This window comes from Telluria antibiotica, from assembly GCF_011682055.1.
In the GTDB taxonomy this organism is placed as follows: domain Bacteria; phylum Pseudomonadota; class Gammaproteobacteria; order Burkholderiales; family Burkholderiaceae_D; genus Telluria; species Telluria antibiotica.
On sequence record NZ_JAAQOM010000026.1, the window covers coordinates 1 to 57,671 of the forward strand.

At 65.7% G+C, this 57,671-nt stretch carries 45 protein-coding genes; 10 read left to right on the forward strand and 35 right to left on the reverse strand.

The annotated features are described in order from the left end of the window. Positions 1 to 59: 59 nt before the first annotated feature. The 12 genes from HAV22_RS29015 to HAV22_RS29070 form a co-directional block, all read right to left on the reverse strand. Positions 60 to 620, reverse strand: coding sequence for a hypothetical protein (locus HAV22_RS29015; protein ID WP_166864747.1), 561 nt, complete (start codon positions 618 to 620; stop codon positions 60 to 62). Between the two features lie 24 nt (positions 621 to 644). Continuing rightward, positions 645 to 1,439: a hypothetical protein gene (locus HAV22_RS29020; RefSeq protein ID WP_166864750.1), complete on the reverse strand. Its 795-nt coding sequence runs from the start codon at positions 1,437 to 1,439 to the stop codon at positions 645 to 647. Beyond that, positions 1,414 to 2,394 (reverse strand): threonine/serine dehydratase family protein, encoded by a 981-nt coding sequence (locus tag HAV22_RS29025; protein WP_166864753.1) that lies wholly within the window; start codon positions 2,392 to 2,394, stop codon positions 1,414 to 1,416. The genes HAV22_RS29020 and HAV22_RS29025 overlap by 26 nt, the downstream gene beginning before the upstream one ends. Before the next feature lie 8 nt (positions 2,395 to 2,402). Continuing rightward, a complete protein-coding gene (locus HAV22_RS29030; RefSeq protein WP_166864756.1) occupies positions 2,403 to 3,398 on the reverse strand; it encodes an ornithine cyclodeaminase family protein in 996 nt (331 codons plus the stop codon). Positions 3,399 to 3,414: 16 nt separating this feature from the next. Next, a complete protein-coding gene (locus tag HAV22_RS29035) occupies positions 3,415 to 4,341 on the reverse strand; it encodes a 2-hydroxyacid dehydrogenase (RefSeq protein ID WP_166864759.1) in 927 nt (308 codons plus the stop codon). A 5-nt stretch (positions 4,342 to 4,346) separates the two neighbouring features. Beyond that, positions 4,347 to 5,090, reverse strand: a complete 744-nt coding sequence (locus HAV22_RS29040; RefSeq protein WP_166864761.1) for a cupin domain-containing protein — start codon at positions 5,088 to 5,090, stop codon at positions 4,347 to 4,349. A gap of 148 nt (positions 5,091 to 5,238) precedes the next feature. Beyond that, positions 5,239 to 7,080, reverse strand: coding sequence for an ABC transporter ATP-binding protein (locus HAV22_RS29045; RefSeq protein ID WP_166864764.1), 1,842 nt, complete (start codon positions 7,078 to 7,080; stop codon positions 5,239 to 5,241). Positions 7,081 to 7,126: 46 nt separating this feature from the next. Then, entirely contained in the window at positions 7,127 to 8,743 is a 1,617-nt protein-coding gene (locus HAV22_RS29050) for an ABC transporter substrate-binding protein (RefSeq protein ID WP_166864767.1), read from the reverse strand. A gap of 246 nt (positions 8,744 to 8,989) precedes the next feature. Continuing rightward, complete coding sequence (locus tag HAV22_RS29055) at positions 8,990 to 9,961, reverse strand: ornithine cyclodeaminase family protein (protein ID WP_166864770.1); 972 nt, start codon at positions 9,959 to 9,961, stop codon at positions 8,990 to 8,992. A gap of 6 nt (positions 9,962 to 9,967) precedes the next feature. Further along, positions 9,968 to 11,452 (reverse strand): aldehyde dehydrogenase family protein, encoded by a 1,485-nt coding sequence (locus tag HAV22_RS29060; protein WP_166864773.1) that lies wholly within the window; start codon positions 11,450 to 11,452, stop codon positions 9,968 to 9,970. Positions 11,453 to 11,466: 14 nt separating this feature from the next. After that, positions 11,467 to 12,441: a M14 family metallopeptidase gene (locus tag HAV22_RS29065; protein WP_166864776.1), complete on the reverse strand. Its 975-nt coding sequence runs from the start codon at positions 12,439 to 12,441 to the stop codon at positions 11,467 to 11,469. Positions 12,442 to 12,477: 36 nt separating this feature from the next. Then, positions 12,478 to 13,632, reverse strand: a complete 1,155-nt coding sequence (locus tag HAV22_RS29070; protein ID WP_229421494.1) for an alanine racemase — start codon at positions 13,630 to 13,632, stop codon at positions 12,478 to 12,480. A gap of 108 nt (positions 13,633 to 13,740) precedes the next feature. On the opposite strand from HAV22_RS29070, the gene HAV22_RS29075 reads away from it, so the two are divergent. Continuing rightward, positions 13,741 to 14,646 carry a LysR family transcriptional regulator gene (locus tag HAV22_RS29075; protein ID WP_166864782.1) on the forward strand — a complete coding sequence of 302 codons (906 nt, stop codon included), beginning with the start codon at positions 13,741 to 13,743 and terminating at the stop codon, positions 14,644 to 14,646. A gap of 36 nt (positions 14,647 to 14,682) precedes the next feature. On the opposite strand, the gene HAV22_RS29080 is transcribed toward HAV22_RS29075, so the two are convergent. The 13 genes from HAV22_RS29080 to HAV22_RS29140 all read right to left on the reverse strand — a co-directional run bounded on the left by HAV22_RS29080 (position 14,683) and on the right by HAV22_RS29140 (position 28,607). After that, on the reverse strand, positions 14,683 to 15,186 hold the full coding sequence (locus HAV22_RS29080; RefSeq protein ID WP_166864785.1) for an Lrp/AsnC family transcriptional regulator: 504 nt from the start codon (positions 15,184 to 15,186) through the stop codon (positions 14,683 to 14,685). A 13-nt stretch (positions 15,187 to 15,199) separates the two neighbouring features. Then, on the reverse strand, positions 15,200 to 16,537 hold the full coding sequence (locus tag HAV22_RS29085) for an aspartate aminotransferase family protein (protein ID WP_166864788.1): 1,338 nt from the start codon (positions 16,535 to 16,537) through the stop codon (positions 15,200 to 15,202). After that, positions 16,534 to 17,595 (reverse strand): phosphotransferase, encoded by a 1,062-nt coding sequence (locus tag HAV22_RS29090; protein WP_166864791.1) that lies wholly within the window; start codon positions 17,593 to 17,595, stop codon positions 16,534 to 16,536. The genes HAV22_RS29085 and HAV22_RS29090 overlap by 4 nt, the downstream gene beginning before the upstream one ends. Continuing rightward, positions 17,595 to 18,296 (reverse strand): haloacid dehalogenase type II, encoded by a 702-nt coding sequence (locus HAV22_RS29095; RefSeq protein WP_166864793.1) that lies wholly within the window; start codon positions 18,294 to 18,296, stop codon positions 17,595 to 17,597. The genes HAV22_RS29090 and HAV22_RS29095 overlap by 1 nt, the downstream gene beginning before the upstream one ends. 200 nt (positions 18,297 to 18,496) lie before the next feature. After that, positions 18,497 to 19,633, reverse strand: a complete 1,137-nt coding sequence (locus HAV22_RS29100) for an NAD(P)/FAD-dependent oxidoreductase (RefSeq protein ID WP_166864796.1) — start codon at positions 19,631 to 19,633, stop codon at positions 18,497 to 18,499. Continuing rightward, positions 19,630 to 21,006 carry an FAD/NAD(P)-dependent oxidoreductase gene (locus HAV22_RS29105; RefSeq protein WP_166864799.1) on the reverse strand — a complete coding sequence of 459 codons (1,377 nt, stop codon included), beginning with the start codon at positions 21,004 to 21,006 and terminating at the stop codon, positions 19,630 to 19,632. Before HAV22_RS29105 ends, HAV22_RS29100 begins: the two co-directional genes overlap by 4 nt. Next, positions 20,988 to 21,296, reverse strand: coding sequence for a (2Fe-2S)-binding protein (locus tag HAV22_RS29110; RefSeq protein ID WP_166864802.1), 309 nt, complete (start codon positions 21,294 to 21,296; stop codon positions 20,988 to 20,990). Before HAV22_RS29110 ends, HAV22_RS29105 begins: the two co-directional genes overlap by 19 nt. Further along, positions 21,293 to 23,134, reverse strand: coding sequence for an ABC transporter ATP-binding protein (locus HAV22_RS29115; protein ID WP_166864805.1), 1,842 nt, complete (start codon positions 23,132 to 23,134; stop codon positions 21,293 to 21,295). Before HAV22_RS29115 ends, HAV22_RS29110 begins: the two co-directional genes overlap by 4 nt. Before the next feature lies 1 nt (position 23,135). Next, entirely contained in the window at positions 23,136 to 23,984 is an 849-nt protein-coding gene (locus tag HAV22_RS29120) for an ABC transporter permease (protein WP_229421495.1), read from the reverse strand. Between the two features lie 8 nt (positions 23,985 to 23,992). Further along, positions 23,993 to 24,946 carry an ABC transporter permease gene (locus HAV22_RS29125; RefSeq protein WP_208296429.1) on the reverse strand — a complete coding sequence of 318 codons (954 nt, stop codon included), beginning with the start codon at positions 24,944 to 24,946 and terminating at the stop codon, positions 23,993 to 23,995. Between the two features lie 18 nt (positions 24,947 to 24,964). Beyond that, the gene (locus tag HAV22_RS29130; RefSeq protein ID WP_166864814.1) at positions 24,965 to 26,242 is read right to left on the reverse strand and encodes an NAD(P)/FAD-dependent oxidoreductase; all 1,278 of its coding nucleotides are present in this window, start codon (positions 26,240 to 26,242) and stop codon (positions 24,965 to 24,967) included. A 26-nt stretch (positions 26,243 to 26,268) separates the two neighbouring features. After that, positions 26,269 to 26,937 (reverse strand): haloacid dehalogenase type II, encoded by a 669-nt coding sequence (locus tag HAV22_RS29135; protein WP_166864883.1) that lies wholly within the window; start codon positions 26,935 to 26,937, stop codon positions 26,269 to 26,271. A 191-nt stretch (positions 26,938 to 27,128) separates the two neighbouring features. After that, entirely contained in the window at positions 27,129 to 28,607 is a 1,479-nt protein-coding gene (locus HAV22_RS29140; RefSeq protein ID WP_166864816.1) for an aldehyde dehydrogenase family protein, read from the reverse strand. A gap of 241 nt (positions 28,608 to 28,848) precedes the next feature. Between HAV22_RS29140 and HAV22_RS29145 the strand changes: the two genes are divergently transcribed. The 9 genes from HAV22_RS29145 to HAV22_RS29185 all read left to right on the forward strand — a co-directional run bounded on the left by HAV22_RS29145 (position 28,849) and on the right by HAV22_RS29185 (position 39,724). After that, the gene (locus HAV22_RS29145) at positions 28,849 to 29,712 is read left to right on the forward strand and encodes a GNAT family N-acetyltransferase (protein ID WP_229421496.1); all 864 of its coding nucleotides are present in this window, start codon (positions 28,849 to 28,851) and stop codon (positions 29,710 to 29,712) included. Between the two features lie 83 nt (positions 29,713 to 29,795). Further along, a complete protein-coding gene (locus HAV22_RS29150; protein ID WP_166864819.1) occupies positions 29,796 to 30,656 on the forward strand; it encodes a GNAT family N-acetyltransferase in 861 nt (286 codons plus the stop codon). A 146-nt stretch (positions 30,657 to 30,802) separates the two neighbouring features. Continuing rightward, a complete protein-coding gene (locus HAV22_RS29155; protein WP_166864822.1) occupies positions 30,803 to 32,188 on the forward strand; it encodes an aspartate aminotransferase family protein in 1,386 nt (461 codons plus the stop codon). A 115-nt stretch (positions 32,189 to 32,303) separates the two neighbouring features. Then, on the forward strand, positions 32,304 to 32,798 hold the full coding sequence (locus HAV22_RS29160; RefSeq protein WP_371869777.1) for an Lrp/AsnC family transcriptional regulator: 495 nt from the start codon (positions 32,304 to 32,306) through the stop codon (positions 32,796 to 32,798). A gap of 232 nt (positions 32,799 to 33,030) precedes the next feature. After that, a complete protein-coding gene (locus HAV22_RS29165; RefSeq protein WP_166864827.1) occupies positions 33,031 to 34,146 on the forward strand; it encodes a tartrate dehydrogenase in 1,116 nt (371 codons plus the stop codon). A 15-nt stretch (positions 34,147 to 34,161) separates the two neighbouring features. Beyond that, positions 34,162 to 35,643: an NAD-dependent succinate-semialdehyde dehydrogenase gene (locus tag HAV22_RS29170; RefSeq protein WP_166864830.1), complete on the forward strand. Its 1,482-nt coding sequence runs from the start codon at positions 34,162 to 34,164 to the stop codon at positions 35,641 to 35,643. A 17-nt stretch (positions 35,644 to 35,660) separates the two neighbouring features. After that, complete coding sequence (locus HAV22_RS29175; protein WP_166864832.1) at positions 35,661 to 36,629, forward strand: M14 family metallopeptidase; 969 nt, start codon at positions 35,661 to 35,663, stop codon at positions 36,627 to 36,629. A 105-nt stretch (positions 36,630 to 36,734) separates the two neighbouring features. Beyond that, entirely contained in the window at positions 36,735 to 38,711 is a 1,977-nt protein-coding gene (locus HAV22_RS29180) for a PepSY domain-containing protein (protein ID WP_166864835.1), read from the forward strand. Between the two features lie 794 nt (positions 38,712 to 39,505). Beyond that, positions 39,506 to 39,724 (forward strand): helix-turn-helix transcriptional regulator, encoded by a 219-nt coding sequence (locus tag HAV22_RS29185; protein WP_166864837.1) that lies wholly within the window; start codon positions 39,506 to 39,508, stop codon positions 39,722 to 39,724. Positions 39,725 to 40,386: 662 nt separating this feature from the next. Here the strand turns inward: HAV22_RS29185 and HAV22_RS29190 are convergent. The 10 genes from HAV22_RS29190 to HAV22_RS29230 form a co-directional block, all read right to left on the reverse strand. Further along, entirely contained in the window at positions 40,387 to 40,725 is a 339-nt protein-coding gene (locus HAV22_RS29190) for a hypothetical protein (RefSeq protein WP_166864840.1), read from the reverse strand. Between the two features lie 374 nt (positions 40,726 to 41,099). Then, a complete protein-coding gene (locus HAV22_RS29195; protein WP_166864842.1) occupies positions 41,100 to 44,234 on the reverse strand; it encodes a TonB-dependent receptor in 3,135 nt (1,044 codons plus the stop codon). Positions 44,235 to 44,478: 244 nt separating this feature from the next. Next, positions 44,479 to 45,303, reverse strand: a complete 825-nt coding sequence (locus HAV22_RS29200) for a GDSL-type esterase/lipase family protein (RefSeq protein WP_166864845.1) — start codon at positions 45,301 to 45,303, stop codon at positions 44,479 to 44,481. Between the two features lie 12 nt (positions 45,304 to 45,315). Then, a complete protein-coding gene (locus tag HAV22_RS30940; RefSeq protein ID WP_229421497.1) occupies positions 45,316 to 46,245 on the reverse strand; it encodes a glycoside hydrolase family 2 TIM barrel-domain containing protein in 930 nt (309 codons plus the stop codon). Between the two features lie 32 nt (positions 46,246 to 46,277). Beyond that, positions 46,278 to 47,393, reverse strand: a complete 1,116-nt coding sequence (locus HAV22_RS30945) for a sugar-binding domain-containing protein (protein WP_208296426.1) — start codon at positions 47,391 to 47,393, stop codon at positions 46,278 to 46,280. 205 nt (positions 47,394 to 47,598) lie between these two features. Continuing rightward, a complete protein-coding gene (locus tag HAV22_RS29210; protein ID WP_208296427.1) occupies positions 47,599 to 48,978 on the reverse strand; it encodes an enolase C-terminal domain-like protein in 1,380 nt (459 codons plus the stop codon). Between the two features lie 162 nt (positions 48,979 to 49,140). Next, complete coding sequence (locus HAV22_RS29215) at positions 49,141 to 49,839, reverse strand: GntR family transcriptional regulator (protein ID WP_166864847.1); 699 nt, start codon at positions 49,837 to 49,839, stop codon at positions 49,141 to 49,143. Next, positions 49,836 to 50,555: a GntR family transcriptional regulator gene (locus HAV22_RS29220; protein WP_166864849.1), complete on the reverse strand. Its 720-nt coding sequence runs from the start codon at positions 50,553 to 50,555 to the stop codon at positions 49,836 to 49,838. The genes HAV22_RS29215 and HAV22_RS29220 overlap by 4 nt, the downstream gene beginning before the upstream one ends. 146 nt (positions 50,556 to 50,701) lie before the next feature. After that, the gene (locus HAV22_RS29225; protein ID WP_208296428.1) at positions 50,702 to 53,491 is read right to left on the reverse strand and encodes a glycosyl hydrolase 115 family protein; all 2,790 of its coding nucleotides are present in this window, start codon (positions 53,489 to 53,491) and stop codon (positions 50,702 to 50,704) included. A gap of 351 nt (positions 53,492 to 53,842) precedes the next feature. Beyond that, positions 53,843 to 57,649: a TonB-dependent receptor gene (locus HAV22_RS29230; RefSeq protein ID WP_371869774.1), complete on the reverse strand. Its 3,807-nt coding sequence runs from the start codon at positions 57,647 to 57,649 to the stop codon at positions 53,843 to 53,845. Between the last annotated feature and the right edge of the window lie 22 nt (positions 57,650 to 57,671).

Genomic DNA, 57,671 nt, shown 5'->3' on the forward strand with positions numbered 1-57,671 from the left:
CAACGCTTCGTTGTATTCCTTCCAGTTGGTCGTTCGGTATTTCGGTTTGGCTGGTGCACTCATCCCGTCAGTTTACCCGTGGCCCAGCTTGGCCGCCGCAGGGACGGATTTGTGCAACAAAGCCCCTTGAAATCGAAGTTGGCGTTCACGGCCGCCGTCCAGCGCTCACCCTTGTAGCCGAGGATGCCCTTGAGTTCGCCGTTCCAGGGATTTTCGTCGAAGCGGCGCTCGACACGGCCGATTTCCAGGTTGGCGCCGTAGAACAGCGGGTCGCCGGGAGCGGCCGGGATGAACTTGATGCGCAGCTTCTCGCCGCCGATCCGATAATGGTTGTCGGCGTCGCGCGTGCCGAGGACATACGCCCCCAGTTCGAGACTCCTGGTCAGGCCGTACGAGAACTCGGGCGTGACGCGCAGCGCGTGGCGCGCGACTTGCGCCCCGGGATAATCGGGCAGGCGCGCACCCATGGTGACGTAGTTGACGTGCACGTCCAGTCCGAACTCGCCGGGCCGGTTCATCTCGTTCATGTAAACCTCGATCTCCTCGGGCGCGGCCACGACGGCGCCGGCGGAACACGCCAGCACGATGGCGGTGAAGTAACGAAGCGATGGTGTAATCATTTGTTTCATGGTTCTTTGTGTCGGTCATAGCAACAGCTGGATGCCGAACGTGAATGCGACCTGGCGCTTGTCGTCGCGCGCCGGGCCGACGTCGCGGCCGACGCTGCCCTGCAGGACGAGGTGCTCGGCCAGCCGCCATTTGAAGCCGGCGCTCGCCAGCGTCTGGCTGCCCGCGCCCGCGACGCGCGTATGCCCGACTTCGACGCGGCACTCGACCGTCGCCATGCACTGGCGCGTCAGCTTGACGCCGGCCAGCCATTCGTTCGGCCCCGCCTGCACCAGGTTGCGGCCGGCCTCGACGAACAAGGCGTTGTCGCCGCGATGGACCCCGAGCACCAGCGGCAGCAGCAGGCTGTGGCCTGGATCGCTCAAGCCGCGTTCGACGGAACTGGCCGACAGGCTCCAGCTATAGGCGGGAAACATGGCAAGCGCGACGCCGGCCTGCTCCAGGTCCATGAAGCGCCACTTGAACCCGACCGTCGCCGACCCCAGGCCCGACCGCGTATCCGTTCCCGGTTCGCGCAGCATCAAGTGCGGGACCGCCAGCACGAGCTGGGTCCGCTCGCCCAGGCCGTAGTTGACGTCCGCGGCCGGCACCGCATATTCGCGGCCGCCGGCCGTGCGCTCGCCACTGACGACGATGTTGATCTCCCAGTTGCGTGCGCCGGGCGTATCGGTGTCCTCGGTCGCATCCGCATTCGGCAGCATCCCGGCCAGCAACAAGGCTGCGAACCGCGCCTTGACCGGCCACGGCCGAACGTGGCGCTGCAATGCATCGACGCCGAAGATCATCTCAAGACTGCGTGTCGTTCTGCCCATAGATCTGCGCAAGATCGCTCAAGTCCCAGTTTCCGCCGCTCAGGACCACGCACACCTTTTCGTCCGGTCTGACCCTCACGGCGCCGGCCAGCAACGCGCCGATGCCGATCGCGGCGGCGGGTTCGGCGATCAGTTTCGCGTCCATGGCCAGCGCGCGCATGGCGGCGATGATGTGTTCGTCTTCCACCAGGACGATCTCGTCCACGTATTGTTCGATGATGGGGAACGGGTTCTGGCCGGGGACACTGATCCGCAAACCGTCCGCAATCGTGTTCTTCAGGGGCAAGGAAGTACGTTCCCGGTTGAGCCGGCTGCGGTGGTACTTCGGCGTCAGCGCCGGTTCCGCGCCGACCACGCGCACCGACGGCCTGGTCTCCTTGATGGCGGTGGCGATGCCGGAAATGAGGCCGCCGCCGCCCATTGGAACGATGACCGTGTCCACGTCGTCCATGTCCTCCAGTATTTCAATGCCGATCGTCCCCTGCCCGGCCATGACGAGCGGGTCCTCGAATGCGTGCACCACCGCATACTTGTTGGCCGCGGCGATCTCGTGCACGTGTTTCCAGCGTGCCGCCGTATCGCCATCGAACAGGATCACCTCCGCCCCGAGCGCCCTGGTATTGGCGATCTTGATAGCGGGCGCCGTCACCGGCAGCACCAGGATCGCCTTGACGCCCAGCATACGCGCGGCATAGGCCAGGCCCTGGGCGTGGTTGCCCGACGAGGTGGCGATGATGCCGTTGGCGATATCCTCTTGCGCCAGCGACAGCGCCTTGTTGAGCGCGCCGCGAATCTTGAAGGCGCCGGTAATCTGCAAGACCTCCGGCTTCAGGTAGACACGGCAGCCGGCGCCGGCGTCGATCTTCTCCGCACGCAGCAAGGGCGTATGGCGAATGTGGGGTTTCAGGCGAGCGTGTGCTTCGTGGATGTCCTGGATCGTCGGGTAGGTGCACATGGTGCCGATCACCTTTCAAAGAACGGGAAAAACGTGCCGACACGCTGTTCCAGCGCGTTCCGGTAGATCCTGGCCGCCGTCGTGTTGTCCTGGATGGCCATGCCGGTGGAATCGAAAATCGTGATCTCCTCGTCGCTCTCCCGGCCCGGCTTCTTGCCCAGCAAGATCTCGCCGATCTCCGCGTGGATGTCCTGTCTGGCGATGATGTTCTTGTCCAACGGGTGCCAGGTTTCGCCCTTGTCCGTGCATTGCGCGATGGAGTCGTTGACGACCTTGGCGTTCCTGAAAATCTCGGGTTCGAACTCTTGCTTGCCGCGCTGGTCCGTGCCGATGGCGACGATGTGGGTGCCCGGCTTGACCCATGCGGCTTGCACCAGCGAACCGGTGCCGCGCGTCGTGGTGATCAGGATATCGGCCTGCTCGACCGCCGCCCGCGCGGATTCGGCCATCACGACCGGGATGCCGTAGGCGCTTTCGATATCGGCCTTGTACTGCGGCAGCGATGCCGGGCTGCTGTCCCAGGCATGGATTTCCTCGATCTGCATGACGTCGCGGATGGCCCGGATCTGCATGCGCGCCTGGTTGCCGGTACCGATCGACGCGACCCGTTTCGCATCCTTCCGGGCCAGCGCCTTCACCGACACGGCGCCGCACGCGCCCGTGCGCAATCCCGTGATCAGGCTGCCGTCCATCACGCAGCTCAGCGCACCGCTTCTTGCGTCGAACAGGAGAATGGTCCCCATGCCGCTGGGCACGTCATGCTCGGCCGGATTGTTCACGAAGCCGCCGGAAGACACCTTCATGGATATCATTTCATTGACCTGGTAGTAGCCGAGCTTGAAGTCGATTTCGCCGCGCGGCGCGGGCAAATGGATGCTCATGTAATCCGGCTGCACGACCTGCCCGCTGTTGAAGGCGCGATAGGCTTCTTCCACCGCGGCGATCACGTCCTCCATGCAGATCAATTTGCTGACTTCCTCTTTTTTCAGCAACAGGGTTTGCATAGTCTGTCCTTCGAAATCAGTAACCGCTCATCCGGTCGACGAGGCCGATCATCGGCAAACCTTGCCGGTGGCGGCGGATGTTGCCGATGACCGCCTCGACTGCGGTTTCCGGCTGGGTCATGCTGGCGATATGGGGCGTCAGCGACACGCGGGGATGCGTCCAGAACGGATGGCCTGGCGGCAGCGGTTCCGGTTCGCACACGTCGAGGATCGCTTGACCAAGCTGCCCCTCCTCCAGCGCCAGCAGCAAGTCTTCCTGGACCAGGTGGCCGCCGCGGCCGACGTTGATCAGCGCGGCGCCGCGCGGCAGCTGGTCGAACAGCGGCTTGGACAGGATGCCGCGGGTGCTGTCGGTCAAGGGCAACAGACAGATCAGGATGTCCGTGCGCGCCAGGAAGGCCGGCAATTGCGCCGGGCCGGCATGGCATTCCACCCCCTCGATCCGTTGCGGCGTGCGGCTCCAGCCCGCGCAGGAAAAGCCGAAGCCGGACAGGCGTTCCAGCACGGCGCGCCCGAGCACGCCCAGGCCGAGTACACCGACGCGGCGCGACCCGGCGGGATGCACGCGATGGGTCTGCCAGTGCCCGCTGCGCTGCTGCTCCAGATAGATGCGCCAGTCGCGATGGATGGACAGCACCGCCAGGCTCACGTATTCGACCATGCCGGCGATGATGCCGGATTCCACCATGCGCACTACCGGCAGCGCCGTGGGGATGGCGGAAAAATCGAATTGATCGGTGCCCGCCCCGGTCGAAAACAGGACTTCCAGCTTGGGAAACCGGACCTCGATCTCGTCCGGCGGCTGCCACGCGGCAAGGTAGCGCACTTCGCGCGGGTCGCCGACGTCGGGCCAGATGCGAAACGGCAGTTCCGGCATCTGGCGGGCAAACAGTTCGGCCCAGACGGCGCCGCGCACCGGGTCGGCCTTGTAGACGAAACTCATGGCGCTTACGCCGGACGGTAGATCACATACACCTTCGCCACCTGTTCGCGGCTCTCCCAGCTGCACGTCGCGCCCTGCCCGATCAGGAAGATGTCGCCTTTCGAAAAGGTGCCCTCGCGACCCGTCCCGTCGACGAACGTCACGCTGCCCTCCAGCAGGTACATCAGTTCGAAATGGCGGTACAGCATCGCGCGGCGGTGATACGGTGTCGAATCCCAGGTGCCGCAGACGAACTCGCCATCGGCGGAACGATAGTCGCTGTAGTTGCGGCATGCGGGCGTCGGCGTCAGCAGGAGTTCGGCCAGCGGCGCGCCGGATGGTTCCAGTTGCGGGTTCTCCCTGATCGGCACGATGGCGCGCTCGCCGGGCTGGCTGCCGTTATAGCGTACGAAGATCAACGATACGGGACCTTCGGCGGACCAGGAGAACGCGGCGCCCTGCTGGATCACCGCGCTCTGGCCGGCGTCGAGGGTCAGGACCGTGTCCGGGTACGTCAGGACCAGGCGGCCCGCGTCGACGATGAGGAATTCGTCGGCCGGCATCGACGGCACCGCGGCGCCGCCCGCCTCGAGGGTGATGACCCCGGCGGTCACGTGGCCGGGCGCCCAGTCCAGGCAGCGGCGACTGGCAAGAAAACGGTCTGCGCCGGGCGCCGCCGCCACGGCACTGCCCTGGCTCGGGTCGCGCGCGAACTGGCGCATGTCGACGAAGGATGGCGGCGTGGTCGCCGCGGAAAGTGGATTCGGCATGGTCTGGACTTTCGATGGTCGTGTTGCTGCGTGGAGTGACCCGTCCAGTAGACCACGGAAGGCATGCACGACAAGCTCGTTTTCGCGCCTCCACTCCACAGAATCATTCGTATTCGGCGGCGCGCGCGGCATAGCGTGCCGCGCTGCCTCACACGACGCCGCCTTCGATGACGCCCAGCGGCGTTTGCAATTCGCGCAGCGTGGCCGCGCCGTGGTGGCACAGGATGCTGCCGCCGTTGTCGAGCTCCCGGCGCGGCGGCGGCAGCAGGTTGCACACGCCATCCATGCGCAGCACGCAGCGGTCGATGAAACCGCAGGTGCCCGGCGCCTGGCCGGCCGACGGCAGCGGCGGCAGCGCCGCCGGCGTGCGCCCCTCCACCTCTTCCAGCCAGCCCTGGCGCAGCACCGGCACCGACGACATCAGCAGGTGCGAATACGGGTGGAACGGCGGTGCCGCCAGCGCCTCGCGCCTGCGCGACTCCACCTTGCGCCCGGCATACAGCACCACGATCTCGTCGCAGATGGCACGTACCGTGTTGATGTCGTGGCTGATGAACATGTACGAGACCTGCAATTCCCTGCGCAGTTCGGCCATCAGTTCGAGAATCGCCGCGCCCACCACGGTGTCCAGCGCCGACGTGACCTCGTCGCACAGGATCAGGTCCGGCTGCGCCGCCAGCGCGCGCGCCAGGTTGATGCGCTGCTTCTGGCCGCCCGACAGTTCGCCCGGCAGGCGCTCGGCCACGGCCGCCGGCAGCTTCACCAGGTCGAGCAGTTGCCGCACGCGCCGGCGCCGCGCATCGCCCTTCATGCCGTGGTAGAACTCGAGCGGGCGGCCCAGGATGCGCTCGATCGAATGGCGCGGATTGAGCGCCGTGTCGGCGTTCTGGAACACGAACTGGATGCGCCGGCACTGCTCGCGCGTGCGCCCTTCCAGCGTCGGCGCCAGCGCCGCGCCGTCCAGCAGGATCTCGCCCTGTGACGGCGCCACCATGCCGGCCAGCGTACGCGCCAGCGTGGTCTTGCCGCAACCGGATTCGCCGATCACGCCGATGGTCGCGCCGCGCGGGATCACCAGGTCGATGTCTTCCAGCACGCGCTTGACCGGCGCCGCGCCCTTGCCCGAACCGTAGCGCGCCGCCAGGCCGCGCACTTCCAGCAGCGGCCGGGCCGCCGCCTTGATTGGCACGGCGGCCGTCCGCGCGGCCGGTTCGATCGCCGCCAGCAGGCTGCGCGTGTACGGGTGCGCGGGCGCGGCCAGGATTTGCGACGTCGTGCCGTTTTCCTGGATCGCACCGTGGCGCAGCACCACGATGCGGTCCGCCATCTGCGCCACCACGGCCAGGTCGTGCGAGACGTACACCGCCGTGCTGCCGCGCTCCTGCACGACTTTCTTGAAGGCGCGCAGCACGTCGATCTGCGTGGTCACGTCCAGCGCCGTGGTCGGCTCGTCCAGGATCACCAGGTCGGGATCGGTGATCAGCGCCATCGCCGCCATCAGGCGCTGCAGCTGGCCGCCCGACACCTGGTGAGGATAGCGCTGGCCGATATGATCCGGGTCCGGCAGGGCCAGCTCGCGGAACAGTTCGACCGCCTTGGCTTCGGCCGCCGCGCGCGCCATCAGGCCGTGGATCAGCGCGCTCTCGATCACCTGGTCCATGATGCGCCTGGACGGGTTGAACGACGCCGCCGCGCTTTGCGCGATGTAGGCCACGGTGCGCCCGCGCAGGCCGGCCAGCTGGCGCTCGCCGAGCGCGAGCATCTGGTGCCCGGCCACGTCGACCGTGCCGCCGGCCAGGCGGCAACCGGCGCGCGCATAGCCCATCAGCGCCAGCGCGATCGTGCTCTTGCCGGAACCGGATTCGCCGATCAGCGCCAGCACCTCGCCCTTCTCGATCGAGAACGCGGCGTCGTGGACGATCGTGACTTCCTCGTCCTGGTCGTTGCGCGCCGTGACGCGCAGGCCGGACACCTTGACCAATTCATTCATGTCGCTCTCCGCCATCCTTGTCCGCGCATGGCTGTTCATGATGGCTTCAGCTTTCCAGCCACACCTGTTCGGCGAACGCGAACCCCATCAGGCCACCCAACGGGTGCGAGCCGTAGCCTTTCAGCTTGTTGCTGAAGCCATCCAGCGAGTGGTTGAAGATCGGGATGCCGACGCCGCACTGATCGTGCACCAGCACCTGCATGTCCGCATACATCTGCTTGCGCTTGCCTTCATCGGTTTCGCCACGCGCCAGCGCCAGCAGCTGGTCGAATTGCTCGTTCTTCCAGCCCGACACGTTCAGCGCCGCCGTGGACTTGAAGAAGAGCGAGAACATCAGGTCGACCGTGGGACGCGGATTGATCCCGCCGAAAGTCATCGGGTGCTTGGCCCAGTGATTCGACCAATAGCCATCGGGCGGCATCCGCTTGATCTCGAGATTCATGCCGATCTTGCGCCCGGTCAGTTGCAGGACCTGCGCCGTGTCGACCGAACCGGCCGACGCCGTGGACGCCACGATCGGCAAGCTGCGGCCGGCCATGCCGGACTTGTGCAGGTGGTACCTGGCCTTGTCCAGGTCCATCCCGCGTTGCGGCAGGCCGGCGAAATAGTATTTATTGTTGGCCTGGACCGGCTGGTCGTTGCCGATGGTCGCGTAACCCCGCATCGACACTTTGCGGATGAGTTCGCGGTCCATCATGTATTTCATTGCCAGCACGAAGTCGGGGTTTTTCACCGGCCCCAGGTTGTCGCGCATGATGAGATCGGTGTAGTAACCGGTCTTCGATTCGAACAGGGTATAGCCGGGCGTCCCCAGCACGGCCCGCGCCGAGCGCGGATTGATGCCGTTGATCAGGTCGACATCGCCGGACAGCAGGGCATTCACGCGCGCCGCATCGTCGGGTATCGCGAAGTATTCGATCTCGTCGAGGTAGGGCTTGCCGGGCTTCCAGTAGTCCTTGTTGGCCGCGCTGACCGACCGTATCCCCGGACGAAACTCCTTGCAGCGATATGGGCCGGTGCCGTTGGCGGTCATGAAATCCCGCGTGCCATTGCGGACGATGAGGAAATTCGATGTCCCCAACAGCAGCGGCAAATCGATATTCGGCCCCACCAGCGTGATCTGCACTTCATTCGGCCCCACCGCCTTGACCTCCGCAAACTCGTCCGCGATAGCCTTGGCCTTGGAGACGGTGGCCGGATCCTTGTGCCGCAGCAGCGAGTACACCACGTCGTCCGCGCTCAACGGCTGGCCGTCATGGAAGAGCACGTCGCTGCGCAGCTTGACCGTCCATGTCAGCGCATCCGTGGTGGTGATCGACTCGGCCAATTCCATTTGCGGATTGAGGGTGGCGTCGATCGTGGTCAGGCCGTTGTAGAACATGAAATGACGCACGAAGTCGGCGATGGTGCCGCCCTTGGCGGGATCCAGCGTATCGGAGGTCGAACTGGCGGACACGGCCACGCGGATGCGGCCGCCCTTCTTCGGCGTCTGCGCCAGCGCGGCGCCGGCGTGCGTCAGCAGGGCGCCGGCGGCGCCCGTCATCATGCCGCCTGCCACCAGGCTGCGCAGGACGTCGCGGCGCGAGACGCCGCGCCGCAGGTCGGCCACGACGCGGCCCTCGATATCGGCGGACGGCGGAAGGATGAGATCGGTGTCACGCATGGATGCTTCCTTGAAATCTAGGTTGATGACCTGCCGGGCCTCCTGGCCTGCCGGAGACACATTTTCTCTATTGTAAGTTCGAACACGAAGTAGTTTCTGCGGTCCGGCTTGGGGCCGGTGGCAGATGCTTGCGTTCTTCGGCAGCGGATCAGTGATAGATTTGAATTGCGAACACGTCGCCCGCTCGCGCCAGGGAGATGTGGCGACGCCCTTCGACGCGAAGGGCGTCGCGTGTAGCAGCGAGAATCACCAGGGCCAGGGGATCTCGATGCCGAGCCCGCCGTCGCGGGCCTTCTCGTGAATCAGCCGCGCCACCGTCAAGTCCTGCAGCGCGAGTCCGGTCAAGTCGAAGACGGTGACGTCGTCCGGCGTGCGTTCCAGCCTGGCCTTGCCAGTCAACAGGTCGCCGATTTCGATACAGGGCGTATCCGGCGCCCATTGCGACTCGCCGATCTGGCGCGACTGGACCCGGTCGTCGACCACCAGGCGCACGCGCTCCAGCACGCCGTCCGGCAGCTCCCGTTTTCCCCTGGTATCGGCGCCGACGCAATTCACGTGCGTGCCCGGCTTGAGCGCAGCGGCGGCGAACAGCGGCCCGCCGCCGGGCGTCGCCGTGATGACCACGTCGCTGCGTGCCACGGCGCTGTCGGCATCGGCGGCGCAAGCGACCGGCAGGCGTCCGGCGACATGGCGCTCGAAGCCGTCGTCGCGTTGGCGGTCGACGCTGACGTAGGACAGCGAATCGAGCTGCGGCAGCACGCGCAGCGCGAAGTCGACCTGCACACGCGCCTGCACGCCGGTACCGAACACGCACAGCCGCCTGCTGTCGGCACGCGCCAGTTGCTGCAGGCCGATGGCGCCGGCGGCGCCGGTGCGCGCGGTGGTGATCGCATTGCCGTCGATGATGCAGACCGGACGGCCGGTAGCCGGGTCGACCAGCATCACGGTGGCCTGGTGGGGCTCGCCGCCCAGTTGGCGGTTCGACGGCCAGAACCCGGCCGCCTTGAAGCCGAGCAGGCCTTCGGCTTGCACGTCGCCGGCCTTGATGCCGAAGACGCCGCCGGTGCTCAGCTTTTCGCGGATGACCGGAAACACGCGGCCCTGTGCCTCGCTGTGGAGGACAAAGGCGCGCCGCACGGCTTCCAGCACGTCGTTCGGCTGGAGCACCGCGGCGACCGCTTCGGCATTCAGCATCAGGAGTCGGGATTCCCTTGGCATGACGGTTCATTCCCCTTTCGTGATGTCGATCAGTACGCTCTTGACACGCAGGCAGGCCTCGTACGCCTGGCGCCCAAGATCCTTGCCGAAGCCGGAACGCTTGTAGCCGCCGGTCGGAATCACGAAGTCGGACGTGCGGCCATACCGGTTGACCCACACGGTGCCCGCCTCGATGCCGCGCGCCATCCTCAGGGCGCGGCCGATGTCGGCGGTGTGAACGCCCGCCGCCAGTCCATATTCCGGATGGTCGGCGAGCGCCAGCGCCTCTTCCTCGTCGTCGAACAGTTGCACCGTGATCACCGGGCCGAAAATCTCGCGCCGCACAGCCTCCATCTCGCCCTGCACGCGAGTCAGGATGGTCGGCCGGTAGTAGGCGCCGCCGGGTCCCCCTTCGAAGGCGCGGCCTCCGGTCACGATCTCGGCGCCCTGCGCGACGGTGCGCTGCACGATGCCGTGGATGCGTTCCATCTGCGGCAGCGAAATGATGGGCGTCATGGTCGCATCCGGGTCCCAGGTGGCGCCCGGCTTGAGTTCCTCGAACATGGCGGCGAGCCGTTCGACGAAGCGCTCGCCGACCGCACGCTGCAGGATCAGGCGCGAGCCGGCGTTGCAGACCTGCCCGGCGTTCAGCGTGATGGCGCGCGCGACGGTGCGCGCCGTCTTGTCGAGGTCGGGCACGTCGGCGAACACCACTTGCGGACTCTTGCCGCCCAGCTCGAGCGTGACGGGCTTGGTGCCGTTTTCCGCACACGCCGTCATGATCGCCGCGCCGGTCGCGGTCGAACCGGTGAACGTGACCTTGCCGATTCTCGGATGGCGGCACAAGGCGGCGCCGGTGGTGCGGCCATCGCCCTGCACCACGTTGAACAGACCTTTCGGCAAGCCCGCTTCGATGGCCAGTTCCGCCAGTCGCAAAGTGCTGTAGGGCGTCATCTCGGAAGGCTTGACCACGACCGCATTACCGGCCGCCAGGGCCGGCGCGATCTTCCACGATGTCGTCACCAACGGAAAATTCCACGGGATGATCGCGCCGATCACGCCGTACGGTTCCGTGATCGTCATGCCGAGATGGTCGGTGGCGGTCGGCATCACCGCCCCGCCGGCCTTGTCGGCCCATTCGGCAAAAAAACGCAGCCCTTCCGCCGTGAACGGCACGTCCCAGGCGGCCGCATCGCGCAGCGGCCGGGTCGAACAGACCGCTTCCAGCGGCGCGAGCGTCGCCACGTCGGCCTCGACCAGGTCGGCCCAGCGCCGCAGCACGCGCGCACGCTCGCGCGGCGCTCGGCTGGCCCAGTCGCTGGTCTTGAACGCGTTCCAGGCATCCTGTACCGCCTGGTCGACGATGTCGTCGTCCGCCACGGGCAAGCCGCCGCAGGACACGCCGTCGGACGGACGCCTGGTGTCGAGCGTGGCTGCGCCGCCCTCGACATGGCGGCCGCCGATAAAATGTGCATTGCGCAGGACAATGCGATCCGGATCCATGTTTTCCATCTCGACTCCTCGGCTCAACCGATCAACTTGCCCAAACGTACCACCGTCACGCCGGGGCGCAGCTGGCGCACCGACGGCATCACCAGCACGCAATCCGGATACGGGGTCGTCACCGGCTCGCCGTCGCGCCAGCCGATCACGGTGCCGGCTTCGGGAAAGGTCTCCATGCCGGTGTAGTTGTCCACGAACCTGAAATCCATGGTGGGCGCGACGACAGGCTCGGTGACGCGCACGACCCTGGTTGCCGCGGGGACGGGCTGGTGCCAGCCGGCCGGCAAGTCGGCGCGGTCGACGACGCCGGTCAGTTCCATGAACCGCGCCACGGCATCGCGCGCGACGTCGGCCGCGCCGGACTCCCAGTGCTGGCCGCACTCGACGATCAGCGCGCACTTCGGGCTGGCGGGATCGCCGAAGCCGGCGTAGTCGCGCAGTCGCTTGCCTTCCGGGTGGCCGTCGTCGCTGATGATCCACGCCGGCGTGCCCATGCGGCGCGCCAGGGCGACGCTTTTTTCGAGCGGGCCGCTGACGGCCAGCGGCACGCAGGTCTCGTGCATGGAATGCAGGTCGAGCAGGAAATCGACGGTATCGACCAGCGGGCGCATTTCCCGCGCGCGGCGCAGCTCGATGCAATCGCGGCCGGCATCGTCCAGCATGGCGTCGCTCCAGATGCGGTTGAAATCCTGGTCGAGGAAGCGCGAGGCGTCGGGATTGGCCGGATCGAAGCGGTGATAGGCCTCGACATTGGCGAACGACAGCGTCAGCTTGCCCTTGCGCGGACGAATCCCGAGGTCGAGCAGGCTTTTGACGGCGATGGCGCCGCTCACTTCGTTGCCGTGGGTGAGCGCGTTGATCATGACGTGCGGCCCCGCGACGCCGCTGTCGAAGGTGTGGATATAGGGGATGCCGGTATTGCCCTCCGCATAGGGACGGATATCGGGGAACCCGGCTTCGATCGGGTAGGCGGACAGCGTAGCTTGGCTCATAGTCATCACGGATTCATGTCAAGGTTGCGAAAATTGTTGCGCTCACCATCCCTGGAAGCGCGGCCAGACAGCGTCGATCGCGCTGCCGTCGCCGGCGACGACGTTGTAGCGGTCGTGCTGGGCGCAAGTCGCGCAGGCATGGTTCGGCAAGATGCGCAGCAAGGTGCCGACCGGGAAATACGGGGTCTTCTGCGGATCGCGCGAGCGATGCGCGATCACGCCATGCTCCTGGTTGGCGTCGACCATGATGATGTCTTCCAGGATCACGCCGTTCACGTCGCAGACGGCGCCATAGCCCTGGTCCACGCGCTGGCGGCTGGTGCCGCGGTCGCGCGACATCGCCATCCAGCCCGCGTCGACGATGATCCATCCCTTTTCCTTCTGGTGGCCGATGACCGAGGCCAGCACCGAGACCGCGATGTCCTGCGGCGCGACCACGCCCAGGCCGTTCATCACCAGGTCGCCGAACACGAACACCCCGGCGCGCACTTCCGTCACGCCGGTCAGGTCGTTGGCGAAGTAGGCGGTCGGCGTGGAGCCGACACTGACTTCGGGGCAGGCATGGCCCTGTTCGCGCAGGAAGCGCGCGCACCCTGCCGCCGCGTCGCGTTCCTGGCGCGCCATCGCCGCGATGTCTTCGGTGGACTTGCAGGAATACGAGTTGCCCGCGTGCGTGATGATGCCTTTCAGCGTCAACCCGCCGGCCGCCAGCCGCTGCGCGATGGCGAGCAGGTCGGGGGAACCCGGTTGCACGCCGGAGCGGTGGCCGTCGCAGTCGATTTCGATCATGACTTCCGGCCTGGCCGCGCGCCCCGCGGTGTAGACGGCAAGCGCTTCGGCCATGTCGACGCTGTCCAGAATCACGGTCAGTGCCACGCCGCGCGCACACAGATCGAACGCATGCTCGAATTTGTTCGGGATGATGCCCACGGCGTACAGGATGTCGGTGAAGCCGTAGCCGAAAAAGTATTCCGCCTCCTTCAGCGTCGACACCGTGATGGGGCCGGTCTCGGCGCCGACGGTCCGGCGCACCACGTCGATCGACTTGCTGGTCTTGACGTGCGGGCGGAACGCCACGCCCAACTGCGCGAGATGGTTGCGCATGCGCGCGATGTTACCGTTCATTTTTTGCTGATCGAGAATCAGCGCGGGCGTTTCCAGTGTCCGCAAGTCCTTCGCGTCTGCCGGCTGTGACATGTGCATGGTTGTCCTCTAAGTTTTCCAATGCCTTCGCAACGATTATGTTGCATCGGAAGCCCGTTGTGGTTAAATTGAACGGACTACTAAATTAAGCTGCACTTAATAATGCTCGTACTCGACGACGTCCGTTTCTTCCAGATCCTGGTCAAGGCCGGCAGCATGGTGGCCGCCGCGCGCGAATTGAACGTGTCGCCGCCGGCCATCACGCAAAGGCTGCAGCAGATCGAGGCAAAGTACGGCATCCGACTGATCGACCGCTCGACCCGGCGCATGCAGCTGACGGATGAAGGCGAGCTCATGTATGAGAAAGGCGCCCGGATCTGCGCCGACGCCGACGCCTTGACGGACATGCTCGCGGCCCGCACCGGCGCGGTGACGGGGCACTTGCGCGTGAGCGCGCCGTTCGGCTTCAGCCGCCGCCACCTGGCGCCGCTGGTCGCCGACTTCCATACCCGCCATCCGGCGCTCAAGATTTCGCTGTCGGTGACCGACAACCCCAGCCTGCACGAGGGCGGCACGGCCGACGTCATGTTCCACATCGGCGAGCTGCACGACTCGAGCATGGTGCGCTACACTATCGCGCCGAACGACCGGCTGCTGTGCGCGGCGCCGAAGTACGTGCGCAGGCGTGGCGTGCCTGCGATGCCGGAGGACCTGGCGGACCACGAGTGCATCACGCTGCGCGAGAACAACGAGGACGTGAGCTTGTGGAAGTTCACGCGCGGCAAGTCGAGCCGGCACGTGCGCATCGAGCCGACGCTGATTTCCAACGATGGCGACATCGTCTGCCAGTGGGCCCTGCAGGGCAAGGGCATCATCGTGCGCTCGGAATGGGACGTGGCCGATGCGCTGAAATCGGGGAAACTGGTGCGCCTGCTGCCGGATTGGGATCTGGCCCCGGCCGGCGTGGTGGCGCTGGTCCCCCAGAGCAAGGGCATGTCGGCCCGAGTCAGGGCCTTCCTCGATTTCGTCAACGGCCATTTCTCGCCGCAGCCGCCGTGGCGCCGCTGAGCGGCCCGCCCGATCGATCAGCACGACTTCGCAGGCTCACTCCCAGCTGTTCTTGGCGCCGAGGATGGTCCTGATCGGCAACGCGCGCCCGGCGAGCGGCTCGCGCAGCACGATACGGCTGGAGAATTTCGCGATGCCGAGTTCGTCGTCCAGCAAGCGCTCCATCAGCGCCTGGAAATGCTGCACCCCGGGCGCGACGATTTTCAGCAGGTAATCGTAGCCGCCGCAGATGTTGTAGCACTCGACGATTTCCGCATACCTGGCGGCGCCTGCTTCGAACTTGCGCAAGTCGTGCGCACGGTGGCTGCCGAGCGTCACTTCGCAGAACACGGTGACGTGGGCGCCCAGCTTGTCAAGCGCGACCTCGGCACCATAGCCCCGGATCACGCCGGTTTCCTGCAACTGCCTGGTGCGGGCCAGGCACGGGCTCTCGCTCAGCCCCACGCGCCTGGAGAGGTCCACGTTCGAACAGCGTCCCTCGCGCTGCAGGTGCTCGAGGATCTTGATGTCGAACTGGTCGAGGGAAGCTGGCGTGTCCATGGGCCGATTCCGGCTACTGTGCCGTCGTCAGCGCTTCGTCCAGCGCGGCGATCACCATGACTGCCTGTTCGGCCGTCAGGACCAGCGGCGGGCGGATCTTCAGCACGTTGTGCCCCATCCCGCAGGCACTGAGCAGGACGCCGCGGTCGCGCATGCGGTTGACCACGCGGGTCGTAAGCTCGCGGTCCGGCGTGCGCGCGGCGCGGTCGGAGACCAGCTCGACGCCGACGAACATGCCCACGCCGCGCACGTCGCCGATGGCCGCGTGGCGGCCGGCCAGTTCGGCGACGCCCTCGCGCAGGAAGGTCCCGACCTGGGCCGCATGCCGCACCAGGCCCTCGTTCTCGATCGTGTCCAGCACCGCCAGCGCGGCCGCGCATGAGACGGTGTTCCCCGCGAAGGTGTTGAAGTAGCGCGAATTCTTGCCGAACTGGGCCACCGCATCGGTGGTGGCCATCAAGCCCGCGATCGGCTGCCCGTTCCCCATCGGCTTGCCCACGGTGACGATGTCGGGCTGGACGCCGTGGCGCTGGAAGCCCCACATGTGCTCGCCGGTGCGGCCGAAGCCCGGCTGCACTTCGTCGGCGATGAACAGGCCGCCCGCACGCTTGATCGCCTCTACCGCGCCCTTGAGCAAGCCGGCCGGCGCGGGCAGGATGCCGTCGCTGGTGAACATGGAATCGACGATCAGGGCCGCCGGCTTGATGCCGTGGCGCCGGAGGTCGTGAATCGCCGCCTCGACATCGCGCCTGAAACGATCGGCCAGGTCGGCGCCGTCGGCATGGTACTGGCGCGGCGCCGGCACGAGTCGCACGTGCGCACCCAGGTCGACCGACGCGCCCAGCGACGGCGAGAATTTCGCCACGGCGTCGGTGAAGCCGTGGTACGCGGTCTCGGTCACGATCACGCCGGTACCGCCGGTGCGGACCTGGGCGATGCGGTAGGCCAGGTCGTTGGCCTCGCTGCCGGAACAGGTGAGCATCAGGTGCGCCAGCCCGGTGTCCGGCACCGTCGCGAGCATGCGTTCGGCCAGCTCCAGGATGGTGTCGTGCAGGTAGCGGGTATTGGTCGCCAGCGTGGCGGCCTGGCGGCAGATCGCGTCCACCACGGCCGGATGACAATGCCCGAGCGAGGCGACGTTGTTGTAGACGTCGAGGTAACGGCGGCCGTCCGGATCGATCAGCCATGCGCCTTCGCCGCGCACGATGTGCAGCGGATGCTCGTACATCAGGCGGTATGCCGGCCCGAGCAGCGCGTCGCGCCGTGCGATCATGGCGGCGGTGGCCGGTCCGACGTCGACGCGGCCAGGGATATACGCGTTGACCATATTGAGGTCGATGGTGCTGTTCATTGGCGTCCTTTGCTATGAATGGCGATCAATAACCGGTCGCGCGCCTCGTTGCGCGAGATGCCGGCGAACTGCGACAAGGCCTCCCACGCCGCCGGGTTGTGGCGCATGATGTAGGCGCGGTTTTCCGGGTAGCGCACGACGCGCCATTCGGAAATGAGCGCGGTGACGAGGTGGCGCGTCGCCACCAGGTCGGCCACGATCTCCTGCTCGACCGGCATCAGCGGCAGCACCTCGTGGTACGCGCCGATGAACTGCGCCGGCCCTTCGAACGGATCGGCGTTGCCGGTCATGTGGAATGCCGCCGCGGTCGCCACCTCGCCGACCAGCGGCGCGTGCAGCATGTCGCCGAAGTCGATCACGCCGGCGATGCGTTCGTGATCGCCAGGCGCGACCAGCACGTTGTAGAGGTGGAAGTCGTTGTGGATGACCTGGGTCCTGACTTCCGCCAGGCGCGGCAGCACGTACTCGATGAAGCGCTGCATGAAGGCCTCGGCGAGCGCGCGCCGCGCGGGATCGGCGAGGCCGTCGAGCTTGGCCATCAGGCGGTGCGCCGCCGACACGTTCCACAACAAGTCGTGCGCCGCGCCGGGATGGGCAAAATCGCGCAGCGCCAGGTCCAGCGACGCCAGCGTCCCGCCCATGGCACGGCGTTGGGGCGCGCTGCGCGGCGTCTCGCGGATCTGCACGCCATCGAGATAAGTCAGCATGCGCACGCACGCCCGCCCGCCGGCCAACGCCACCTCGCCGCGCGTGCCACCTGCGAGCGTACGCACCACGCGCGGCACCGGCAGGCCCGGCGCGGCCCGGGCGATGTGTTCGAGCGCGGCGATCTGGAAGTCGACCACCGCGACCGGCTCGGACACATTGCTGATCTTGAGGACGTGACGGGCGCCGTCCGCGCCCTCGATGACGCAGTTCTGGTCGCGCTCCCCGCCCAGCGGCGTGGCCGTGCCATGGATGCCGTACAGGCGCCCGGCCAGCGCCGCCGCCTCGGTCATGGCAAGGCTGGGCGCGGCGGTGCTCAACGCAGCCGCGGCCAGGGCTCGGTTGTCATTCATCATCCCACCCGGTGCGCCTGGGCTGCCTGCGGAAACGCCACGCCCACCATCTCGGCGAGCTGGCGGAAATCGGTCAGGCGCTGCACGCCATAGCCTTCGCACCAGGTTTCATGGCCGCGGTCGATGAACGCCTGGCCCTTGAAGCCGAGGTCGAACGCGGTCATGTGATCGTAACGGAAGCTCGACGACACGTGCACCATCTGCTCCGGTCCGCATCCGAGCTGGTCGAACATGTATTCGAACGCCTGCGCGCGCGGCTTGTAGGCGTCCGCTTCTTCCGCCGTGTAGACGGCATGGAACGGGACCTTGAGGTGGGCCACGCTGTGCGGGATCAGGTCGACCATCGAATTCGACAGGATCACCAGCGGAATCTTCTGCGCGATCGCCTCCAGTGTCTCGACCACGTGCGGATGCGGCTGCCAGGTCTTGACCGCGTCGTAGATCGCGGCGGCATCGGATGGGCGGTATTCGATGCCGTGCGCGTGGCAGGTGCGTTGAATCGAATTGGCGACGACGTCGAAGAAGGGCTTGAAGTCGCCCAGCACTTCATCGAGGCGGTAAAACCTGAAACTGTGCAGGAAGGCCGACATCTGTTCGGCCGACACGCGGCCTTCGAACAGGCGCTTGGCGGTCGGCCCCATTTCGAAATTGATGAGGGTGCCGTAGCAGTCGAAGCTGATGAATCTGGGTTTGAACGACATGGTTCTTGATCTCCTCGGGTGACGGAATAATGACGGGGCAACAGTCTGTAATCGTACGGATTTCCGGGGCGTCGATATGCTGTTTTGCAAGGAGACAGCAGCAGATTCTTTGGAATTGAGGGGCTGGACAGCGGCCAAAAAAAAGCGGCGCGGTCCATCGAAGACCGCGCCGCCATTCGGACGATTTCAAATACGCGCGCTTATGCCAGGACCTTGTCGAAGCGGCGGATATCGAAGTAGTCGATCGGCGTGCTGGTGGCGCCGGTGGCGATCAGTTCCGCCATCACGTCGCCCACGCCCGGCCCCAGCTGGAAGCCTTCGCCGGAAAAACCGAAGGCATAGAACAGGCCGGGCACGCGTGCGCTCGGCCCCATGACCGCCCGGCCGTCGTTCATGTACCCTTCGATGCCGGCCCACACGCGGATGATGCTCAGGTGCCTGAAGGCGGGCACCACGCGCGGCGCCTGGCCCAGCTTGATCAGCGTGCGCATCGGATTGACGTAGGCGCGCCGGTTCACCATGTCGACCGGCTCATGGCCGCCGCCGCCGATCACGATGTTGCCGCGCGCGACCTGGCGGAAATATACCCCCGGCGCCGGCGTGTCGGAAATCGCGCCGGTGGTCGGCCCGATGGCGTAAGGCACCGGTTCCGTGACCGCCATCTGCGGCGCCTTGACGATCATCGGCACCGGCTCGCCGAAGGCGGCGCTGATGCGGTCGCCCCAGGCGCCCGCCGTGATGAGCGCCACCGGCGCGCGGAATTCGCGGCCGTCGGCCGCGCTCACGCGAAACCCGCCGCCGTCCTTTTCGACGTGCACGATCTCGGTATTTTCCAGCACCTGCGCCCCCGCGCGCGCAGCCGCGCGTCCGATCGCCGGCGCCGCCAGGCGCGGGTTGGCATGGCCGTCGTTGGGGGCGAGGCAACCGGCGATGACGTCCGGCCCCAGGTAGGGAAAGCGCTCGCGCAGCGCTTTCGCCGTCATCATCTGCATCCCGAGGCCGTAGTCCCGGGCGTCCTGCGCATAGCGCTGCATGCGCTCTTCGTGTTCCGCCACGAAGCCGACACGCAAGTGGCCGTTCAACAGCAGCTCGGCGTCCGCGTCGAACAGTTCGCGGAATTTCAACCAGGTCTGGCGCGAGCGGTTGGACAAGGGCAGTTCGCCGAGCGCGCGGCCCATCCGGCGCGTGTTGCCGAAATTGACCCCGCTGGCCTGCTGGCCGATCAGGCCGCGTTCGAGCAGGATGACCGAGCGGCCGCGCTGGCGCAGGAAAAATGCCGCGGAGGCGCCCATGATCCCGCCCCCGACGATGACGACGTCGGCCGAGTGTTGGTTCATACAGTCTCCTTTTGGGTCGCAATCGGGAGCGGCTTGACCGGCGCCTGGCCGCGCAGGCGCCCGACCGCCTCCACCGGCACGCCGGCGGCGGCGGCAATCACTTCCGCCCCGGCATGGCCGCAATATCGTCCCTGGCAGCGTCCCATGCCGACGCGGCTGAACGCCTTGGCGCGGTTGGCTTCGCGCGCACCCATCTCGCACACCACGCGGCGCAGTTCGCCGGCCGTGATCGCTTCGCAGCGGCACACGATGGCGTCGTCCGGCAACTGCGCGGCTTGCTGCACCGGCCACGGGAATGCCTGCGCCAGTCCTTGCCGGAAGCGTTCCATGCGCGCCTGGTCGGTGCGCAATCGCGCCAGCTCGCCATCCGGCACCAGCAAGCCGACATCCTTCAGCAGCGCGAGCGCAGCCAGCTTGCCGCCGATCTCGGCCGCGTCGGCGCCCAGCACGCGCATGCCGTCGCCGGCCAGGTACACGCCCGCCACCGAGGTGCGGCCATCTGCGCTCACCTCGGGCAGCCATTGGCGCGTTTCCTGGTCGAAGCGGAACGCGCAGCGCGCCAGGTCGGCCAACTGCGTTTCCGGGCGCAGGTGGTAGCCCATGGCGACCCCATCGCATTCCAGCGACCGGACGTGTCCCCGCCCATCCCGGAACACCAGGCCGTGCACGCCGGCATCGGGCGAACCCTGGATTTCGACCGGTGTGATCCCGGTCAGCACCGGCACCCCGGCCCGCTTGAGACCGGCCACCAGCGCGAAGCCGTTGCGCAGCAGGCGCGGGCGCGCCAGCAATTTCGGCAGCGCGGCCACGCGCCGCATCAATGGCGAGGTGTCGAGCACCGCGGCCACCGTGGCCCCGGCCTTCACGTATTGGGACGCCACCAGGTACAGCAGCGGACCGGTCCCCATGAACACGATCTTGCTGCCGATGGCGCAGGCCTGGGCCTTCAGGGCGATCTGCGCCGCCCCCAGGCTGTAGGTGCCGGCGTAGTGCCAGCCCTTGACCGGCATGAGGCGGTCGGTGGCGCCGGAACAGATCACCAGCGCGTCGTAGGGAAGGCTGCGCGTACGCTGGTCGTGCACCACGTGCACCTCGCCTTCGAACAGGTTCCAGGCCAGGGTCTCCGGCAGATAATCGATGTGGCCGCGCAGCGCATCGAAGCTCTCGTGCAGCGATTGCGCACGCCGGGCCTCGGTGCCGTACAGCTTGGCGTAGGGGCGCGTGAAATTGTCCGGCTGGCGACGGTAGATCTGGCCGCCGTCGCGGCGGTTTTCGTCGATCACGGTCGGGCGCAGGCCGGCGGCCACCAGCGTCTCGGCGCAGCGCACCCCCGCCGGGCCGGCGCCGATGACGATTACACGAGGTTGGGCCATGTCGCCTCCGGCTGTTTGGTTATGATATGCATTCCCTCTCCTACCACGGTGGTGCAGGCGCGCAGGCGCTCGCCAGAGGCGGTCCACACCCAGCAATCCTGGCAGGCCCCCATCAGGCAAAAACCGGCGCGCTTGCCGTCGCCGAATTCCGACTCGCGCAACTGGCACGCATTATTCAGCACCGCGACCATCAGCGTGTCGCCCTCGAGGGCGTCGGCCGGGCGCCCGTCGATCGTGATCCGCACCGGCTTCCGGTTCGCTTCCCCCAGGCGGACAAATCTTTGACTCATGCTACTTCTCCTTCGATCACGCCCAGCGGCGTTTGCAATTCGCGCAGCGTGGCCGCGCCGTGGTGGCACAGGATGCTGCCGCCGTTGTCGAGCTCCCGGCGCGGCGGCGGCAGCAGGTTGCACACGCCATCCATGCGCAGCGCGCAGCGGTCGATGAAACCGCAGGTGCCCGGCGCCTGGCTGGCCGACGGCAGCGGCGGCAGCGCCGCCGGCGTGCGCCCCTCCACCTCTTCCAGCCAGCCCTGGCGCAGCACCGGCACCGACGACATCAACAGGTGCGCATACGGGTGGAACGGCGGCGCCGCCAGCGCCTCGCGCCTGCGCGACTCGACCTTGCGTCCCGCGTACAGCACCACGATCTCGTCGCAGATGGCGCGTACCGTGTTGATGTCGTGGCTGATGAACATGTACGAGACCTGCAATTCCCTGCGCAGTTCGGCCATCAGTTCGAGAATCGCCGCGCCCACCACGGTGTCCAGCGCCGACGTGACCTCGTCGCACAGGATCAGGTCCGGCTGCGCCGCCAGCGCGCGCGCCAGGTTGATGCGCTGCTTCTGGCCGCCCGACAGTTCGCCCGGCAGGCGCTCGGCCACGGCCGCCGGCAGCTTCACCAGGTCGAGCAGTTGCCGCACGCGCCGGCGCCGCGCATCGCCCTTCATGCCGTGGTAGAACTCGAGCGGACGGCCCAGGATGCGCTCGATCGAATGGCGCGGATTGAGCGCCGTGTCGGCGTTCTGGAACACGAACTGGATGCGCCGGCACTGCTCGCGCGTGCGCCCTTCCAGCGTCGGCGCCAGCGCCGCGCCGTCCAGCAGGATCTCGCCCTGTGACGGCGCCACCATGCCGGCCAGCGTACGCGCCAGCGTGGTCTTGCCGCAACCGGATTCGCCGATCACGCCGATGGTCGCGCCGCGCGGGATCACCAGGTCGATGTCTTCCAGCACGCGCTTGACCGGCGCCGCGCCCTTGCCCGAACCGTAGCGCGCCGCCAGGCCGCGCACTTCCAGCAGCGGCCGGGCCGCCGCCTTGATTGGCACGGCGGCCGGCCGCGCCGCCGGTTCGATCGCCGCCAGCAGGCTGCGCGTGTACGGGTGCGCGGGCGCGGCCAGGATTTGCGACGTCGTGCCGTTTTCCTGGATCGCACCGTGGCGCAGCACCACGATCCGGTCCGCCATCTGCGCCACCACGGCCAGGTCGTGCGAGACGTACACCGCCGTGCTGCCGCGCTCCTGCACGACTTTCTTGAACGCGCGCAGCACGTCGATCTGCGTGGTCACGTCCAGCGCCGTGGTCGGCTCGTCCAGGATCACCAGGTCGGGATCGGTGATCAGCGCCATCGCCGCCATCAGGCGCTGCAGCTGGCCGCCCGACACCTGGTGCGGATAGCGCTGGCCGATATGATCCGGGTCCGGCAGGGCCAGCTCGCGGAACAGTTCGACCGCCTTGGCTTCGGCCGCCGCGCGCGCCATCAGGCCGTGGATCAGCGCGCTCTCGATCACCTGGTCCATGATGCGCCTGGACGGGTTGAACGACGCCGCCGCGCTTTGCGCGATGTAGGCCACGGTGCGCCCGCGCAGGCCGGCCAGCTGGCGTTCGCCGAGCGCGAGCATCTGGTGCCCGGCCACGTCGACGGTGCCGCCGGCCAGGCGGCAGCCGGCGCGCGCATAGCCCATCAGCGCCAGCGCGATCGTGCTCTTGCCGGAACCGGATTCGCCGATCAGCGCCAGCACCTCGCCCTTCTCGATCGAGAACGCGGCGTCGTGGACGATCGTGACTTCCTCGTCCTGGTCGTTGCGCGCCGTGACGCGCAGGCCGGACACCTTGACTAGTTCATTCATGTCACCCTCCGCGGCGCTTGCGGCCGGCGAAGCCGTCGATGGCCATGTTCACGCCGATGGTGAGGGTGGCGATCGCAATCGCCGGCACGATCACGGCCGGCGAGCCTTCGCTCAAGCCGATAATGTTCTCGCGCACCAGCGAGCCCCAGTCTGCATCCGGCGGCTGCACGCCCAGGCCCAGGAAGCTCAGGCCGCTCAGCAACAGGACGATGAACAGGAACCGCAGGCCGAAGTCGGCCAGCACCGGGCGCAGCATGTTCGGCAGCATCTCCTGCAGCGTGATATAGACAAGGCTCTCGCCGCGCGCACGCGCGGCCTGCACATACTCCATGGCCTGCACGTTCACGGCCAGCGAACGCGCGATGCGAAACGCGCCGGGCATGTAGCCGATACCGATCGTCAACACCAGCACCGGCACCGACGAGCCGAACGCGGCGATCATGATCAGCGCCAGCAGCTTGGTCGGGATGCTGAGCTGGATGTCGACGAGGCGGCTGACGACGGTGTCGAACCAGCCGCCGCGCGCCGCGGCGAACATGGCCAGCGCGGTGCCGCCAATGCTGGCCACCAGCACCGCCGCCAGCGCCACGCCGACGGTATAGGGCGCACCTTGCAGGATGCGCGACAGCATGTCGCGCCCGAGGAAATCGGCGCCCAGCGGATATTGCGCACTGATGGGGGCGAACACGGCGTCGCCGTTCATGTTGCCCACGTCGTCCGGCGCGAGCCAGGGGCCGAACACGGCCATCAGCATCCAGAACCCCACCACGGCGGCGCCGGCCACGCCGGCGATGGGCAGGCGGCCGCGCGGCTTGCGCCTGCCCGGGGTGGGAACGATGGAAGGCGGCATGGATGTTTTCATTTGCGCAGTCTCGGATTGGACAGGATGGCGGCCAGGTCGGCCACGGTCAGCAGCACCAGGTAGCCGGCGCAGAACAGCATGGCGCAGGCTTGCACGACCGGCATGTCGCGCACAGTCACGGAATCGACCATCAGGCTGGCGATGCCCGGATAATTGAAAATCGATTCGACGATGATCACGCCGCCGATCAGGTACGACAGCGACAGCGCCACCGCGTTGGCGATCGGCCCCACGGCATTCGGCAAGGCATGGGTCAATACCATGCGCACCGGCCGCACTCCCTTCAGGCGCGCCATCTCGATGTAGGACGAGGTGAGCTGGTCGATCACGGCGGCGCGGGTCATGCGCGACATCTGCGCGACGATCACGCAGCACAGAGTCAGCACCGGCATCGCGTACACGCGCATGAACTGGCCCAGGGTCGCGATGTCGTCGGGGCGCGACAGGGCCGCCAGCCAGTGCAGCTTGACGGCGAAGATCAGCACCGCCACCGTGGCGATCAGGAACTCCGGTACCGACACCACCCATACGGTGGCCATGTTCACGATGCGGTCGTACAGGGAGCCGCGGAACATGGCGCTGGTCACGCCGATGACCAGCGCCACCGGCACCGAGACCGCCGTCGTGGCCGCGGCCAGCATCAGCGAATTGGGCAAGCGGGCGCCGATCAGTTGCGCCACCGGCAGGTCGTTGGCCAGGGCGTGGCCGGGGTCGCCCAGCACGATGCCGCCCAGCCAGCGCGCATAGCGCACATAGCCCGGTTGGTCCAGGCCGAACTTGGCGCGCAGCGCGGCCAGCAATTCCGGCGTCGACTCCTGCCCGAGCATGGCCTGGGCCGCGTCGCCCGGCAGCAGGCTCGTAATGGCGAACACCACCACCGACACCGCGAGCAGCGTCAGCAGCCCGACGCCGATTCGGTTCGCGATCAGCCGCAGCGCATCACTTTTCAGGATCATGACGGTTTCCTCTCAATGCAACCAGTCCTGGAACCGGTAATAGGTGCCGACGAATGGCAGGAACCACGGCGAGCCGAAGTGCCCGGTGATGGCCGGCCACTCGAGTGTGCGCCACGGATTGCGCTCGGGCTTGCCGGCCATGACATCGGCCATCACCTGCCCCATGTGAACCGACATCTGCACCCCGTGGCCGCTGTAGCCGGTCGCGAAATACATCCCCTGGTGCTCGCCCGCGCGCGGCAGGCGGTCCGCCGTCATGTCGACGAGCCCACCCCAGCAATAGTCGATGCCGATCCCCTTCAGCTGCGGGAACATGTCTTCCATGGCGGCGCGCAGGACCGCACCGCTTTTCACGTCGGAGCGCGGGTTGGACATGGCGAAGCGCGCGCGGCCGCCGAACACCAGGCGGTTGTCCGGCGCAAGACGGAAGTAATTGCCGATGATCCTGGAGGTGACGTAGTTGCGGCGATGCGGCATCAGGCGCTGGATCAGCTCCGCCGGCAGCGGCTCGGTGGCGACGATAAAGCTGCCAACGGAAATCATGCGGCGGCGGAAATAAGAGAAGGGACCGGTGCGCGAATTCCCCGTCGCCAGCAGCACTTGCTTGGCGTCGATCACGCCGCGCGCACTGGTCACACGGAAGCCGCCGTTGGAAAGGCGCTCGAGCCGCGTGACGGGCGCCTGCTCGAACACGTGCGCGCCGGCGCGCGCGGCGGCATGCGCCAGGCCGACGCCGAACTTACCCATGTGCATCTGCGCACTGTTCGCCTGCAGCATCCCGCCATGGAATTTGTCCGAGCCGATTTCCTCGCCCATGTGCGCCGGCTCCACCATGCGCACGTCCGGCTCGCCCTCGCGTCGCAGCAGCTCGCAGGCGCGCGCCAGCTTGTCGTAATGCTCGGGCTTGGCGGCCAGCTTCAGCTTGCCGACCACGGCAAAATCGCAGGCGATGGCTTCGTCGCGGACGATGCCCGCCACCGTGTGGAAGGCGGCGGAATACGCGCGCTGGAAGTCGCGCGCCTTGTCCACGCCCAGGCGTGCCGACAGCGCGCCGAAGTCGTGCGCCAGGCCGCCGCTGCAATGGCCGCCGTTGCGGCCGGAGGCTTCCCCGATCACGCGCCCGGCCTCCAGCACCGTCACCGAGGCGCCGCGCCGGGCCAGCGCCAGCGCGGCCGACAAACCGGTGAAGCCGCCGCCGACGACCACCACGTCGGCGCGTCCGGCGACAGGGCCCTGCTCGCCCGCGGCGAAGGCGGGGGCGGTATCGAGCCAGTAGGATTCAAGCTTCATCGCAGCGTCCCATGTTGGTCATCGTCTTACAGGCCGACCAGGGCCGGCAGGCCGCTCAGGTCCTTGATTTCGTGGTAGTCGTAGCCCGGCGTGCCCGGTTCGTGGCCGCGGTTGACGAAGACCTTGTTCTTGATCCCCATGTCATGCGCGGACATCAGGTCGTAGCGCGGGCTCGACGACACGTGCAGCACGTCGTCCGGGCTGCAGCCCAGCTGGTCGAGCATGTATTCGAAAGCCTGCAGGCGGGGCTTGTAGGCGCCGGCCTGCTGCGCCGTGTAGACACGGTGGAAGGGTGCGCCCAGTTTTTCGACGTTGTACGGTAGCTGTTCGTCCATGGCGTTCGACAGGATCACCAGCTGGTATTCCTTGGCCAGCCTGGCCAGTGCGGCCGGCACGTCCGCGTGCGGGCCCCATGTCGGCACGGCGTCGTAGAACGTCATGCCTTCGTCGTCGCGGTATTCGATCCCCCAGCGCTTGCACGTGCGCCGCACGGCGTTGCACAGGATCTCGTCGTACGGCTTCCAGTCGCCCATGACTTCGTCGAGGCGATAGGCGGCGAAATCGCGGGTGAACCGATGCATCTGTTCGGGTGCGATGCGGCCGGCGAAGAGTTCGCGCGCCACGTCGGACATGCGGAAATTGATCAGCGTGCCGTAGCAGTCGAAGGAAATGTATTTGGGCCGCAGGTGCCTAATCACGTTGATGGTTCCTTTAGTCGATGGCTCAATCCGGGTCCGACAGCACGTCCAGGGACGCTGCCGTCTGCCTACGATTTAACCATTGCCGGTCTCGGCGAATGTCTTGTATTGGCGCGGTCAAAACACAGAATGCATGGTATTTTTCCACTGCAGCAGCATATCTTGCCGCGCTTTCATCAGCCCCTCGCTCAGGCTGCGAAATCCACCAGGACGCTCTTGAAATGCAGGTTCGCCTCGAAGGCCTGGCGGCCCAGATCCTTGCCGATGCCGGAGCGCTTGTAGCCGCCGGTGGGAATGACGTAGTCGGAACTGCGCCCGTAGCGGTTGATCCACACCGTCCCGGCCTCGATGCCGCGCGCCAGACGCATGGCGCGGCCGATATCGGCCGTATGGATGCCGGCCGCGAGGCCGTAGTCCGGGTGGTCGGCCAGGGCCAGGGCCTGGTCCTCATCGTCGAACACCTGCACGGTGATGACCGGGCCGAAGATTTCGTTCTTCACCGCGTCCATCGCGCTGTCGACCCGGGTCAGGATGGTCGGCTGGTAATAGGCGCCAGCGCCGACGACCGGGATGGCGCGGCCGCCCGCCACGATCTCCGCGCCGGCCGCCACCCCGCGCTGCACGATGCCGTCGATGCGCTGCATTTCGCGCCGGTTGATGATCGGGCTCAGCGACGCGCCGCTGTCCCAGGTGGGTCCGGCCTGGAGCTCGGCGAACACGGCGGCGAGGCGCTCGATGAAGCGCTCGGCGATGGAGCGCTGCACGATCAGGCGCGAACCGGCCACGCACACCTGGCCGGCATTCAGCGTGATCGCGCGCGCCACCGTGCGCACGGTCTTTTCCAGGTCGGGCGCGTCGGCGAACACGATTTGCGGGCTCTTGCCGCCCAGTTCCAGCGTCACCGGCTTGGTGCCGCTCTCCGCGCATGCCGCCATGATCGCGGCGCCGGTACGGGTCGAACCGGTGAACGTCATCTTGGCCACCTGCGGATGGCGGCACAAGGCGTCGCCGGTGGTGCGGCCGTCGCCCTGTACGATATTGAAGATCCCCTTCGGCACGCCGGCGGCGACCGCCAGTTCCGCCAGGCGCAGCACGCTGAACGGCGTGAGCTCGGACGGTTTCAATACCACCGCGTTGCCGGCGGCCAGCGCCGGTGCCACCTTCCAGGAAGCCATCACCAGCGGCAGGTTCCAGGGCGCGATGGCGCCGACCACGCCGTAGGGCTCGGCGATCGTCATGCCGAGGTTGTCGCTGCGGGTTGCCGCGACATCGCCGCCGATCTTGTCGGCCCACTCGGCGAAGAAGCGGATGCCGTCGGCGGTGAAAGGCACGTCCCAGGCGGCCGCATCCTTGACCGGGCGGGTCGAGCCGACCGCCTCCAGGCGCGCCAGCGTCTGCACGTCGGCCTCGATCATGTCGGCCCAGCGGCGCAGGATGCGCGCCCGTTCGCGCGGCGCGCAGCGGCTCCAGTCGCTGGCCTTGAATGCCTGCGACGCATCCTGCACGGCCCGGTCGACCAGGTCGGCGCCGGCCACCGGCAGCGCGGCGTAGACCTGGCCGTCGGAGGGCCGCTCGACCGGCACCTCGCCGACGCCCTCCTCCACCAAGCGCCCATGGATAAAGTGCGCCGTGCGCACGTCGACCTGATTCGGATCGAAGCCTTCCATTCACTATCCCTTTCTCTCGTGCGAACAGGGCCGCTCGACCGCCGCGGGCGACCCGACTGTATGGAACGATTATAGGGTTGCGCCCAAAGCATTTTGTGCGGTTGCGATCCCGCCGGCCGGCACAAACCATGGTTTTGCCGCTGCCCGTGGTCGAATGTTTGGATTTTCATGACCCCATCGCCAGCGCCATCCGGGTGTGGCAATATTCTCGTCACTGAAGAGCCAAGCGGGAGCAAATCGCATGAAAGATCGCACGACCGATAGCGCCATCCGGTACCGCCGCATGACGGCCGACGACTTGCCCGCAGCGCACAAGTTGTCGCTGTCGGTGCTGTGGCCACACCGGCTCGAGGACTGGAAGTTCGTCCATGGCATGGGCGAAGGCATCGTCGCCGAAGACGAGACCGGCGTAATCGGCACGGCGATGTTCTGGCTGTATGGCCGGGACTATGCGTCGGTGGGCATGGTGATCGTCGCCCCCGAGCGCCAGAAGGCCGGCATCGGCCGCGGGATGGTGACGCGCATCCTGCGCGAAACGGGCGAGCGCAACGTACTGCTCCACGCCACCCGCAATCACCTCGCATTTTGCGAAAGCTTCGGTTTCTTCCAGATCGGCTGCGTGCACCAGCACCAGGGCAGCGTATTCCGCACGCCGTTCGTGCTGCTGGGCGAGGGCGAGCGGATCCGTCCCGTCGGCCCGCGCGACGAAGCCGTGCTCGCCGACCTGTCGCGGCGCGCGCTCGGCAGGTCGAGCACCGTCTCGCTCAAGCACCTGATGGAGGTCGCGAGCCTGGTCGCGATCGACCGCTACGGCGAGTTGATCGGCTACGCGGCGCTGCGCAAGTATGGGCTTGGCCATGTGATCGGCCCGGTGATCGCGCCCGACGCCGAGCGCGCCAAGGCGCTGATCGCCCACTGGGCCGGTTCGCGCGCCGGTTCGTTCGTCCGCCTCGACGTCCCTGATGCCAGCGGCTTGAGTTCCTGGCTGACGGACATGGGCCTGGTGCAGGTGGAAGCGACCGTACCGATACTGGTGCGCGGCGAGGCGCCACGTCCCGACCCATCCATGACGCGCTTCGCCCTGCTCAGCCAATCCCTGGGCTGACGCGGCACGCAAGCGACGGCGGGCCGCGCCCGCCCGCCGCCGCCATCATCCCCATCATCCCCATCATCCGACAGGAGACCGACATGCTCACCGAAACCAATCTTGCCGCCATCACCTGCCGCCGCATGGACGACGGTGACATCGCCGCCGCCCATGCGCTGTCGCAGGCGGTGCGCTGGCCGCACCGCGCCGAGGACTGGCAGTTCGTGCTGCGCGTGGGTTCGGGATGGGTCGCCGAGCAGGACGGCGCCGTGATCGGCACCGGGTTGAGCTGGAAGCAGGGCGACCACCATGCTTCGCTCGGCATGATCATCGTCTCGCCCGAGCGGCACGGCAAGGGCATCGGCCGCGAACTGATGCGACGGGTGCTGGAAGATCTCGGCGACCGCTGCATCCTGCTCAACGCAACCGCGGCCGGCCAGCCCCTGTACGAACGGATGGGCTTCGTGCCGCTCGGCACGCTGTGCCAGCACCAGGGCAGCATGGCGGCCATCCCCGCGGTCGTGCCCGCCGGCGGCGCGCGCGTGCGCCCGGCCGCGCCGCAAGACCTGCCGGCGATCGTCGCCCTGGCCAACCGCGCCACCGGCATGGCGCGCGATGCGCTGGTGCGCGAACTGGCCGGCATCGCCGAAGTGTCGGTGCTCGAGCGCGACGGCGCGCCGGTCGGGTTTTCCATCATGCGCCAGTTCGGGCGCGGCCGCGTGATCGGCCCGCTGGTGGCGCCCGACGCGGAGGGCGCCAAGGCGCTGGTGGCGCACTGGTCGGACGCCTACGCGGGCACCTTCGTCCGCATCGACATCGACGACGCCACCGGCCTCGGTCCGTGGCTGGAACAGGCCGGCCTGGCGCGGGTCGACACCGCGGTGATCATGGCCCGCAACGGCGAGCCGCGCCGCGATGCCGACATCACGCAATTTGCGATCATCAACCAGGCCTTGTGCTGACAGGCTTGACGCCGACGACGCAGAAAATGCCGAATCCCTCCGCAAAACGCAATTTCCGTTGATTTGGCATACCCTTTCCGCAAGCTAACGCTGCCAGGGTCTGGCTACCATAAGCGAAGATCATTCGCCCCGAAACCGGACCCATCATGCACAACACCGAACTTACCGAACTGGCCTCGCTGGACCGCGCCCACCTCATCCATCCAGTCGTGAACTACCGCAGCCATGAGCAGCGCGGCGCCACGATCCTCGTGTCCGGCCATGGCGTCTACCTGAACGATGCCCAGGGCAACGAGCTGCTGGACGCGTTTTCCGGCCTGTGGTGCGTCAACGTCGGCTACGGCCAGGAAAGCGTCGTGCGCGCAGCGACCGAACAGATGCGCCAGCTTCCCTACGCGACCAGCTATTTCCACTTCGCGTCGGAGCCCGCCATCCGTTTGGCGGCGCGCCTGGTAGAACTGGCGCCGGCATCGCTGCGCCACGTGTATTTCACGCTGGGCGGCTCGGACGCGGTCGACGCGGCGATCCGTTTCATCACGTATTACTTCAATTCGACCGGCCGCCCGCAAAAGAAGCATTTCATTTCACTGGAACGCGGCTACCACGGCTCGTCGTCGCAGGGATCGGGCCTGACCGCCATCGCGGCTTTCCATCAGAATTTCGACCTGCCGCTGCCGCACCAGCACAAGATCCCGTCGCCCTACCCCTACCGCAACGAAGCTGGACAGGACCCGCAGGCCATCATCGGCGCGTCGGTGGCGGCCCTGCGCGCCAAGGTCGCGGCGCTGGGGGCGGACAACGTGGCGGCGTTCTTCTGCGAGCCGGTGCAAGGCTCGGGCGGCGTGATCGTGCCGCCCAAGGGCTGGCTCAAGGCCATGCGCGAAGCCTGCCGCGAACTGGACATCCTGTTCGTGGTGGACGAGGTCATCACCGGATTCGGCCGCACCGGTCCGCTGTTCGCGTGCGAAGCGGAAGACGTGCAACCGGACCTGATGACGATCGCCAAGGGCCTGACGGCGGGCTATGCGCCGATGGGCGCCGTGCTGATGTCGGACGCGGTGTATTGCGCCATTGCCGACGGCGCGCCGGGCATGCCGGTCGGGCATGGCCACACCTATTCCGCGCACCCGGTCAGCGCCGCAGTGGCCCTGGAAGTGCTGCGCCTGTACGAGGAAGGCGGCCTGCTGGCCAACGGTGTGGCGCAAACGCCCCATTTCGAGGCGGGCTTGCGCGAGATGCTGTCCCATCCTCTGGTGGGCGAGGCGCGCAACCGCGGCTTGCTGGGGGCACTGGAACTGGTGGCGGACAAGGGCGCGAAGACGCGCTTCGACCCGGCGCTCAAGCTCAGCGAGCGCATCGCCGCCGCGGCCTACCGCAACCGCGTCATCTTCCGCGCGTTCGGCGACAACATCCTCGGCTTCGCGCCGGCACTGTGCTACACCGCCAGCGAGTTCGAACTCCTGTTCGCGCGCCTGAAGAAAACCCTGGACGAGGTGCTGGACGAGCCGGACGTGCGCCGGTCCGTCAAATAGGCGGCGACGCGACACCGCGGTGCGCTTGTCGGAACTACTTATTTACTGCTGGCACCGCGCCTGTTAGCATGCTGCTTAACTATTGCGAAACTCTCAGGAGTAGCGACGCACGATGATGCCGGAAGCGCTAAAACTCGACCGTATTGATGTTCGTATACTCGGCCACCTGCAGGCCAACGGCCGCATCACCAACGTCGACCTCGCCGATGCGGTCGGCCTGTCCCCCAGCCCTTGCCTGATCCGGGTCAAGCGGCTGGAAAAGGCCGGGTACATCACCGGCTACGGCGCCCTGATCCAGATGGAAAAACTCGGCACGATGCAAGTCGTGTTCACCCAGGTGACGCTGTCGGACCACCGGCGCGAGGATTTCGTGAAGTTCGAGACCGCCATCCGCAAGATCGACGAGGTGGTCGAATGCCACCTGGTCAGCGGCGGCTTCGACTACCTGCTCAAATTCGTCACGCGCAGCGTCGGGCATTACCAGACCATCATGGAAGAAGTACTGGAACGCAGCGCCAGCATCGAAAAGTACTTCAGCTACATCGTCATCAAGTCGCCGTTCGTCAAGACCCACTATCCGATCGAGAAGCTGTTCTCGTCCCACGAGTAAGCGGCTCGCCACGCCGAAGGGCGGCCGGCCTGGCCGCCCTTCCTGCGCTTTTCCCTCCCCGCCTGCGCACGCCGCAGAACATGCCGAAGCCGCGCTAAAAAACATTGTTTGTGCCGGCGGTGCCCCGCTCTATGGATACTTCGATCTCGGGACTGGCACTAAGATCGAATCATCATCCACCGCCGGGCAAACCCCGCCCAGCCCATTATTTGACCTGCAAAAACGGATCCTTATGGCCAAGCACTCATTCAATATCGCTGTCATCGCCGGAGACGGCATCGGCAAGGAAGTCATGCCGGAAGGCTTGCGCGTGCTCGACGCCGCCGCCAGGCGCTTCGGCATCGCACTCCATTACAAGCACATCGAATGGTCCAGCTGCGACTACTACGCGACCCACGGCAAGATGATGCCGGACGACTGGAAAGCACAGCTGGCCGGCGTGGATGCGATCTATTTCGGCGCCGTCGGCTGGCCGGACGCGGTGCCCGACCATGTCTCGCTGTGGGGCTCGATCCTGAAATTCCGCCGTGAATTCGACCAGTACATCAACCTGCGCCCGGCGCGCCTGTTCGAAGGCGTGGCCTGCCCGCTGGCCAACCGCAAGCCGGGCGACATCGACTTCATGATCGTGCGCGAAAACACCGAAGGCGAATACAGCTCGGTGGGCGGCGTGATGTACGAAGGGACCGAGCGTGAAGTCGTCATGCAGCAATCGGTGTTCTCGCGCCATGGCGCCGACCGTTTGTTGAAATTCGCGTTCGAACTCGCCCGCAAGCGCGAGCGCAAGCACCTGACGGTAGCCACCAAGAGCAACGGCATCGCGGTCAGCATGCCGTGGTGGGACGGCCGCGCGGCGGCCATCGCGGCGGATTATCCGGACGTACGCTGGGACAAGCAGCACATCGACATCCTCTCGGCCCGCTTCGTGCTGCAGCCGCAACGCTTCGACGTGGTCGCGGCAACCAACCTGTTCGGCGACATCCTGTCCGACCTCGGCCCCGCCTGCACCGGCACCCTGGGCCTGGCGCCGTCGGCCAACCTGAACCCGGAACGCAGCTTCCCGTCGCTGTTCGAACCGGTACACGGCTCGGCGCCAGACATCTACGGCAAGAACATCGCCAACCCCATCGGGATGATCTGGTCCGGCGCCATGATGCTCGACTTCATCGATCAGAGCGGCACCGTGGGCCGCCAGGCGCACGACGCGATCCTCGCCGCCATCGAACAGGTATTGGCGGACGGTCCGCGCACGCCGGACCTGGGCGGCGCCGCTTCGACCACGGACATGGGCAAGGCCATCGCCGCGGCGGTGGAGCGCGCTGCGGTTCCGGCCCGCGATTTCATCTAACCAGGAATTCCGATCATGAGCCTGACACTGACCTGCAACGACCTGCTCAAGCAACAGAACTTCATCGATGGCGAATGGTGCGACAGCATCGACGCGCGCCGCTACGACGTCACCGATCCGGCCACCGGCGCCGCCTTCGCCAGCGTCCCGGACAGCACCCCCGAGGATGCCCGTCGCGCCACGGTCGCTGCGCACAATGCGTTCGAAAGCTGGCGCACCGTGCCCGCGCGCGACCGCGCGCGCATCCTCAAACGCTGGCACGCGCTGATCGTCGCCAATACGGAAGACCTGGCCAGGATCATTTCTCGCGAACAGGGCAAGCCGCTGGCCGAAGGGCGCGCCGAAGTCGCCTACGGCGCTTCGTACGTCGAATGGTTCGCCGAAGAAGCCGTGCGCACCTACGGCGACATCATTCCCGAGCAGGTGCGTGGCCGCAAGCTGATGGTCGTGAAAGAAGGCGTGGGCGTGGTGGCAGCGATCACGCCGTGGAACTTCCCGCTGGCGATGATCGCCCGCAAGATCGCGCCGGCCTTGGCCGCCGGCTGCACCGTGGTGGCCAAGCCGGCAGAAGATACGCCCGTGACCGCGCTGGCGCTGGTCAAGCTGGCCGAGGAAGCCGGCGTGCCGCGCGGCGTACTGAACATCGTGACCTCGTCGCGTGAATCGGTGCAGGAAGTGGTCGGCGCCTGGCTGGCCGATTCGCGCGTGCGCAAGCTCACGTTCACCGGTTCGACCGCGGTCGGCAAGTACCTGGCGCGCGAATCGGCCGCCACGCTCAAAAGGCTGTCGCTGGAACTGGGCGGCAACGCGCCTTTCATCGTGTTCGACGACGCCGACCTGGACGCCGCGGTCAATGGCTTGATGGCGGCAAAGTTCCGCAACGGCGGGCAGACTTGCGTCTCGCCCAACCGCATCTACGTGCAGGATGCGGTCTACGATCGATTCGCGCAAAAGCTGGTCGCGCGCGTGGGGGCGCTGCGGGTCGGCCCCGCCACGCGTGAAGATTCGCAGATCGGCCCGATGATCAATGCGCGCGCCGTGGACAAGATCGACAGCCACGTGCGCGATGCGATCGCACATGGCGCGTGTGCACTGGTCGGCGGCGAGCGCGTACGCAACGAGATCGCGGACGGCCCGAATTATTACGCGCCCACGGTGCTGGGCGACGCCACGCCCGAGATGAAACTTGCGGGCGAGGAAACCTTCGGCCCGGTGGCGCCCCTGTTCCGCTTCCGCGACGAGGACGAGGTAGTGCGCCTCGCCAACGGCACGCCGTTCGGCCTGGCCACGTATTTCTATACCCGCGACATCGCGCGCGCATGGCGCGTGGGCGAGCGGCTGCAGTCCGGCCTGGTCGGCATCAACGAAGGCGTGCTGGCCTCGGAAGCGGCGCCGTTCGGCGGCGTCAAGGAATCCGGCTATGGGCGCGAGGGCTCGCGCCACGGCCTGGACGACTACATGCAGACCAAGTACCTGTGCCAGGGCGGCGCGGCATGACGGCCAAGGAGATGCAGATGACCGACAACGCACCGGAAACCTACCCGATCGAGATCGACTTCCCGGACATCCGTCCTTACGCCAAGGGCAATACCGGGATTCCCTACGTGTTCACCTTCGACAGCGGACTGCCCGGGCCGCACGTCATGATCAACGCCCTCACCCATGGCAATGAGGTGTGCGGCGCGGTCGCGGTGAAGGAGTTGCTCGACCTGGGCATCAGGCCGAGCCGCGGCCGCCTGACCCTGGCCTTTGCCAACGTGGCGGCCTATCTGACCTTCGATCCCGCCAGGCCGGACGCCTCGCGCTTCGTCGACCAGGACTTCAACCGCGTCTGGTCGCCCGCCATCCTGGACGACTTGTCGCGCAATTCCTCCGAACTGCGCCGCGCCCGAGCACTGCGTCCGCTGATCGATACGGTCGACTTCCTGCTCGACCTGCACTCGATGCACGAACGCAGCGCGCCATTGAGCGTGTGCGGGGCGCTCGCCAAGGGCATCGATCTGGCGCGGCGCTTCGGCACGCCCGCCACCATCGTCAGCGACGCCGGCCACGCCGAAGGACGGCGCCTACGCGACTACGGCGATTTCGGCGCCGGCGAGAGCGAACGCAATGCGCTGCTGATCGAATGCGGCCAGCACTGGGAGGCGGGCGCGGTCGACGTGGCGCGCAACTGCTGCGCGCGCTGGCTGCTCATGTTCGGGATCGTCGACTTGGCCGACCTGCCCGACCGCTGGCTCAAGCCGCACGATGCGCAGCCACGCGTGGTGCGTGTGACGGACGCGGTGGTCGCCGAAAGCATGGACTTCCGTTTTGCCGCGCCCTACACCGGCCTCGAAACGTTCGCCGACGCCGGCACCGTGATCGCATGGAGCGAAGGGCGCGCAGTGCGCACCCCTTATCCGGACTGCGTGCTGGTCATGCCGTCGCTGCGTCAACTGCGTCCCGGGACGACGGTGGTGCGGCTGGGCCGATTGCTCGGTTAGCGGCTAGGGCAACGGCCATTTCTCCGCATCGATCGCCGCCAAACGATACAAAGGCGGCCGCCGACTGTGATGTAATGCAATCACCCATCCTATCCGCACTATCCCATGAACCACACGACGACGCGGCGCGATGCGCCGCCCATCCGCCGGCGCGCAGCCGCCGCCGGCGTTCCTTCCCTGATCGTCTCCGTGCACCGCTGGCTCGGCCTGGGCGCGGGATTGCTGCTGCTCGTCGTTGCGCTGAGCGGCGCCGCCATGGTCTTCCGTCCCCAACTCGAACCGAGCGTCAGCGCCAGGCTGTGGAGCGCACCTACCTGCAGCGCTGCCCGGCCGCTGTCGACGCTGGTCGGCGCGGCCCGCGCCGCCAACCCCGGCGCCGGGACACTCAGCGCGATCCGCATGCTGCGCGCGCCCGGCACCAGCGTGCGCATCAAATTCAGCGATGGGCGCTGGGTCTACGTCGATGCATGTAGCGGCCGCGTGCTCGGGATCCAGCACGCCTACGGCGGGCCGTTCGGCACGCTCGAGTGGATTCACACCTTCGGCACCGGGCCGATCGGCGCCGTCGTCGCCGCCAGCGTCGCCACCGCCGCGCTGGTGCTGGCGCTGGCCGGCCTGCTGGCCTGGAGGCCTTCCCCACGGCGCCGCGCCGGCCTGGCCGCGGGCGCCCGCCGCCTCGCCCTGCATCGCCGGCTCGGCCCCTGGGTCGCGCCGGTGCTCCTGGTCGCGGCACTGAGCGGCCTGCCGCAGGCACTGCCCGCGCCGGCCGTCGGACCTGCCGTCGCAGTCGATGGCGCGGCCCTGGACCAGGCCTCGTTGCGCCTGGCGGGCATCCCCTGGCAGCAGCTGCAATTGCGCATGCCGCGCCGTGCCGGCGCACCGATCGACATCGACGTCACCGCGAACGATGCCCCCCATCCCTACGCCTCCGGCCTGCTGCGGCTGGACGCCGCCAGCGGCGAGCGTATCGGGTACACACCTTACGCCGCCACCGGCATCGGGCATCGCGCCTATGGCTGGGCCCTATCCCTGCACTACGGCCTGGCCGGCGGCATCGCGCAGCAGGTCGTGCTGTTCCTGGCCATGCTGACGGTGCCGGTGTTGGCCTGGTCGGGCCTGGGCAGCTTCATGGCGCGGCGGCGCGGCGCCTTGACGCTGCGGCTGCGCCGCACGTATCCGGTGGCCGACGGGATCGTGGCGTTCGAATTCACCCACCCGCTCGGATTGCGCCTGCCGCCGTGGACAGCCGGCGCGCATGTGGACGTGTTCATCGCGCCCGGCCTGGTGCGCCAGTATTCCTTGTGCGGCGATGCGCGCGACCGGCGCCGCTACGCCATCGCCGTGCTGCGTTGCCAGCCTTCGCGCGGCGGTTCGCAGGCAATGCACGAGACGCTGCGAACCGGCAGCCTGGTCAGGATCGGCATGCCGCGCAACCAGTTTGCGCTGGCGCCGCACGCGCGCCACAGCGTCCTGGTGGCGGGCGGCATCGGCATCACCCCGATCCTGGCGATGGCCGATGCGTTGGCCGCGCGCGGCGAGCGCTTCGAGCTGCACTACGCCTGCCGCAGCCGCGCGCACGCAGCCTTCCAGGAGCGTATGGCGCACCTGGGCGAAGTCCATTTGTACTGCAAAGAGGATGGGCGAACGCTGGACCTTGGCGCCTTGCTGGCCACGCGCCAGGAAGGCGCCCATCTGTACGTGTGCGGACCGGCGGGGCTGACGCAAGCGGTGCTGACCGAAGCCGAGCGGCTCGGCTGGCCAGCCGAATGCGTGCACACGGAGCGTTTCAGCCCGGCCGACGACGTGGCGCGCGGCCGCCCATTCACGCTGCGCCTCGCCAGCAGCGGCCGCCTGGTCGACGTCCCGGCCGATCGCAGCGCCCTCGCCGCCCTGGCCGATGCCGGCATCGTCATTCCCTCCTCCTGCGGCCAAGGCTTGTGCGGCAGCTGCGTCACCGGGGTGCTCGAAGGAGAACCCGATCACCGCGACCACTGCCTCACACCGGAAGCGCGCGCCGCGAATGACTGCTTCACGCCCTGCTGCTCGCGCGCGCGCGGTGAGTGCCTGGTGCTCGATCTCTAGCGATCGCCCCGATCAGGCAATGGCCGCGCATGCGCGGCGGTGGCGGGCTGCACTTTCAGGCCGGCCAGACACGGAACTGCTGACTTGCGATCGAATGCTTACTCCGGCGCGTGGCCGAGCACGAACGACAAGCATGTCGGGTGCTCGACGTTGTTGCCCTTCTTGATCCATTCTCCGTTTGGCGCCTGCTCCAGGAGCCGTTTCAGCGCGTCCAGGTCGTCGACCCCGCCCCCATCCAGGAACGCGGGTGGGGTCGAGCGCTTCGCGGATCAGATGCAGTGCGCCTCGGCCGCGCCGCTTGCGAAGCCAACGGCCATGGGGAGACTCGGGGCGATGCGTGCCATGTCGCGGTGATCGTCGAAGCGGTAGGCGTCCGCGCCGAACTGCACGTCGACCGATACAAATCCCGTTGCAGAATTCGTATTGATGTTAAATCAGGACGCCACAAAGACAAAAAACCCGCAGCTCTCAGAGCTAGCGGGTCTCATGAATGTTAAAGATTTCTCTCTAACAATTGTCCTGGCGGAGGCGGTGGGATTCCTATTTGCCCTCGCAACCCGCATGAGCACTAGTATTTGTCCTGCTGAGCTCTTCCCTTACCCTGTCTCATACCCTAAAACGTCCGGTACCCCATCAGTGGCGGCTCATCAGAGCTCCTTGCCGCACAAAGTTAAAGCAGCCTCAAAATTTGAGGTGTTATCACACGCATTTTATCAAACCAGAATAGATTTCACCTATTAACATGTAGATAACAAAAGTTGTTGTTACACCATTTCCCGTCAACGGAGCCACCAATGGAAACCGAGTTAGCGGTCGTTGAACGTCGTACCAGAATAGATGAAGTTCTTCATATCTGTGGTTTGTCCCGTAGCTCTCTCTACGCAAACATCCAAAGCGGAAACTTCCCCGCCCAAGTCAAGCTCTCGAAAAAGGCATCAGCTTGGCTCTACAGCGAAGTTCTGGCGTGGATAGCCGCACGCGCCGCAGAGCGCACAGGGCGCAGAGAGAATTAATATGATATCAACAATATGTGGTTTCGATGTCGTTCGAGCGTGTCCTGAACAGCTTTGCAGGCCGTTTTGGCTCTTAAGAATCAAGGAGTTAGCTCTGCACCACACTTTGCACCACGTGAGTTCCCCCACCGTCGAAGAAAAAGCCGACTTCAGGAAGTCGGCTTTTTTTCAATCATGCACTAAATCTTCGCGGAAAGGGCGATTCGCCCCCCATAGGCTATGAACCTTACAAGCTGGGGGGTGCACGGGAGCCCAGGGGACCGCTCCCTAGGGAGGGCGCCCTCCTTCGCTCCGGATGAGCCCGTTAAATCCCCTCAATAAACCCACGAATAAACCCAAGCAGCCTCATCACTCGCGTGCCATCAGGCTGACTTGAAAGCACGCGGTCAGGTTGCGCCCCCTCGCCCGCCGGAATCGGCGCGAGTCCATTCTGGCGGAGGCGGTAGCGGCCTGCCCCATCCCTTTGAAAAACAAAAAAAAACCCGCCCTGTCTGACGAGGGCGGGCTGAAGACGGGTCTCTACGTGACCCGCAAGGAGACCATATCGGCTCCAGACGTGCCGGAAACGCATGTCAGGAGTCTGCGCGACCGCTGGTCCGACGCGGCCGGCAGAGATGCCTGGTGAAGCCGCAGCGCACTTCACAAGACACGCTGAGCGCCGCTCAGAACTTCATGTGCACGCCCAGCGAGTACGTACGGCCGCCGCTGTATGTCTGTTCGGTGGCATTCGCGTACTGGAAGTAATAGGTCTGCTTGGCGTTGTTCGCGTTTGCAACGTTGAACGTCGCCGTCGGCCAGCCGTCGCGGTCGAAGATGCTGTCGAGGTCGAAGCTGGACGAGAAATCGACCTGCTTGTACTTTTCCCGATAGACCGCGGCCTGCGTAATGCCGTTTTCGTTGAACGGACCGGATTGCAGCGCGCCCGAGAACGTATGCGACAGGCGTGCCATGATGCCGTTGCGCTCGTTGTACACGGTGAATTTGTTCGACTGCTTCGGCACGCCAACGGCCACAAGACTGCTGGCGCCGTCTCCTACCGCGACCGGTTCAGTAGTGCCAATGCTACATAAATTTATTTCCAATGTTTTAGTCCGTCACCCAGTTGCAACGTGTTTTTTCATTGAACTCGGATTTTGAATCCGCGCTTTTCCCACTCCGTCATAGGGAAATGTTGGACCAATATTAAATACACAGACGAGCAAGCGTAAATATATATCTTTCGGAATTCAGGCGGCTTCAAAATCCTGCGGGGGTATCTCAGCCCAGTTTCAGAACAGACGAAATTGAACAGCCAATACACGACTGCGCAATTGAATAAATAATGCAATGAGCCCGGCAGGACCCGCCTGCCAGGCTCTGCAACTGCCGCGATGGATCAGAATGTAGTGCGCAGCGACAGCGTGTAGCTGGCGCCAGGCCTGTACTCGTCGAAAATCGCGTTGCTGAACTGCGTGTAGGACTGGCTAATCGCATTGGTGGCGTTCCACACGCTGAACGTCAGGTCTGTGTCATAACGGAAACCGAACATGCGCTTTAGATTGAGGCCGACCGAGGCATCGACCTGGGCGCGTGCCTTGGTGTAGGCATAGGCGCCGCCCGGCGCGTTCAGGCCCGTACTGGTGCTGGACACGTACGTCGCCGTGTACGAACGCGCTACCCGCACGTTGATGCCGTTGCGCTCATAGTAGACGGTAAGATTGTTGGTGCGTGGCGGCACTCCGGCGACCGGCGGGGCATTGGGCGCCTCATCCGTCTGTTTCGCATAGGTAAAGTTGGCCGTAAAACCGAACCCTTTTACCGGCAACATGTCCAGTGGTTGCTGCCAGGTCGCTTCGAGGCCGCGCACCTTCAGCTTGCTGTCGATGTTGTATGGCTCGGTGATCTCGACCAGGTGCTTGTCGCGCCCGCCGCTGGCGTCCACCGCCTGCTGCTGGGCGGGGCTCAGGATGAAAGTACCGTAGAGCGCATCCAGGTCGGCCAGGGTGTACAGCCGGATGCGCTGCCCGGGACGATCGATGATGTCCTTGGCGAACCCGCTCAGGGATACAAAGGCTTCGCGTGACAGGTAGTACTCGAGAGCCAGATCAAGGTTATTTGCTTCATAAGGCTTGAGCTTGGGGTTGGTCACGCTACCCTGGCGCGCCCCCTGATCGCCGATGTACAGGGAGGTCTGGCGCAAGTCGCCCGGATTGGCACGCGTCATCGATTTCGAGCCCGAGGCGCGCGCGATCAACGACGGCGTCAAGTTGTAAGCCACGGTGAACGATGGCAAGACGTTGTGATACTTGGTACTCTCGTAGGACCACTGCGCCACACTGTCGTACAGGCCGCCATTCGTCAAGGTGGCATTGCGCGGATCGGCTGCCGCGTTCAATATACCGATGGTCTGCTCGGTTTTGACATAGCGGACCCCGGCGTTATACCGCAGAGTACGGCCGAAGACCTGGCTACGGCCGTTCAGCTCGGTGTACAGCGCGCCGACGGCTTCACGGATGTAGCCGCCGCTGCCGTTGCCAAAGCCCCGGTTGATATTATCAAGGAAGTATTGGTAATCCGTGTCATTGGCGAACTTCGGCCAGTCGAGCGTGATGAAGCCGTGGTCGCTCGCATGGGCGTAGTTCGGCACCTGGGCATTGGTCACCGCCGAGCCTTGATAGACCAGCGGGGCAGTCGCTCCGGCGGTCGAGCCGGTGCCGTAGCCCGGATATGCGGTTGCGGCGTCGGTAACGGGGCCCGGCGCATAGCGGCCGTCGCAGCCTGGCGAGCGGATCTGGGTATTGGGGTAGAGGAAGCGCACGTTGACGTTGTTGCCGCACGCGACGTTCATCCAGGCGTCCGGGACACCGTAGCTGCGGTAGCGGCGCTCCATGTCGTCCCAGGCGCCGCCCACCTTGATGCTGAACGCGTCGTCGCCCCAGTTGACATCCAGGCGCGTGCCCTTGCTCCGGGTCGTACGGTCGAAGTTATCCATGCGCAGGCCCGACAGGTTCTGCCCCGCCTGGTACCAGCCGAAATTGGAGGGATCGTTATTGTCCAGGTTACCGGTGAAGGTGGGCGATTGTCCCGGCCTGCTGTTATCGTAGGTAATGACCGAACTGGGCGATTTCGTTGCCAGCAGCACGCTAGGCATGTCGCGGTAGAAGCGACTGCTGGTAGCGTTCACGCTGCCGTCGATGGTCCAGCTGTCGTTTGGACGAAACTGGAACCCCGGGTTGATGCTGCGGAAGGAGGTCTTTTCGTCCATCGGGCGGAATTCCAGCGACCAGAAGGTGTTGGCCAGCACACCTTTGGTCACGACGCACCCAATGGTGCAATCGCTGCGGTCGAACTCGAAGCCGATCGGGATGGGGGTATTGGCGCGTGTGCCGACGTTCATCCCTTCGGTGGTCATCGTGCTGCGCTTATTGGCTCCCAGCAGATCCAGATAGACATCGAGCCGGTCGTTGGGCTGCCACTGCATACTGATGACTTCACCAACGCGCTTGCGCTCTCCCTGGTAGACCTGGTGGCGGCCAAGGCGCCCCATCAGGGCGTTATCGAGTTGCTGAATGGTAGCACCTGGATTCAGCGCCAGCAACATGGCGCGGTCGATTTGCTTGCCGGGCACCAGGATCGAGCGGGCGTAGGCTGGCAGGTCGTTCAGCGCCAGTCCGGCCGGAACGACGTCCGGCGTCGACTGGCTGCCGCCGCCGGTGCTGTTGGGCTTGTCGGCGGCATTGGTCTGGAAGGGCTTCAGCTGGAAATTGCGCATTTCGACCGATTGGAAAGTATCGGTCTTGAATTTGCTGTCACCAAACGCAACGCCACCCAGGATGCCGAATTTGCCCCATGTCGGACTGGTCCAGGTATTGCTGATCAGGCCCGAACCGGTCGAGCCCCACTTGCCATCGTTTTCGCGGAAGTTGCCGCTAAGAGTAAGCGCCGAGCGGAAGCCGCTTTTGTCAAAAGGACGCACAGTGCGCATGTTGACTGTGCCGGCCAGACCGCCTTCGATTAGGCTGGCCTGCTGGCTCTTGTAAACTGTGGCACTACGGAACAGCTCCGAAGGCAGGAAGTCCATGTCGACTTCGCGGTTGGCACTGATCCCGCCGCCCGAGTTACTCCCTGATGCCGACGTGATCGGGGCCCCGTTGAGCAGCACGCGGGTAAAGGCCGGGCCCATGCCGCGAATGGAAATATTCATCCCCTCGCCGTCAACCTCCGAGCGCCTGACATTCACGCCAGGAACGCGCGCCAGCGCATCGGCGATGTTTGGATCAGGAAACTTTCCCATGTCCTCCGAGAATACGGTGTCGGACAGGCCGACATTGTCGCGCTTTTCATTGGCGGACAAGGCCAACGAACTGCGAAAACCGCTTACGGTGACGGTCGGCGTCACTGGTTTGCCGTCTTGGTCCGGATTGTTTTGCGCATACGCGCTCGACACGAGGCCCGCCAACACGGTAAGTAGCAATACATTACCTTGCGCCGGGTTCAGGCTTCGGGCCGTATTTTTATATCTGTTTTTCATGCTCTTTCTCTCCTCCTGAGGTGGTCAACAATTTATTAATTTTTTTGATACTTATTGTCTTATCGTCTCGATGATGCAAGATCAAACTGGCGCACTAATATATTAGAAAAATGTGCAATGAAATTTACTCGGTGGCCAAATATCGCCAGCGGCATCAGTTACCGACGATCGATTCCTGAATCATCGGAATACGGCGACTCCGGATTCATGATCGAAAAAGTGCGCAAATCCTGCGCGCGACAATTTATTGAGCGATTTCCGGAGAAAACTCTGCCCTTAATTCCGGCAATGCCTTGTTTAATTCAGTTTCGACCATGCGCGAGAAAAACGCCGAGCCCTTGCGCCCGAGATGGGTGCGGTCGAACGCGGTCCGGAGCGCGGACGGCTGCCGGACATTTTCCGGCGTGGCAAGACCGTAGCCGGGTGAGCCGGGAAGCACGGCCGGCCCGACCCAGCCTGCCGGACGCGGTTCGACAGCCAGCGTATCCGCCTCGTCCTGTCCCATGGCCTGGACGGCCGTGTAGCTGTCGGCGTTCAGGTCAAGCACCGCCACGTGTTCCTGCCGCCCCACCTTCAGCGCCGCGTCGGCCCACGGGCGCAGGTTGTTGTCGAGTACACCATCAACGAAATTGCGACGCGTTAATGGCGTCACGAGGACAGGCACACCGCCCAGCGCCCTGACGTCGCGGGCGTAGCGCATCATGTTCGCGGGGAATTCCGACGCAAGGTCCGTGCTGTGCCCCGGCTTGCCGGGCTGGTCGTTATGGCCGAACTGGATCAGCACGTACGTCGCGCGATAGGCGGCGGCGCCGCGCAGCAATCCCTGGACTTCATCCCAACGCCCTTCCCCGCGAAAACTGGCGGAACTGCGCCCGGCACGCGCCAGGTTAAGGCAGGTGTCGGCGACGATCACCCGTTCGCAGAACGCGTTGCCATAGCCGCTCGTTCTCGCCATGGTGGAATCTCCGACGAGGATGAAGCGGACCGGCTTGGGTTCCGCGGCCTGGACGGTGGCGGCATCGAGAATGGACAGGATCAACGCCAGTCCGATTGCGAGTGTGTTACGCATAAAGTTCCTTTCCTATTGTTGGGCAATGGCGATATCGACGGCATCCGGGGCCAGCCCGTCCGCCTCCGCGTACACGACGATGTGGCCTGTTTTTCCGGGCTTCGCACGCACGATCGCCAGCACGAGGCCATTGAACGCACGTTTCTCCATGGTCCGAAACGGTTCCATCTCCGTCTGGTCGCCGTTGTCGGTCGCCACGATCTCACCAGGACCGGCGACGCGGAAGCGGCCCCGGTTGCCTGCGCGGAGAGCCGTCGCGCCGCTCGCGTCGGCGATCCGCACTGTAACGAAAGCCAGGTCATCGCGCCCCGCCCGGATATGCGCCCGGTCCACGCTCGCCGCCAGCCGCGCGGGCGGCCCTTCGGTGCGCACGACGTCGCGCGCCCACTCCCGCTTATCCTTGTAGACCACGACGGCAACCTCGCCGGGCTCGTATTTCATTTCGTCCCTGCGGAACCGGTATTCGTACGGGGACCGTTCCGTCAGCTTCGCGATCCTGCCCTGCGATTTACCGTTGACGAACAGTTCGGCCTCGTCGCCGGACGAAAACACGTGGACGGGTGTGTCGTGCGCGATGCCGACCAGTTCCCTGGCCAGCTCGACGCCGCGCGCCGTGCGCTGCTCCTGCACCCCCTTGCCGACACTCCACATCAGCACGGACGGATGGTTGCGGTCGCGCCGGATCGTGGCGCGCAGGTCCGCTTCGTGCCAGTCGGGGAACTGCAGTTGCAAACCCTGGTTCGTCTTTTTCGCTTCCCAAGTATCGAAGATCTCGTCGACGGCGAGGATACCCATGCGGTCGCACAGCTCCAGCATCTCGGGTGCGGGAGGATTATGGGAAAAGCGCACGGCATTGACGCCCATGTCCCGCATCGTTTCCAGCGGACGCTCCGCGGCGCGGTAGTTGAAGGCCGCGCCCAGCGCACCCAAGTCAAGGTGCAAGTTGACGCCGCGCAGGTGTAGAGGGATGCCGTTCACGAAGAGCCCTTGTCGGGATCGAAGCGGAGCGCACGCAGCCCGAAGCGCGTCTCGTAGCGGTCGATGACCTCGCGGCCGCCGGTCACGGTCGTGATGGCCAGGTAGCGGTGCGGCTGCTGTTCCGGTGCCGGTCCCCACAGACGAGGATTCGCGACGACGGCCTTGCCGTGCACGACAATGGAACCGCCGGCAGCAACTGCCGCCAGGGCTTGCGCAATGAGGGCGACCGGAAGGCCCGTGCGCGCGCCGTCGTCGAGTGCGTAGATGTCGGTGGAAACCCGCACGGCCGCGTCCGCGCGCGACCCGTTGTCCAGCGTGACGTCGATGTCGACCCACGCCTTTTCCGCCGACACGACGGGTGTGTGTACATAGGTGCCCCATTGGGCGACGTGGACCGGCGCTGTCTTCGTAAGCCAGACGTGGCGGTAGATGCCCCCGCTCGTGTACCAACGCGAGGAATCGGCGGGATTGTCGAGCCGGATGACGATGGTGTTGGTCTCGCCGGGCACGGCGTACGGTGCCAGAATTAGGCGCCACGAGGTATAGCCGTACAGCCAGCCACCGACACGCTTGCCGTTCAGCCAGACGGTAGCGTAAGACATGGCGCCATCCACGTCGAGGAACAGCGACTTGCCGGCATCGGTCTCCGGCAGGACGATAGCCTTGCGATACCAGACGGGTGCCCGGCTCTTCAGGCGGCCGATATTGCTGTGGGCTCCCTCCCACAGGAACGGTCCTTCGATGGCCCAATCGTACGGCAGATCGACGCGGCGCCAGCCGCTATCATCGAAATCGGGACGCACAAGAGAGATGGCGCCTCGCCGATGACCGCCGGGTCGCGCATGGCGCCTGCCGGAATCCTTGATGAACGGATTCGCCGCCGGCAGGATCCACTCCTTCAGGCCGCCCTTCGCCACGGCCACGTCCGGCCCGCGGGGCGACCATTTCTCCGGCTGGCTTTGCGTCCGAGCCACGCCGCCGCGCGCCCCATAGGCCAGGGCATTGCCCGCGTCGGCGGGGTTGCCCTGGTGAAACCGCCAGTCGGTGTCCAGCCTCACGTGCTCGCGCGGTGCCGTCGAGGCGCGCTCTGCGTCGGGCAGGCGAACTTGCACGGTCGCATCAGGCGTGCCGCTGGAAACCAGCAATGCGGCCACCATCGCCCCGACACGTCGAACGGTGCGTGAAACAGAAAAGGTTGAGATGAAAAACATAGTGGTCATCCGGCTGGGCGTGTCGTTACGCACAACGAGAATACACTAATACATTACGACTTCATCTATACATTTTCATGGGTTTTCTATATCGCTTTGTTTGACTTCAGCCGCGTGCCAGACTCGGCATTTTCGGGTCGTAGGTCCAGCCCGGTACGAGGTAGCGCATCGCCATCGCATCGTCGCGCGCGCCGGCCGCGACCTTCTTGTACAGCGCATGGGCCGCCGCGATCTCGGCCATGTCCGGCTCGACACCCAATCCCGGCCGGTCCGATACGGCCACTTTGCCGCGGACGATCCGCGGCGGTTCCGTCGTCAGGCGCGCCCGGCCTTCCTGCCAGATCCAGTGCGTGTCGATCGCCGTGATGTCACCTGGCGCCGCTGCCGCGCAATGCGTGAACATGGCCAGCGACACATCGAAGTGGTTATTGGAGTGCGAGCCCCAGGTCAGGCCCCAGTCGTGACACAGCTGGGCGAGACGCACGGAGCCCTGCATGGTCCAGAAGTGCGGGTCGGCCAGCGGGATGTCGACGGCGCCCAGCAGGTACGAGTGGGCCATCTGGCGCCAGTCGGTGGCAACCATGTTCGTGGCCGTGCGGATACCTGTGGCACGCCTGAATTCGGCAATGATCTCGCGTCCGGAATAGCCTTGCTCCGGCCCGCATGGGTCTTCCGCGTACGCGAGCACATGGCCCTGGCCCTTGCAGGCGGCCACGGCTTGCGCCAGCGACCAGGCGCCGTTCGGGTCGACCGTCACGTTGCCGTTCGGGTGATGCCGCTTGATGGCGGCCGCGGCCTCCACTTCCTGTTCCGGCGCCATCACCCCACCCTTCAGTTTGAAATCACGGAAGCCGTAGCGGTCGACGGCGGCATCCGCGAGGCAGGCGATCGCCTGCGGCGTCAGCGCCTCGCGGTCACGCAGCCCATACCAGTCGTCGCCCGTCCCTGCATCGTAGGGCAAATCCGTCCTGGCGGCGTCGCCCACATAGAACAGATAGGCAAGCATCGGGACGCTGTCGCGCTGGCGGCCATTGCCCAGGAGTTCGCAGACGGGTACGCCCAGGTATTGGCCGAACAGGTCGAGAAGCGCCGCCTCGACGGCCGCGATGACGTTTTCGAGACGCAGGTTGATTTCGTGCGGCTGGCGCAGCACCGATTCCTCGGCCGCGTTGGTGACCTGGTGTTGCGGTGCGCCGCACCGGCCGCCGCAGGCCGCGCGCACGGCGTTCAAGGTGCGCTGCCAGCGCCCGAGTTCCGTGCCGACGACAAGGGAAATGGCACGCTCAAGCGCTTTCAATATACCTTCGCCACCCGGCACTTCGCCGATGCCGACGTGTCCGGCGTTATCCGTCAACAAAACCAGGTTGCGCGTGAAGAACGGTGCATGCGCCCCGCACAGGTTGAGCAGCATGCTGTCGCGCCCGGCGACGGGAATGACCCGCATCGAAGTGATGACGGGGGTACTGGCGGCGGTAAAAGATGTCATGGTCGTCCGTTTTCTTGGTCGAGAGAAGGTTGCACGGAAAAATATCTAATGCACTAATGCGTTATCTCGGATGGCGCCGTTGTGCTACCGGAGATAGTTTTATAACGCACTAATATTTTACGACAACCGGATGACCGCGAGCGGCGATATGTCGGCCTGTCGTTACGCCAAGAAGTAGTCCGGATAATCGGTGCGAATGGTATCGAGTTGGGCCAGCGTACCCGAAAGGTGTTTGCGGACGTTGCGCTGTGCCCCCTGAGCGTCGCGCGCGCCGATTGCCGCCACGATACTTCCATGGTCCGATAGGACGGTCGCCGCCTTGTTCTTGATCGGCAAGTGCAGCCGGCGCAGCCGGTCCAGTTGACCGCTCTGCCCACGCATCCAGTGCCACAGGGTTTCGGCCTGGGCCGCGATGAACATTTGGCGGTGGAATGTCTGGTCGGCCTGCGCGAACGTGGCAAAGTCGCCGTGGGACAAGGCCAGCGCCTGTTGGGACACGATATTTTCCAGCGTGGTAACGAGCGTCCGGCTGGGCGCTTGCGCCAGCAGGTGAACGATTTCCAGCTCCAGCGACAGCCTCAGGAGATGCGCCTGCCGAGCAGATTCGACGTCGATCGCGCGCACGGTCGTAATCTGTTTCGGGACGATGTCAACGAGTCCCTCCTCGCCCAGGCGCGTCAGCGCGTCACGTATGGGCGTCGACGACAGGTCAAAATAGATCGCCAGTTCATCCCTCTGCAGTTGCACACCAGGCTTCAGATCAAAGGAAATGATGCGTTCACGCAAATGCTCGAAAACTTGGGCCGACGCGTTACGCATCCGGTCCAGCCGAAAACTGCCAGGTCTGAACAGCTGTGTCATGTCCGGACCGCCTCCACATGACCGACCAGGTAATCTGGATAGCGCTCGCGCAAGGCCACCAGTTCCGACAGCGTGCCGCTCAGGTGCCGACGCACGCCGACTTCCGCCCCTTCCGGATCGCTCCGCGCGATCGCAGCCGCGATGTCCGCATGTTCCTGCACAACGGATTCCGCCTTGCCGGTCTGCAGCAGGTGCAGCCGCCTGAGACGATCCATGTTGCCGCTCTTGCCGCGCATGAAGCGCCACAACTGTTCCGCGCGGGCGGCGACGTACATGCACTCGTGGAATGCCTGATCGGCCTGCGCGAAGGCATCCATGTCGTCTCGTTCCAGGCATGCCCGCTGCCGGCCGACGAAACCCTGCAATTCTTCGACGAGACCGTCGTCGCTGTGCTGGGCAAGCGTGCGTGCGATTTCGAGCTCGAGGGTCAGGCGGAGGAAGTGCGCGTTCCGGGCCGATTCGAGATCGACGGCACGCACCCGCGTGCCATGCTGGGGAAAGATATCGACCAGCTCGTCTTCCTCCAGTTTCAGCAACGCATCTCGAACGGGCGTGACGGACAAGCCGAAGTGGCGGGCGAGCTCAGCCCGGTCCAGGTCCATCCCAGGCTTGAGCTTCAGCTTGACGATTGCCGAGCGCAGATAATCGTAGACTTGCTGCGCCGCGCCTTGCGACTTGTCCAGCGTGAAGCCGCCGGCCAGCTCGAACATATTCATGACAATGTAAGGACGAATGGACGTCGGACGGACCAACGACACGTAAAACTTTAGTATCTTGTTGGAATCCTACCACATTGTCACCTTTGCGCGCCGAGTGAGCGCCAAACAGTACCAAAATTGGTCCAGCCGGCTACCCATATTGGTCATCTAACTTTCATCCCTGGCGGAGGCCCGTACAAAGCCGGAGCGCCGTCCAGCACGACATCGATCCGGTCCAGCACCACTCCGGGATCGAGCGCATAGACCTGGATCGTGTGCCGGCCCGGTTTCAGCCTCGCCAACGCCATCGTCCGCACCGCCGTGTTGGACAGCACGTTCCGTTTCCACTCGTCGCTGCGGCCAGTGGTTCCGTAATCGGCGACGTCGACGGGACCGCCGTCGAAACGGTACGCCACGCGCACCCGGCCGTTCCCCGCGAGTGGATGTTCGGGCAGGGCTACGAGGCGCAGCGTGGCGCCGCCGTCGCTCATCGTGTCGAACGCATAGGTCAGCGGTTCGATCTTGCCGACGTCTTCGGGTTCGCGCACATGGAGATTCAGGCGCGCGCGCAGGCTGCGTCCGCTGCTTCCCAGGCCTGGCTGGAGTTCCCAGTCGGGGTTCGCCATCGCGCTGCCGGCGGCGATGCTGACGATGTGCGCATGCTCGCCCGGCACCCCGGCAGCCCTAGGCGGATCCAGGTGCAGATTCAGATGCACATCCCGGCCATCGCACCGCAGTGTGAGCGCAGGGTTGTCCGAGCCGTCGTAACGGATGGCGATGCGCTGCTCGAATCCGTTACCGGCCTCGAGATTGCCGGCCTGGGTCGCGGTCGTGACGCCGCGCGCGCCGTTGCCAACACTCCATTCGGCCACGCGGGCCCCATGCGCCGACAGGGTGACGATCTGTATGCCCGGCTTGCCTTTGACGAACGCCAGGCGGTCGGCGTCCGCGGAATACGGGTATGAATAGACGATGCCGCAGCCCGCGCCCGCGTCCGCCGCATAGGCCGGCCACACTGGCTCCGCAAACACGGGCAGGCGCCGCGGCGCCATGTCCATGATGCCGCGCCATTTGCCCCCCGCGAGACGGCCGAACGCTGCCGTCTCCGCCACGATGGCGGCATGGGCCCGCCGCGCTTCGTCCACGAGACGCTGCGCGGACGGACGGCCTTGGCGCGCCGCTTCGGCGGCCAGGTCGAGCTTGAGAATGCGCGCGTTCAGGTTCGCGGCCCCGTGCACGGGATAGCGCACCAGTTCCACGTACGCGTCGTGCCGTTCGGCCGGAACGTGCCGAGCCAACTCGTCCGCCTCGGCCGCCAGCGCCTCGTAGCGCTCCAGCCGCCGCACGCCCTCTTCGCCGCCAGACGCCATGTAGTCCGTCCGGCGGTTCGGGGTGATCGGCTCGACCTGGCCGAACCCCATGAATTCCGGCCGGCGTTCCCAGGCGAGGTCGTAGTAGTCGCCTAGGACCCGCGCCACGTTCGCGCCCAGTTCGGGGCCGAACTGGACCGTGCTCCACGCCGCCAGGTGCCGCGCCGGATCCTGGTCCAGCTGGCGCGCATCGAAAGCACTGTCGAGGAAATACTGCATGAGGTACTCGGCCGGCTTGATGTCGCCGACGTTGACGACCCACAGCTTGCGCGCGCCCGTGGCCCATGCACGTTGCAACTGGTCGCGAATCAGGGCCGGATGCGTCGTGCCCAGCCACAGGTAGTCGTGCGGCCGTCCCCAGTACGAGATGTGGTAATAGATCCCCGCCCCGCCCACCCGGCGGCGTTCATCCGCATTGCTGAGCTGGTGCAGATAGCCGTAATTATCGTCCGGCCAGATCAGCGTGACGTCGTCCGGCACCCTCAGTCCCGCGTTGTAGACGTCAAGCACTTCCTTGTACAGGGTCAGCGCCTGCGGCACGCCGGCAGCCGGGCGGCCCAGGCTTTGCGCAAGGATGTCGCGCTGCAGGCCGATGGCAGCCTGCGTGGCATCGAGCGCCTGCTGCAAGGTGGCGGCTCCCTCCATCGCCGAATCATGCACGCCGCGCAGGCCGACCGAATACACGTTTTCGCCGTCCTTCACGTCGTCCACGCGCCGGCGCCAGTAGTCCGCCATCGCGGCGCGGTTGACGAAGAAATTAAAGGGGCCGTTCTTGCGGGTATCCCATTCGCGCACGTTGTTGCGCATCATGGGTTCAGCATGCGACGTCCCCACGACGATGGCGTAGTCGGCGGCCGTACGGGCATTGCCCGCGATCTGGAAAAACGGCTTCGTCGAATCGTGCATCGCCGGCCAGATCAGGTTGGCCTTGAGGCGCCACATCAGTTCGAAGATGCGCGCATATGTCGCCGGCCCGATGTCACCTGCCGGGTCCCGTGCGGCCGCCCAGGGCTGCAGGCCCCAGTCCTCGTCGTTCAGGAAAATGCCGCGATACTGGACGGATGGCGCGGCCGACAGGCGCAAGGCCCCGTCGACCTCGGGATGCAAGTTGCGGGACGGCGTCACGTCGGCCCACCATTCCCACGCCGAGACGCCCAGCTCGCGGCTCAGGTCCACCACGCCATACACGGCGCCGCGCGGGTCCGATCCGGCCACCAGCAAGATGCGCCGCCCTCGCCCGTCCTGGACGGCTACCCGCACATAGCGCTCCCACTGGCCCGCCAACTGCCCGAGGTCGATCCCGGACTGCCGCGCCAGCCCCCTCACGAGCGGCGAAGCGGTGGTGCCGATGACGACGCACACCCGGGGGCAGGCGGACAGATCGGTCGTCGTGGCCGCATCGACGCCGGCCACCGCATGCAGGTCGTGGCGCAGAAACCCCGCCGCCAGTTCCAGCGTCTTGCCGCCGTCGTGCACGATGACGGGCGGAGCGGCCGGGTCGGCCAGGGCGAAAGGCGCAGCGCCGGCACAAGGCATCGTGAACGCGGCAAGCAGGGCAAATATCCTGAACGGAGTCAGCATCATCAATGGTCGCAAGAGGGGGAAGTAGGAAGAGCCGCAAACCTTGGATACTAAAATATTACAAAGCTTCTCGGCAAGCGTTCCCGCCACCTTGACCTATCCCGAAATTCGCATGTCAACGCGTGAAAAAGGAATACGCTCGTTGTAATGCATTAGTGTATCTTCGACTACCATTCGCTGCCCGACTGTATCGCGATCATCTTGCCCGGCACCACTACCACGACCTATACCGACGACGCGGCCAACGACCTCGTTCTTGCTTCGGCTGCGTCAGGAATGTCATTTTGCGGCACCGATCCGCGTCACGGTCTCGACTGCAAACTAAAACACGGCAACGAATCCGCCCGCTGAGCTTCACATGGTGCGGAAGTTGACGCCAACCATGATACGGCGGCCGGAGTAAGCGTAGTCCAGCAGGTTGGGCGTGCCATCCGCAAATGGCGCGAAGGGGCCCTGATTGTTCGACGTGATCGCGTTGCCAAGGTTACGGCCTTCGATGAACACATCGACGTCAGGCCGAATCCTGTACGAGATCTTGCCGTCGATAAAGCGGGTGCCGTCGCGGAAGTTCGGCGAGCCCGGGTTATACGGCAAGACATTGGTGATGCCACCCGCTACGCTCGGATAGTTGGTCATGCCGGGTTGACCGCAACCGGCGACACAGTTGAAGAACGATGCCACGGCCTGCACAGCGATGCGTGCGGAAAGCCTGCCGTCGTCATACCACAGCGCAGCGTTATACGAGTACTTTGATTCGCGCGCCGGCGGCAGCGGGGCGCCAGTCAGCAGGTCCACGACGCCCAGGCTCGAGGTGGCCGAACGCAACCTCGTGTAATTGCCGTCGAACCCGGTATAGCGCAGCATCCACGGCAGGAAAGTGAACGCCGCCCTGGCGCCGAGCTCGAGTCCGTTGCGCGTGGTAGCCGCGCCATTGGAATAGGTCGAGTAACCGAAAGGAACGCTGGATAACGCTGTGCCGGTACCCGGATCGACCAGCTCCGAACCGCCGAACAGCATCCCTTTGTCGACGCCCTGGGGCAGCGGGGGACCGGTTTTGCCTTCCTGCCTGAACGCGGCGACGGAGAACATCGTGTCCTTGTTCGGATAGTATTCGAGCGACAGGTCCTGGTTGACGTTCCTTTGTGCCTGCAGCGCCGGGTTCCCGATGGTGCCGCTGCAAGTCTGCGGCAGCCCGGCGTCGGCCACACGTTCGTCATAGGTGCAGGTTCCGGCCGGAAGCAGTTGTGCCACGGACGGCCGTGCCACCGCCCTGGCGTGCCCGTAGCGCACGACGGCCTTGCCCGGCATGACCCACAGCGCCAGGTTATAGATTGGGAGGAAGTCGTGCGCCCTGCCGTCGACCGCCGTGTTTTGCGAATACATACTGATGACCGTGCCGCCAGCGGCATTCGGATTGGCCGGATCATAGCTGGCAGTCTTGGTGATCGACGTGAAATTCATCGTACCGATGCCATGCACCCTGGTCAGGATGTACCGGTACCCCATATTCCCTTCCAGCGCCCAGCCGAACGGGAACGCGACCGAGGTGAACGGGACGTGGTCGACACCAAAGTCGCTCATCACATAGAACGCCGCCGAACGCTCTGTCAGTCTTTGCACCGGCTGGTCGTATAGCTTGCCGTCGCTGCCCATGCATTGCTTTAGGCAGTCGAAGTTCAGGTTCGGCACGCCCGCGAGCGCGAACGCCTTGTCGACGTCGATCCGGGTCCAGTTGTCCGGCAGGCCGGCCGGGCGTCCGGTAGCGCCGCTGAACAGCCGGGTCGGCGTCGCGTTGCCGACGAGCGATTGCCCGATGATGTCCTGGAACTGCCCGACAGTCATCACGTTCTGCCCTTGCAAGGCGCTGCGCGGATCGGAACTCTGGCCATAACCGTACTTGCAGGCGTTACCGCCCGGCCCCAGCGAACCGGCCGTGTCCTGGCAGCCGACGAAGGTGCCGCGCAGCAAGGCCGACGGGACGATCACGGGCGGTACATAGCCGGGTTTCCCATACGTGCCCATGGGCGTCTTGACGACCCAGCCGCGGCTGTTCCCGGCATACGGGTCCCAGGCGTCGTTGCCGGTGTCACGCAGGTTGACGCCGGTCTTGAAACGCTTGAACAACGGGATCGATTCGGGCGTCGCCCAGGCCAGGTCAAGTTTTGCGGTGCGTTCGCGGGTGTCGCGGATGGTCGGCAACCAGTACGTCTCCGGCGCCCGCGTCAGCAGTGGCTGCTGCGCGGCCGTGTAGGCCGGCACGTATTTCGTGTTGTACGGGCCGATCGGGACCGCGCTTGTTGCCGGGCCCGGGAACGCCTTCGCATACTGGGCAGGGTTCGCCTGGTCGAACGTGCTGCCCGCCGGCAGCGTGTATCCCCACAACCCGTTCGGCTGGACGTGCATGGTCACGGGGCCGTAGTCGTTGTCGAAGCTGATGCGCTTCTGCCCGCGCGTCATGCCCGAACGCGCGTCGCCGACGAAAAATTCGGCGGTCATGCCCCCGTTCCTGTACGTGCCGCCCAGCTGCAGGTAGCGTGTGGTGATCAGCGCCTCATCGTGCAACTGGTCGGTCGTCGCGGTGCCGTCGCTGATCGTGTACTGCGTCACGTGGTGGTTGCCGTCGACGGTGACGGAGGCCGGATTCACGTTGGCGACCGTGCCCGAAAGTACGTTGTAGCCTGATGTGCTGGGCTGCTTGTACAGGTAGTAGCCGGAACCGGGCACCACGCTGCGCATCATGGTGGCCGGGTTGTCGCTGTAGGTCGGACCGGCGTACGTCGGGCTGTACGAACTGGTCTGGTTGAGCAGAAGATTGCCCAGACTGTAGGTGAGCTGGCTGATGTCGTCGTTGCGACGGTTATAGCTTCCTTTGGCGTACAGCGAAAACCTGTCGTTCACCTTGAAGTCGGCACGCAGATCGAGGTTCCGGCGCCTGTCGACTTCCCGCTTGACGAAGTAGCGCACGTTCGAGGGCGTGTAGTCGTTCCATTGGTTCAGGCAACTGATCAGTTCGTTGCCTCGCTGGAGCACCGCCGGGCTGCGCATGGCCGACGGCGTGATGCCGGTCAGCTGGGCTTTCGTGAGCGCCGGAAAAGCGGCGTAGCAATCGGCTTTCGTCTGCGCCGCCGCCGATCGGCTCACCAGATCGAGCGGTGTTGCCGAATCCAGGTAGCCCCCGCCCGCGAGCGGCGAGCGCAAGAAAGGCGTCGTGGCCGCGGCGTCCGCCGTGTTGACCGTGCCCGGCTGGTAGGTAAAGGTCTTCCGGGGCGAATTATCGAAGTCGAGCAGGCGAAAGTAACCCTGTTGCGCAGACTGCGAGACCTGGGCCGCATGGGCTTCGTTGTCGAGCGTGGTCGACGTGGCGTTCAGCAGCAGGCCAAGGCGGCCATCGAGGTATTGGTTGGCAAGGATGACGTTCGCGTCCGGTGCCCATGTCCTGTTCAGCGAGCTTTGCGAGGTCGCCGTGCGAATCGACACGAACGGCTTCCTGAAATCCAGTGCAGTGCGGGTCTTGATAATGACACTGCCACCCAGTGAACCTTCGGTCATGTCGGCCGTCGAGCCCTTGACCACGTCCACGCTCTTGATCAGGTCGGCGGACAGCTGGCGGAATTCAACGCCGCGACCGCCGCCACCACCGTTCATGTCGATGCCACCTGCGGACTGCACGCCCTGCCCGTCCAGTTCCACGCGGATGAGGTTGGCGGCGTTCCCGCGCACGGAAACGCTGACGCCTTCTCCGAACGCGCCGCGGTCCAGGGCGATGCCCGACATGCGCGAGATCGCCTCGCCGACGTTACGGTCGGGAAGCGAGCCCACGTCCTCAGCCACGATCGAATCGATCAAGGTGGCAGCACCCTTCTTGCGCTCGATGCCCGATTGTTGCGAGGCCCTGGTGGCGACGATCGATACCCGGTACGGTTCGCCGGCCGCAGTGCTGGCGGATGCCTCCTGCGCGTGTTGAACCGCTTTCGCCGGGTCATGACCGACGGGTGCGCACGTTGGGGGCCGGTCCTTGCGCGCCTTCGCTACGGCCACGATGAATACGGCACCGCTGCTGGTGACCTTGCTGTCGAGCCCAGTCCCTGACAGGAGCGTCGGCAAGGCTTCGGATACCAGGAAGCTGCCCCGCACCGGATTCGTGCAGATACCGTTCAGCACGTCCTCGGATGCCAGGACGTTG

Excerpts from the sequence above, each read along its gene's own strand:
- HAV22_RS29015 (WP_166864747.1), bottom strand. The coding sequence starts at position 620 with ATGATTACACCATCGCTTCGTTACTTCACCGCCATCGTGCTGGCGTGT.
- HAV22_RS29020 (WP_166864750.1), bottom strand. The coding sequence starts at position 1,439 with ATGGGCAGAACGACACGCAGTCTTGAGATGATCTTCGGCGTCGATGCA.
- HAV22_RS29025 (WP_166864753.1), bottom strand. The coding sequence starts at position 2,394 with ATGTGCACCTACCCGACGATCCAGGACATCCACGAAGCACACGCTCGC.
- HAV22_RS29030 (WP_166864756.1), bottom strand. The coding sequence starts at position 3,398 with ATGCAAACCCTGTTGCTGAAAAAAGAGGAAGTCAGCAAATTGATCTGC.
- HAV22_RS29035 (WP_166864759.1), bottom strand. The coding sequence starts at position 4,341 with ATGAGTTTCGTCTACAAGGCCGACCCGGTGCGCGGCGCCGTCTGGGCC.
- HAV22_RS29040 (WP_166864761.1), bottom strand. The coding sequence starts at position 5,090 with ATGCCGAATCCACTTTCCGCGGCGACCACGCCGCCATCCTTCGTCGAC.
- HAV22_RS29045 (WP_166864764.1), bottom strand. The coding sequence starts at position 7,080 with ATGAATGAATTGGTCAAGGTGTCCGGCCTGCGCGTCACGGCGCGCAAC.
- HAV22_RS29050 (WP_166864767.1), bottom strand. The coding sequence starts at position 8,743 with ATGCGTGACACCGATCTCATCCTTCCGCCGTCCGCCGATATCGAGGGC.
- HAV22_RS29055 (WP_166864770.1), bottom strand. The coding sequence starts at position 9,961 with ATGCCAAGGGAATCCCGACTCCTGATGCTGAATGCCGAAGCGGTCGCC.
- HAV22_RS29060 (WP_166864773.1), bottom strand. The coding sequence starts at position 11,452 with ATGGAAAACATGGATCCGGATCGCATTGTCCTGCGCAATGCACATTTT.
- HAV22_RS29065 (WP_166864776.1), bottom strand. The coding sequence starts at position 12,441 with ATGACTATGAGCCAAGCTACGCTGTCCGCCTACCCGATCGAAGCCGGG.
- HAV22_RS29070 (WP_229421494.1), bottom strand. The coding sequence starts at position 13,632 with ATGTCACAGCCGGCAGACGCGAAGGACTTGCGGACACTGGAAACGCCC.
- HAV22_RS29075 (WP_166864782.1), top strand. The coding sequence starts at position 13,741 with ATGCTCGTACTCGACGACGTCCGTTTCTTCCAGATCCTGGTCAAGGCC.
- HAV22_RS29080 (WP_166864785.1), bottom strand. The coding sequence starts at position 15,186 with ATGGACACGCCAGCTTCCCTCGACCAGTTCGACATCAAGATCCTCGAG.
- HAV22_RS29085 (WP_166864788.1), bottom strand. The coding sequence starts at position 16,537 with ATGAACAGCACCATCGACCTCAATATGGTCAACGCGTATATCCCTGGC.
- HAV22_RS29090 (WP_166864791.1), bottom strand. The coding sequence starts at position 17,595 with ATGAATGACAACCGAGCCCTGGCCGCGGCTGCGTTGAGCACCGCCGCG.
- HAV22_RS29095 (WP_166864793.1), bottom strand. The coding sequence starts at position 18,296 with ATGTCGTTCAAACCCAGATTCATCAGCTTCGACTGCTACGGCACCCTC.
- HAV22_RS29100 (WP_166864796.1), bottom strand. The coding sequence starts at position 19,633 with ATGAACCAACACTCGGCCGACGTCGTCATCGTCGGGGGCGGGATCATG.
- HAV22_RS29105 (WP_166864799.1), bottom strand. The coding sequence starts at position 21,006 with ATGGCCCAACCTCGTGTAATCGTCATCGGCGCCGGCCCGGCGGGGGTG.
- HAV22_RS29110 (WP_166864802.1), bottom strand. The coding sequence starts at position 21,296 with ATGAGTCAAAGATTTGTCCGCCTGGGGGAAGCGAACCGGAAGCCGGTG.
- HAV22_RS29115 (WP_166864805.1), bottom strand. The coding sequence starts at position 23,134 with ATGAATGAACTAGTCAAGGTGTCCGGCCTGCGCGTCACGGCGCGCAAC.
- HAV22_RS29120 (WP_229421495.1), bottom strand. The coding sequence starts at position 23,984 with ATGCCGCCTTCCATCGTTCCCACCCCGGGCAGGCGCAAGCCGCGCGGC.
- HAV22_RS29130 (WP_166864814.1), bottom strand. The coding sequence starts at position 26,242 with ATGAAGCTTGAATCCTACTGGCTCGATACCGCCCCCGCCTTCGCCGCG.
- HAV22_RS29140 (WP_166864816.1), bottom strand. The coding sequence starts at position 28,607 with ATGGAAGGCTTCGATCCGAATCAGGTCGACGTGCGCACGGCGCACTTT.
- HAV22_RS29145 (WP_229421496.1), top strand. The coding sequence starts at position 28,849 with ATGAAAGATCGCACGACCGATAGCGCCATCCGGTACCGCCGCATGACG.
- HAV22_RS29150 (WP_166864819.1), top strand. The coding sequence starts at position 29,796 with ATGCTCACCGAAACCAATCTTGCCGCCATCACCTGCCGCCGCATGGAC.
- HAV22_RS29155 (WP_166864822.1), top strand. The coding sequence starts at position 30,803 with ATGCACAACACCGAACTTACCGAACTGGCCTCGCTGGACCGCGCCCAC.
- HAV22_RS29160 (WP_371869777.1), top strand. The coding sequence starts at position 32,304 with ATGCCGGAAGCGCTAAAACTCGACCGTATTGATGTTCGTATACTCGGC.
- HAV22_RS29165 (WP_166864827.1), top strand. The coding sequence starts at position 33,031 with ATGGCCAAGCACTCATTCAATATCGCTGTCATCGCCGGAGACGGCATC.
- HAV22_RS29170 (WP_166864830.1), top strand. The coding sequence starts at position 34,162 with ATGAGCCTGACACTGACCTGCAACGACCTGCTCAAGCAACAGAACTTC.
- HAV22_RS29175 (WP_166864832.1), top strand. The coding sequence starts at position 35,661 with ATGACCGACAACGCACCGGAAACCTACCCGATCGAGATCGACTTCCCG.
- HAV22_RS29180 (WP_166864835.1), top strand. The coding sequence starts at position 36,735 with ATGAACCACACGACGACGCGGCGCGATGCGCCGCCCATCCGCCGGCGC.
- HAV22_RS29185 (WP_166864837.1), top strand. The coding sequence starts at position 39,506 with ATGGAAACCGAGTTAGCGGTCGTTGAACGTCGTACCAGAATAGATGAA.
- HAV22_RS29195 (WP_166864842.1), bottom strand. The coding sequence starts at position 44,234 with ATGAAAAACAGATATAAAAATACGGCCCGAAGCCTGAACCCGGCGCAA.
- HAV22_RS29200 (WP_166864845.1), bottom strand. The coding sequence starts at position 45,303 with ATGCGTAACACACTCGCAATCGGACTGGCGTTGATCCTGTCCATTCTC.
- HAV22_RS29210 (WP_208296427.1), bottom strand. The coding sequence starts at position 48,978 with ATGACATCTTTTACCGCCGCCAGTACCCCCGTCATCACTTCGATGCGG.
- HAV22_RS29215 (WP_166864847.1), bottom strand. The coding sequence starts at position 49,839 with ATGACACAGCTGTTCAGACCTGGCAGTTTTCGGCTGGACCGGATGCGT.
- HAV22_RS29220 (WP_166864849.1), bottom strand. The coding sequence starts at position 50,555 with ATGAATATGTTCGAGCTGGCCGGCGGCTTCACGCTGGACAAGTCGCAA.
- HAV22_RS29225 (WP_208296428.1), bottom strand. The coding sequence starts at position 53,491 with ATGATGCTGACTCCGTTCAGGATATTTGCCCTGCTTGCCGCGTTCACG.